This window comes from Salipaludibacillus daqingensis (assembly GCF_029891575.1).
GTDB lineage: Bacteria > Bacillota > Bacilli > Bacillales > Salisediminibacteriaceae > Salipaludibacillus > Salipaludibacillus daqingensis.
In genome coordinates, this window is record NZ_JARZHF010000001.1 from 346,029 (window position 1) to 403,699 (window position 57,671).

Sequence of the window (57,671 nt, forward strand, 5' to 3'; positions counted from 1 at the left end):
TTCCGCTTCTAGTTCATCCGTTAATGATTCAACATAATAAGATCCACCCAACGGATCCACCGTGTCAGAAACGCCCGTTTCATGAGCTATGATTTGTTGTGTACGTAAAGCAATCCTAGCCGAATCTTCCGTCGGCAAAGAAAGGGCCTCATCTTTCGAGTTGGTATGCAAACTTTGCGTACCACCAAATACCGCTGCCAAAGCCTGTAAAGCTACTCGCACAACATTATTTTCAGGCTGTTGAGCGGTTAATGTAGAACCTGCCACTTGTGTATGAAAACGAAGTTGCCAACTTTTTGGGTTCTTTGCGTGAAAACGTTCTTTCATTAACTTAGCCCACATTCTCCTAGCCGCTCTGAACTTAGCTACTTCTTCAAAAAATTCATTATGGCCATTAAAAAAGAAAGCTAGTCTTGGTGCAAATTGATCGATGTCTAGTCCTGCTTCAAGCGCAGATTCCACATAAGCGACAGCATTAGATAATGTAAAAGCTAACTCTTGCACCGCAGTAGAACCAGCTTCGCGAATATGATATCCACTAATACTAATCGTATTAAACGAAGGGACGTTCTCTGAACAGTAAGCAAAAATATCCGTAATCAATCGCATCGAAGCTTTCGGTGGATAGATGTATGTTCCTCGTGCAATATACTCTTTCAATATATCGTTTTGAATAGTTCCACGAATTTGTTCTTTTGACACACCTTGTTTTTCTGCAACGACAATATACATTGCTAACAATACTGCTGCTGGTGCATTAATAGTCATAGATGTACTTACTTGATTAAGCGATATTTTGTCAAATAAAATTTCCATGTCTTCTAACGAGTCTATCGCAACACCAACTTTACCTACTTCTCCTAAAGCCATCGTATCATCTGAGTCATAGCCTATTTGAGTGGGTAAATCAAAAGCGACAGACAATCCTGTTTGTCCTTGATCTAATAAATAGCGAAAACGTTCATTTGTTTCTTTAGCAGAACCAAACCCTGCATATTGTCTCATTGTCCAATGTTTACCTCGATACATTGTGCCACGAATTCCTCTTGTAAAAGGATATTCCCCGGGAAATCCTAGCGATTTTATGTAAGCGTTATCAATTTTGTCCGGAAAATAAGCTCTCTCAATTGGAATGTTGGAGGATGTTTGAAACGTATCTTTTCTCTCTGGTCGTTTTTTAAGTTCTTGCTGAATTTGCTCTTGCCATTTAGTGAAAGATTGTTTATATTCTTTCATTACGTGATCCCCTTTCAAATTCATATAATCTTGTCGAGGTTATTCAAAACAAGTATGATAACCCTTCATTTACGTTGTTCACTTTGTTACATACTTTCTGATAGTATAGATATAATATAACATATCATGGAATCTACATGGACATTTCCATATACAAGAATAGAATTTATAGCTTAACCCATCGTCTTCCTCTTGAAAACAATACAAAAACCCATTAAAATAGAATTAGAAACGTAAGAGGAGGGAATTACATGCCCCGTAAATTTCGTAAAGCAATTGTATATATGATGATTGTCGTAATGTTTTTAGGAACAGTCCTTGCAGGAGTATCCTATTTCTAAACAAATTTTTTAAAAACGTTTTTTCTTTTATTTTAATTTTAAATTACTCAAGAATAAACGGAAGGACAGCCACTCTCGGTGGCTGTCCTTTATGCATTTCATTTGCCTATTGCTCCATTTGCTTTCCCTAATTGTTCAAAAGACTCGTCTTCCGAAGTAACAAGAATCTTCGTACCAAGCGGAACTTCTTCATACAAAACTTCCACATCCGAATTTTTCAAACGAATACAACCGTTTGTAATCCTTTGACCAATAGACGAGGGTTGATTTGTTCCGTGTAAACCAAAAACACGTCCGTCGGTATCTTCTGCATCAAAGCCAATCCATCTAGAACCGAGAGGGTTCTCACTGTCTCCTCCTTGGATATCTAATTTTCTGTAATATGGATTCTTCGCTTTCACAATCGTCATAAATTCTCCTTCAGGAGTCTCTTGACCTTCCTTGCCTATTGCCACATCAAAAACTTGTTGCACTTCCCCTTCATTAATAAAAGCCATTTCATATGTTTGCAATTGAACGATGATATACGGATCACCTTCTAATGGGTTTTCCCCTAACGGCCAAATGGGGGAAACAATCGAAAGAACAGATAATAGTATTGCGAGCATGCTTATCACTCCGTCTCTTTTTTCCTATCATTTGCCCCGTTAACGTCCTCTATTCACCGAAAAACTTTATATTCTTTCGTTGGTTTAAATTGTTGTTTAATGTCTAAATATTGCTCTAGTTCTCTAACAAGGTGTACCAATGCCGACCTTGTTTCAAATTCTTCTCTTGTTTGAGGTAATGCCATGTTTTTATAAGATTCTTTTAATGAATCTAATTTATCAATAAAGATGTGCGCCGTATTTTCTGGGTGCACCCCACCACTTAATTCCTCCATAAAATCTGCAAGCATATCAGCTTGACTTACATGATGATCAATTGTTGTTAATAGTGGCATCATTCTTTCCATAATATCTAACTGTTTTTCACGCATTTTAAAATAGTGATAATAAACATCTTCATACCGCAATATATGATTTTCCAAATTTTGTAACGCGTTATTTTTCGCTTCTTTAAGAAGCTCGGCAGACTTAGTTATCTCTTTACCGTCCCAATTATTATCTCCATACCGTACATAATAAGCAAATTCATAGAATATTTTAGCGTAGTTATCTTCAATTTGTTTTTGAAAATCTTCTAAACGATTTTCTTGACTTGGCATATAAGAATTCATTAATAAAGCCATTCCAATTCCAATAATGATTAACGCTAGCTCGTTCATGACAAGGGACATACTTAGATTAGCTACCGTATAGATATGAAACATGATAACCGCACTTGTGACAATCCCTCCTTGTACCTTCAAAACAAGGGTAGTTGGAATAAATAATAGCAACAATATCCCAATAGAAAGAGCGTGATACCCAATGATCTCAAAAATAACAATCGCAAATACCATCCCTATCACACACGCCAAAAAACGTTCCCAAGAATCATGAATGGATCGTCTTCTCGTCTTTTGAACACATAAGATAGTAAGTATTCCTGCTGAAGCAAAAAAATCTAATTGAAGAGCCTGAGCAATAGCTACAGCAATTGTTGCACCAACAGCTGTTTTCAGTGTTCGGTAACCAATTTTAAACATTTTCATTCACCTGTTTCAAGTTGATATTCTCATTAACGCTTTTCATCTTATCATATTTTAATACTTAAAATTATCTTCTATCCAATTACAACTATTTGTTGCTTATTCTTACTATTTTGAATGAGCTTTAAAAGCAACTATTCAACTATTATCGAGCCAATTGATCCAATTCTTCGCAATAGCTTATATAAGATAACAAAAAACCCTTTAGCACTAAAAGCTAAAGGGTGTATATATAATATTGGCGCGCCTGCCAGGATTCGAACCCGGAACGCGAGAGCCGAAATCTCGTATGATATCCATTTCACCACAGGCGCAAAGAAATGCGGAATGCTCTCATCCGCACTATTGGAGTATAACAATTTTGTTTTAGAAAATCAATACTAATCTAAAATTAATTTTATTCTTCCATTACATCGTCTTCAAACATCTTCTCAAAACGTTCGTTCATTTGTTCTTCATTATATCCCATGTTACCAAGTCGAGCAGCAAAGTTCTGAGCCCATAACGTTAACCTCTGCGACATTTTAAGATATTTCTTTGCTTTCTGTCCTTTTACTTCTTTTGAGCGTCCTTCAGCATTGGACATGACATTTTCAGAAATAAATAAGGCTTTCCATAATGTTTCTTCATCAAATTGATCCGCTTTTTCATTAAAATAAGCAATCACTTTTTTATAATACTTTTCAAATTCATCGAAAGGAATTTCTTCTTCCATTTTCAAGTAAATATGGATCTGTTTATACATCTCGTTCACTTAATAACACTCCTCTTCATCTATGTACAAATAATTAATAGGACGTACAAAATTATAGCATAAAGAAAAGGAGGCTTCCACCTCCTCTTCTTATTATAAGAAACTTTAAGTTAACAATTCTTATTTAAAGTAACTGTCAACACCCTCTTCAAGCTTTTGCACGACTTCAATTGGTTCATGACCTTCAATTTGATGACGTTCTAACATCATTTTAATTTCACCATCTTTAAGCAATGCAAAAGAAGGCGATGATGGTGCATAACCTGTGAAGAATGATCGTGCTTTTTCAGTAGCTTCTTTGTCTTGTCCGGCAAAAACTGTTACATAGTTATCAGCCTGTACTTCATAATTTTTCATGTAAGCAGCTGATGGTCGTGCAATTCCTCCTGCACATCCACATACTGAATTAACCAATACTAGTGTAGATCCAGGTTTATTAAAGACTTCCTCCACTTCTTCTGGAGTTGTTAACTGTTGATATCCGGCTTCAACCATATCATTACGAGCAGCTTGCACTACATCATTCATAAACATTTGAAATTCCACAAACAGACACCCTTTCTTCTTAGACTATAATCTTATTTTACAACTTATAAAGCTTGTTTACCAACATTAAGTTTAGAAAAGCACCTATTCCGAAGAATAAGTGCTTCACAGTGACTTATTGTAGTGCCGTTTCTAACGTCTCAATGTTTTGTCTCATAAGACTGAAATAATCTTCATTATTCTCAATATCTTCCTCTGTTAAAACTTCAAGGTTATGGAGCCATAACTCTTCCGCTCCCACCTCTTCTCGCACAGTTTCAGCAATGTTTGTAGGAATGTTCTGTTCAAACATAACATAATTAATATCATTGTCTTCCATATGAGAAATGACATCTTGAATCTGCTGGATAGATGGCTCATTAGTTGGAGACAAACCAGCTATTCCAATTTGCTCGATATGATAGCGATCTTCCCAATATCCGTATCCGGCGTGAGAAACAATAATAGTATCTTTTACTTTTTCATCTGCCATTGCCTGAAAATCTTCATGTAACGACTCTAAATCTGCTTTCAACTCTTCAAAATTAGCAGTAAATTCTTCTTCTCCCTCTGGACGAACATCGATAAGAGCATTTTTAATATTTTCAGCATACTCAATGGAAAGAACTGGATCTAACCATACGTGTGGATCTTCATCTCCATGAGCATGATCATGTCCATCATTGTCGTTATGACCATGGTCGTTGTCATTATGATTATTGTCATCATTATGACCATGGTCGTTGTCATTATGATTATTGTCATCATTATGACCATGGTCGTTGTCATTATGATTATTGTCATCATTATGACCATGGTCGTTGTCATTATGATTATTGTCATCATTATGACCATGGTCGTTGTCATTATGATTATTGTCATCATTATGACCATGGTCGTTGTCATTATGATTATTGTCATCATTATGACCATGGTCGTTGTCATTATGATTATTGTCATCATTATGACCATGGTCGTTGTCATTATGATTATTGTCATCGTTATGACCATGGTCGTTGTCATTATGATTATTGTCATCGTTATGACCATGGTCGTTGTCATTATTGTCATCATTGTGGTCGTGGGTGTCTTCTAAAAGACTTATCCCTTCCACTGCTTCTAAAACTGTCACATCATGATCAGCAACAGCATCTTTCACACTACCTGCAAAACCTTCGAAGTCTGCACCATTAAAAATAAATAGATCAGATTCTGCCACCTCAATCATTTGATTTGCGGTTGGTTCAAACGTATGGGCATCAGCGCCAACAGGAACCATATTTGTAACTTCAACGAAATCTTCTCCAATACGCTCAGCAAAATACTCCAGTGGGTAAAGTGTTGTCATCACATGAACAGTTTCAACATTACCTTCACTTAAATTTTCTTCCTCCTCGTTTAATTCATTCGATCCTGCATTGTTATCATTACCACAAGCTGCCAAAAAAGTACTCATAGCCAACATTGTAGTCAAAGTTATCGTTAATTTTTTAAACATGTTGCATCCCCTTTCGTAATCATTACGGTTTATTTTTAAGTACAAAAGGGATTATATCGTAAATATAACGATTTGTAAATAATAATGGTTACGATTAATTAAAACTCTTTAATCGCTTCTCTCATTTCAGAATTCCAACTTTTTTTTAATGTTAAAATATGAGGAATATTTTTTTTAATTTTCTCTTTTTCTCTATCTTTCACCGCTGCTAAAAAATGTTCTTGTAGTAACTCATGTTTGTGATACCAATCTTCAGAAATTTGTTCATATAACTCCTCTTGCTTTTCATTGTCAAAATCTTTTAATTTTTTATTGATAGCTTCTCTTTCACGAACCATTTGTTGCCAATCCTCTAGTAAATCTGGTCTGTGTTTCTCGACAAGTAGCTCGTAATAATAATTAAAATGGATTTGAAAAGAACTCTCGTAATCAACCCATTCGATGAAGTTTTGATCTTCAACATTTGTTTTATAATGATCCGTTAACATATCCGCCCCTAAGATTGGTCCAGTAATTACTTGAAAACTTAAAACGATCAAGCCTAAAATTGACATCGAACTTCCTCCTTTTTCAGATTAGTATGTACAGAGTTTTCCTCAATATGAATTCAAACTAATTCAAAGCCTTATTGAATCGAGTTTTCAAATATAATTTTTAAAATTTGGCTCTATGGCAATCTTTCTCTCTACCATAGGTATTCAACTTTCACACTGGTATTTAACTAAGATTAAAACAAAAAAGATGAACGAAAGGATTTCCTTTCGTTCATCTTTGAAATATTCATTAATATATCGTTACTGTATTTTCATTCATATTTTCTAATGATTGTTTAATTTGAGCCATAAACTTACCAGAAATCAAACCATCCAGTACTCGATGATCTAACGACATACATAAGTTAACCATATGTCTCACTGCAATTGCGTCATTGTCTAATACAACCGGTCGCTTAACAATCGACTCAACGGACAAAATTGCTGCTTGAGGCGTATTTATAATCGGTTGGGATTGAATGGAACCAAATGATCCTGTATTATTCAGTGTAAATGTTCCACCTTGCATATCTTCTTGTTTCAACGAGTTAGAACGAACCTTTTGGGAAATGGTTGTCAGCTCGCGTGCAAGTCCTTTGATATTTTTTTCGTCCGCATGGCGAATGACTGGGACAAAGAGTTCATTTTCAGTAGCTACTGCCATCGATAAATGAACATCTTTATGTCGAATAATTTTATCTCCATCCCATTTAGCATTCACTTCTGGATATTTCTTTAAAGCATCAATCGTTGCTTTCATAAAGAATGGGAGGAAAGTTAACTTCATTCCTTCCTTTTCTAAAAACTCATTTTTAACTTTTTCTCGAAAACGTACAAGATCGGTCACATCCACTTCGATCATCATCCAAGCATGTGGTGCTTCGTGTTTTGATTTCACCATATTTTGTGCGATAGCTTTACGAACACCGCTTACGGGAATTACTTCCGTGCGACCATCAGATGATATCGGAGCTTGGCTAGCTTGTGATTTCGTAATACCCTCGTCTGCTACAGGCATATCTGCTGGCTTTGCCTCTTGAGCTGCTTCCGGTGCTTTTGGACGATCTCCACTAGCGATAATCGCTTGTAAATCTTTTCTCGTTATTCTTCCTCCACGACCTGACCCATTAACTTGAGTCAAATCAATGTCGTTTTCTTGAGCTAATCTTAAAACCGCTGGAGAGTAACGTTTCTTATTATCTTCTTCAACACTATTAGATATTTGTGAGGACTCTTGCTGCTCTTCTTTCGTCGTCTCTTTTGTCTCGTTAGATTGTTCTGAGTTACTGTCTTCTAAATCCATTTTACAAATGATCTCCCCGACCGCAATCGTTTCGTCCTCTTCTGCTATCAATTCCTTGATTGTTCCACTGTAAGAGGAAGGTATTTCGGCATTTACCTTATCGGTCATCACTTCTGCTAATGGATCATATTTATTTACTTGATCACCTGGTTTAACAAGCCATTTTGTTATTGTTCCTTCTGTTACACTTTCGCCCAATTGAGGCATGGTAATCTCCGTTGCCATCCGTGTAACCTCCTTTTATATTAGACTCTGTTAGTAATCATATTGATAAACGATCGATGCGAAACCCTATATGTTCTTCTATTTGAAGTTTCCATTCGGGCCAACGTAAACATATTTAATCAATACTGTCCTCTAACAAAATCATATTATCAACTTTTTAATATTCTGCTAAATCACGCATTGCTTTTTCGACTTTATCTGGGTTAACCATGAAGTTTTTCTCCATAGGTTGTGCATATGGCATGGACGGAACATCTGGACCTGCAAGACGTTCTACAGGAGCATCCAAATCAAATAAGCAATTTTCAGCAATAATCGCTGATACTTCACTTATGATGCTTCCCTCTTTGTTATCTTCTGTAAGTAACAACACTTTACCTGTCTTTTTCGCCGCTTCAATAATTGCCTCTTTATCAAGTGGATAGACCGTGCGAAGATCAAGTACATGAGCATCATATCCATCCTTGGCTAAGTTCTCTGCCGCTTGGAGAGCAAAATGTACACAAAGTCCATAGGTGATTACAGTAATGTCCTCTCCTTGTCTTTTCACTTCGGCTTTACCAATTGGCAGGGTGTAATCTTCGTCTGGGACTTCCCCTTTAATGAGGCGATAAGCCCGTTTATGTTCAAAAAACAATACAGGATCATCGGAACGAATAGCTGCTTTTAATAATCCTTTTGCGTCATATGGAGTGGAAGGCATGACAATTTTCAGGCCTGGCACATTTGCGAACAGTGCTTCCACTGATTGAGAATGGTATAGCGCTCCGTGAACACCACCACCGTAAGGCGCTCTAAATGTAATCGGACAAATCCAATCATTGTTTGAGCGGTACCGAATCTTAGCTGCTTCCGAGACAATTTGATTGACTGCCGGCATAATGAAATCTGCAAACTGCATTTCTGCAATTGGTCTCATACCGTACATCGCAGCACCTATTCCCACACCTGCAATAGCTGATTCTGCAAGAGGAGTATCAATGACTCTCTCCTCACCAAACTGATCATACAATCCATTTGTTGCGCGAAAAACGCCCCCACGTTTTCCAACATCTTCTCCTAATACAAATACGTTATCGTCTCTTTCCATCTCTTCTTTCATTGCTCTAGTAATTGATTCGATATAAGACATTACTGGCATATGATCACTCCTCTCCGTATACATGATTCATCATGGATTCTGGTTCTGCGTATGGAGCTTTTTCCGCATAATCCGTTGCTTCGTCAATTTCTCGACGGAGCTTAGCGCGGATATCTTGTTCAATCTCATCCGATAAAATCCCAATTTCCTTTAAATAAGAACCAAACGTATGAATCGAATCAATTTTCTTAGCTGCTTCCACTTCTTCTCTCGCTCGATAAACGCTGTCATCATCATCACTTGAGTGCGGAGTTAAGCGATAAGAAACCGTTTCGATAATAGACGGACCTTCCCCATTAAGAGCCCGTTTTCTTGCGTCATAAACCTCTTTATAAACAGCTAAAGGATCATTGCCATCAACCGATTCACCATAAATACCGTATCCTACAGCTCTATCAGAGACTTTTTCAATATTTAATTGTTTATCTAAAGGCACAGATATCGCATATTTATTATTCTCACACATGAAAATCACAGGTAAATCATGAACACTTGCGAAGTTGATCCCTTCATGGAAATCTCCTTGGTTAGAGGAGCCTTCACCAAATGTTGTAAAAGCAACAAAATCCTCTTTCTTCATTTTTGCAGCTAAACCAAATCCAACAGCGTGAGGAACTTGCGTTGTTACAGGAGAAGATCCGGTAACAATCCTGTTCTTCTTCGAACCAAAATGTCCAGGCATCTGCCTTCCTCCTGAGTTCGGGTCTTCTGCTTTTGCAAATGCTGACAGCATAATGTCTTTCGCTGTCATACCAAATTCAAGCACAACTCCTAAATCACGGTAATATGGTAAAACATAATCTTTCGTATTATTCAAAGCCATCGCAGCACCTACTTGGGCTGCCTCTTGCCCTTGACAAGAAATAACGAACGGAATTTTCCCTGCTCTATTTAACAACCACATTCTTTCATCGATCATTCGCGCCATTAACATCGTTTCATACATGTTAAGGACATCTTCATCTTTCAAACCAATATCATGATGACGAAGCTTACTCATTAAAAGACCTCCTTCAAATCATATCTAAAATATTGTATTCATTTCTCTCAAGTCAACTTTAAGGTTTCTTTTTCAATAGTAGAAATCTTATCCTCCATGAATTTCTTTCCCATCCACTGCTAAAGCCGCTTCACCAATCGCTTCTGACAAACTTGGGTGAGGGTGTATCGTGTCTGCTACTTCCCAATGAGTAGCATCTAATACTTTTGCTAATGCTGCTTCAGAAATCATATCCGTTACATGAGGACCAATCATATGTACTCCTAAAAGGTCATCGGTGTTCGCGTCTGAAACGAATTTCACAAATCCTGAAGTATCTCCATGAACAAGTGCTTTTCCTATTGCTTTAAATGGAAACTTTCCTGTTTTCACTTTGAAACCTCTATCAATCGCTGCTTTTTCTGTCATTCCAACACTTGCTACCTCAGGAGAGGAATACGTGCATTTCGCTACCATATCTTCTTCAACAGGATGAGGATTGTTTCCCGCGATATGTTCAACTGCTGCAATCCCTTCATGTGAAGCAACATGTGCCAGTTGTAAACCGCCAATCACATCACCAATTGCATAGATGTGGGATTCTTTCGTTTGATAGTGTTCGTTAACAGAGATCACATGATCTTTCACTTGAATATCTGTATTTTCCAAACCTACATCAGAAACGTTAGCAGAGCGCCCTACTGAAACGAGTAATTTATCTGTAGTGATTTCTTTTGTATCACCTTTATGTTCATATGAAACTGTTACATCATCGTTAGCAACTGATATATTATCAGAAATTACTTTTGCACTCGTTAATACTTTTACCCCTTTTTTCTTTAAAGAACGTTGCATTTCTTTTGAAATTTCTTCATCTTCAAATGGCAAAATCCGGTCTAAATACTCTAATACTGTAACCTTGACTCCAAAATCAGCAAACATTGATGCCCATTCGATCCCGATAACACCACCGCCAATAATTGTCAATGAGCTTGGTAATTCTTCAAGTCGAAGAGCACCTTCAGAAGAAAGAATCACCTTTTCGTCTAAAACCAATCCTGGAAGTGATTTAGGCTTGCTTCCAGTAGCGATAATCACGTTTTTAGGAACTAACATTTCATTTTCCGTTCCATCATTATTCTCTACAGAAATCGTTCCAGATGTTGGTGAAAAGATAGACGGCCCAAGAATTCGACCAAAACCTTCAAATACGTCAATTTTTCCTTTTTTCATTAAATGTTGGACACCTTTGTAAAGTTGATCAACGATTTTTGTTTTTCTTTCTTGAACTTTAATAAAATTTAAAGAAGGTTTTTCGCTAATAACCCCAAATTCTTCCGCTTCTTTTACCGTTTTAAACACTTCTGCACTGCGTAAAAAAGCTTTACTAGGAATACATCCTTGATGGAGACATGTTCCTCCTAGCTTTTCTTTTTCCACAACCGCAACTTTTAACCCAAGTTGAGAAGCACGTATAGCAGCAACATATCCACCAGTACCAGCTCCTAATATGACCAGGTCATATTCTTTAGCCATAAAAATCCCTCCTACAAAATAATTTTAATGGTCAAGTTTTATTTACACAACATAATCTTTTGGTTTCTCGTCTCCACGTAACACTCGCAACGCTCCTTCTGAAAGGGCATGCATCTCATTTTCTCCTGGTTCTATAATGACCTTTGATATCCATTTTACACGAGATACGATTTTATGGACAAATTCTTTTCCATAAGCCAAACCACCAGTTAAAACGATAGCGTCTACCTCCCCTGATAAAACTGCTGCATTACTGCCAATTTCTTTAGCAATTTGATAAGCCATTGCCTCATAAACTAATTCAGCCTGCTCGTCCCCTTTAGATATTCGATTTTCCACTTCTACGGCATCATTTGTTCCGAGGTATCCGACTAAACCACCTTGACCTACAATTTTTTTCATAATTTCGTCTGGATAATACTCTCCTGAAAAGCACATGGATACGAGATCCCCTGCTGGAACCGTTCCTGCTCTTTCTGGTGAAAAAGGCCCTTCTCCGTGAAGTCCATTGTTTACATCAATGACCTTCCCTCCTCTATGCGCACCAACGGTTACACCACCACCCATATGTACAACGATCAAATTCAACTCATCATAGGCTCGACCCATATCGGCCGATACTTTTCGCGCCACTGCTTTTTGATTAAGTGCATGAAAAATACTTTTTCTTTCAAAGTCAGCAAAACCTGATACTTTCGCAACAGGATCTAATTCATCTACAACAACTGGATCGACGATATATGCTTCAATATTCAACTGCTCAGCAATTTCATTAGCAATAATTCCACCTAAATTCGATGCATGCTGCCCAGAATAGCCTTGACGTAAGTCTTTTAACATTTGTTCATTAACTTTGTATGTTCCACCTTTTATCGGTCGAAGTAACCCTCCTCGTCCAACAACTGCTGACAACTTAGAGAGATTAATTCCACTTTGATCTAGTATATTAAGAATCATCTCTTTTCTAAACATATATTGATCAATAATGGAATCAAAGGCACTTAAAGATTCTCGGTCATGACGAATCGTTTCTTCCAGTATTTCAATCTCATTATCATATACAGCAATTTTCGTTGAAGTAGACCCTGGATTAATAGATAAAATGCGAAATTCTTGATGTTCCACTTGTATTCCCTCCAAACGCAATGGAAAAGCTTAATAACTTGGCCCCCTTCTTAAATAAAAGAGATCTGTTAAAGAATAATATTGATTTTCGTTATCATAACGAAACGATAACAGAGCCTAATAAAGAAGGGGGACAGTTTTTTCTATTACCGTTAAGACCTTCCACGGCTTAATATACTCATGCCATTCGTTAAAAATTGTCTTCTTGATTTTCTCATTGTTTCAATTCTTTCTTCGGCCATACGATTCGCTGCAACGTATGATGGAATTTTATCTCGTTTTGAAATTTCAAAAATTTTAGAAATACTATCATAAATTGTTTCAACTTTTTTCATAGCACGGTCACGGTTATAGCCGATTAATTCATCAGCCACATTGATTACACCACCTGAGTTTATCACGTAATCAGGGGCATAAACGATTTCTTTATCTTGTATAATATCACCATGTCTTGTTTCCTTTAACTGGTTATTAGCTGCACCAGCAATAACTTTGGCTTTCAATTGCGGAATTGTTTCATCATTGATAATGGCTCCTAAAGCACAAGGAGAGAAGATATCACAGTCAACGGCATAGATGTCATTAATATCAACAGCTTTTGCGCCGAACTCCTCTACTGCTTTTTTAACAGGTTCTTTATTAATGTCCGTCACTACTAATTTTGCTCCTTCTTCATGGAGGTGCCGACACAATTGATAAGACACATTTCCTACTCCTTGAACAGCAATCGTTTTCCCTTCAAGTGAATCATCACCAAAAGCTTCTTTTGCTGCCGCTTTCATACCAACATAAACGCCATAAGCTGTCACTGGAGATGGATTCCCCGATGATCCGAATGCAGGAGAAATTCCCGTTACATATTCTGTTTCTGAATAAACCAAATCCATATCTTCAACGGTAGTTCCTACGTCTTCCGCCGTAATATACCGACCATTCAAACCTTGAATGAATCTTCCGAATGCCCGAAACATTGCTTCGTTTTTATCTTTTCGTGGATCACCAATAATGACCGTTTTTCCACCACCTAAATTCAAACCTGCTGCAGCATTCTTATATGTCATCCCTTTTGCCAATCGAAGTGCATCTTCAAACGCAGCTTCTTCTGATTCATATGTCCACATTCTAGTGCCACCAAGCGCCGGACCTAATGTTGTATCGTGAATAGCAATAATTGCTTTCAGTCCCGATTCCTTATCTTGACATACAACAGTCTGTTCATAATCATACATTTCCATATACTTAAATAATTCCATGATTCTATTCCCCCTAAGAAAGTTTTTATCCGTAATTATTTTGCAGCACTTAAAGCCATAGCCATAGAAAATAACTTACTATCAGCTGAGTCTGAGCGAGACGTTAATATAATTGGAGCTTTTGCACCTAATATCATCCCACCTACTATAGCTTGACCAAAGTGCGTCAATGATTTGTACAATACGTTTCCTACTTCAATTGTTGGAACCATTAGGATATCTGCTTTACCTGCGACACTAGAAGTAATTCCTTTTTGAGTCGCCGCTTCTTCTGATACTGCATTATCGAAACCGAGTGGTCCATCAATATCACATTCGAGAATTTGGTTTCTACGATTCATTTGTGTTAGTGCAGCTGCATCGATTGTTGCTTGCATCGCTGGATTTACAGTTTCTACTGCAGCAATGACAGCAACTTTTGGCCTGTTGAATCCCATTTTTCTTAAGGATTGTACAGCATTCTCAATGATCTGTGCTTTTTCTTTTAAGTCAGGTGAGATATTCATCGCTGCATCAGTTACAAAAAGTAACTTAGAACTCGCTGGCATCGAGAATCCTGCTAAATGGGAAAGAATATTGCCAGTTCTTAACCCGTTTTCCTTATTTAACACAGCTTTTAATATCACAGAGGTTGAAACCATTCCCTTCATCAAGGCATGCGCTTTTCCATTTTTCACACATTGAACAGCTTTGTTTGCTGATGATAGGCTATCTTGCGTATAAGCCCACTCTATCTGCTCCATTTCATACTCATTAAAATAAACATTTTTTTTCGCTTTGTCCATCTCTTCTTTAGGCCCAATAAAAATAAATGAGGCTAATTTTTTCTCCATTGCTTTTTTTGCCGCTTCAAATAAAGAAGGGTCTGTGGCGTGAGCAATAGCAATCGTTTTCTGTTCTGGTTGTTTTTGAATCGCTTTAACCAAACTTTCAAGATTCATATCTTTCCACCTTTCAGTCATCATTCACTAACCCCACCTTAATATAATTTAGATGCAATAATCATGCCAAGAGGTTATATAACTTGATAACGCTTTCATCGATATACTTGCACTCAGATACCCACGCAAAATATTTCATGTTACGCAATATTTTGCGTGCAATTATTTGCACAAAATGCGTTACACATATTTCCTTACAAGTTGTATTTATCAATTTTATAATACAAATTTCTTAGTGATACTCGTAATAACTTTGCAGCTTTTGTTTTATTACCATCGTTTTGTAACAAAGCATGATGAATAATCATTTTCTCTTGCTTATTCATTTGTTCTTGCAGTGACATGTCATTAGGACTAGCTTTGGCCAACTCAAAATTGTCAGAATCATTATTAACAGCTAACCCATTTAGTTTTGGCAAGTTTTTTTCATTAATTTCCTTTTCAGCATAATGCATATGTATCATTGCTCGCCCTAACACATTTTCTAACTCTCTTACATTCCCCGGCCATTCATATTCCATTAGTCGTTTCAAAGCCTGTTCTGATATCGTTTCTACACTTCTCCCGTAGTCTTGATTCAATTTTGTTAATAAATGAAGAGATAAGTCCAAAAGATCGCTTTTTCTTTCCCTTAAAGAAGGAATATAAATTGGCATGCGATTCAACCTGTAATATAGATCAGAACGAAATACCTTTTCTTGCATCTTTTTTTCAATGTTTACATTCGTTGCAGCAATCACTCTGACATCGATATCAACAGGTTTCGTCCCTCCAACACGAACGATCTCATGTTCTTGGAGTACTCTTAAAAGTTTCGCCTGCATATTTGACGACAGTTCTCCAATTTCATCAAGAAAAATGCTTCCGTTATTCGCTTCTTCGAATAATCCTTTTTTTCCACCTCTTTTAGCTCCTGAAAATGCTCCTTCTTCATAGCCAAATAATTCACTTTCTAATAATGATTCAGAAATTGCTGCACAGTTCACTCGAATAAACTTATTATATTTTCGACTACTTTTATTATGTATCGCATGGGCGAACAGTTCTTTCCCTGTTCCAGATTCACCTCTTAAAAAAATGGTCGCAGGTGTTCCTGCAGCAACATTTGCTTGTTGAATCGCAAATGTTAATTCAGCTGAATTACCTATGATATCCTCAAAATGGTATTTCGCTTCTAACGTTCTAATAATTTTTTTTGCTCTTTCTAATTCATGAGTTAATTCTTCCATTTCAGACATATCATGAACGACACCAACACTTCCTTTTAATATGCCATCAACAATAACAGGTGCAACATTGACTATCACGTCTTTTCGGAAAGGACCTACTTTCATTTTCACCCCGCGGACGGGCTTTTTAGTCTTTAATACTTGCATATGCATACTTTCGCCTTCGGAAATATCCGTTGTGGCTGGTTTTCCGATAACTTCTTCTTTTGTTAGTCCGGTTATTCTCGTATAAGCTGGGTTGATCAATAACCCTTTACCATTTTCATCAACGACAGAAATGGCATCATCTGAAGAGAAAATAATAGCCTCAAGCATCGTTTGAATACTTTTTAAATTTGTCACTTCTTCTGCCATTTTAACAATTTCTGTAATATCGCGAAATACGGCTAACGCACCGATAAGTTGGCCTTCATTAAACATCGGTACCCTCGTCGTTATAATGGAACGATCTTGAGAAAGAACTTGTTTTCGATTTTTTTCACTTGTTTTCGTATGTAACACTCTTGGTAATTCACTCGTTTTCATCACATCAGTTATCTTTTTTCCTAATACATTCAAACGAGATAGACCTGTAATGTCCTCCGCTCTTTTATTAATTAGCGTGACATGTTCACTTTGGTCAATGGCAATCATTCCATCATGGGTGGAATTTAATATATTATTCATTTTCTCATTATGATTTTTTACTTCTTCTAACAACTGTTCTTTTTCTTCCATTAAATAAAACATAATAGAAGCAATTGAACTTGGTATCACAGTAATGGAATTGTCTGTTAGATGCTCCTTAATATCACTATACAGTTGTTGATTTCCAGTCACTTCGATAATCACATCGATAGGAGATAACTGTTTCACTGCCAATTTCCAGTCTTCAAATAAAAGGATCGCAGGTTTCAAAGCTCTTATTTTAGCCAAACTATTTGGATCTTTATCGACAACACCAATCACTTCTAAATGGTCTGTCTCAGAGAGGACATCTAATATAGCGGATCCCCCATCTCCTGCGCCAATCAACACAACTCGCTTCACCGTTATTCCCCCTTTGATTTTGACAATACCATGCAATTTTTTTCAATCCGCCCACTTCACTATACACTTTTTTTCCTTATAGCAAAAGTTTATACCCATGAAAATAAAAATACAGCAGAGTGAACTCCTGCTTCATTTTGCTTGGATTCACGGTGTCTTCTTTAATCAATCACCCTCTCCGAGTTGACGCACTGTGCGGTCATTTCTGAGCGCTTCTTCCGTTGGAGTACAAGCATAGCTTCCACTTACCTTCGTCAGTAAGAATAAATTATTTTCATCTGTCATGATGCGAAAGATTTGCATTGGGGTCTTTCATGCATTCTCTTTCTCGACTTCGTTTTTTATATAGTATAAAATAGGAGAAGAGATTTAAGGAGAAAGGAATGGAATCATGACTGTTCAACGCTTTATCGCCCTTACCATTTTATTAATTCCAGCATTTATTGCAGGTTATGGAATTAAATTAATGAGAGATACATTATTTCAAATTTTAAATTGGCCTTATGGTTCACACTATTTTCAATTTCTCGCGGGCATTATTTTCCTCGTTGCTGGGGTATGGTTTATCGGAGGATTTATTCTACATCGAGATCGTAAAAATAATAAAGTAGCCCCACGTTTTCAAAAATAAGAAAAGGCCGTTTCAAAAGTTTAAACTTTTGAAACGGCCTTTTTTACTAGTTAACTTACTTTATGTTCAATGCGCAATTTATCGGCAACCATGGCAATAAACTCTGAGTTCGTTGGTTTCGCTTTCGATACATTTACAGTGTATCCGAACATTTTTGAAATGGATTCAATATTTCCTCTGCTCCAAGCCACTTCAATCGCATGACGAATTGCACGTTCTACCCTGCTAGCTGTTGTATTAAATTTTTTGGCGATGTCTGGATAAAGAACTTTCGTAATTGAGCCTAAAAGTTCTATGTTGTTATATACCATTGTAATTGCTTCTCTTAAATACATATATCCTTTAATATGAGCTGGTACACCAATTTCATGAATGATACTTGTAATACTCGCGTCCAAGTTCATTGGTTTATTCTCACGTCTCATCTCCGCTGCTGTTTGTGTTGACCGACGTCCATAAGTGGTCGTCCCTTGACCTGACACATCTCTAATTTTATTCATAAGTGTATCCATATCAAAAGGCTTTAACACATAATAAGAAGCTCCTAGCTCAACTGCTTTTTTAGTCACATCTTCTTGACCAAATGCTGTTAACATAATAATATTTGGATTTTTTTCCAAATTCATATTATGTAATTTCTCCAAAACAGCTAAGCCATCTAAATGGGGCATAATAATATCTAAAATCAACACATCAGGCTGCACTTCTTCCACTACATTTAAACATTCTTGACCATTAAATGCTTTCCCAACTATATCCATATCTTCCTGAGAGTCAATATAGTCCTCTAACAAATTCACTAATTCTCGATTGTCATCTGCCACACACACTTTTAAATTACTCACTTATTTTTGCCTCCCCAATAATCATGATTAAAATTGTCTTATCCTCTCTATTCGACACCTCATTTATTTTTCCTTTAATTTTTTGATTTTTTCTTAAAAATCTTTACTTTTCTTCAGTTTAGTCTCGAATACTCTTTTTTTCGACGTTATTCGATTAATATCGGTAAAAACTGCTCTTTTGTCGAATATTCTTTATAGACCTATTATAACATACGATTCTGAATGACAAAAACATCCCCTTTTTTATATAAAATTAGCACCTATTTTTGAAATAGGTGCTTCAGAGTAACGATATAAAGTTATCCTGCTTCTTTCCATTCTTCACTTTCAATATCAATGCCAGCATCTTGTAACATCCATTCAATATGACAACCATATCCACTCGTTGGATCATTAACAAATACATGCGTCACAGCACCGACTATTTTATCGTTTTGTATGATGGGACTTCCGCTCATTCCTTGGACAATTCCACCTGTTTTTTCTAGCAGTTCATCATCCGTAACTTTGATTACCATCCCTTTTGTTGCCGGGAACTTTTGAGGTGTACTGTTGATGATCTCAATTTCAAACCGTTTCACTTCTTCTCCTTCAAGCACGGTTAAAATTTCGGCAGGACCTTCCTGCACTTGATCTGCTAGTCCAATTTCCTTGGGCTCTAATTTCGTTTCATTTTCCATTCCCTTTTTTATTTTTCCGAAAATTCCGAACTCTGAGTTTTTGGTAATATTACCTATAACTTTTCTTTCATTTGAAAAGCGGGCTAATTTTTCCCCAGGTTCTCCAGTTAATCCTTTTTCAATAGACGTAACATTAGATCTAATAATTTCACCATCGCCTACTTCAATCGGTTCTTTTGTTTCCATATCAGATATTACGTGACCTAACGCTCCGTATTTCCCAGATTTCGGTTCATAAAATGTTAGCGTTCCAACTCCAGCAGCCGAATCACGTATATACAAGCCTAAATGAAATCTTCCATCTCCTTTAGCTTTTACCGGAGTTAGTTCTTTTTCAATTATTTTTCCATCTCTTTTCACTTCAAATTTTATTGATGTTTTCTTTTCACCCGCTTTTTGCACTAACGGTTGAATGTCACTCATTTCCTTTATGTCATTCCCATCCATTTTCATGATCATATCTCCTACTTGTATATCTGATACTTCTCCAGGAGATACTTTTCCTGCACCCGTATCCATTAAGTGATGCCCTACAACCAAAACGCCGTCTGTTTGAACGCGAACACCTATCGATTCACCACTTGGGACTATTTTCAATTCTGGATGAACGGTTACGTCCATCGACCGAATAGGAAAACCATTTATCCCCATTACTACAGAGCTTTGTGAGTGGTTCATGGCTTCTATAGTTTGGTCTGATTCAGAGTTATAATCAATAGATGAATCATCATAATTTAATACAGAGACTGTGCTTGGAAGCTCCATCATTTGCCCTTCAAAAAGAGCAACTTCATGAGGAATTTGAACATACTTTTGTATAGGTGGGTAAAATGCAATGAAAAACAGAATGACAAGGAGAAGTATTCCTGTCGCCTTTCGGATCCATCCATGATTCAACCTTTTCACTCTCCTCGACTTTTCCTTCACCTCCACCATGGCTGTAATACTAATTTTGCCTTTAAATCGCACATTTATAACCTCTCGTAAAGAAAAAAACTAACCTCATTTGGTTAGTTTTATCATGGAAAATAATCATTAAGTTTTCATTTTTGCAGCTTGAGCCAATAATTCTTTCGCATGTTCCCGAGTAAGATCAGTTATTTCAACACCAGAAATCATACGACTAATCTCTTCCGTTTTATCGTTAAGCGATAATGGTTGAGCTTTTGTAATTGTTCTTCCATTTATTTCATCTTTAGATATAAACAAATGCGTATCCGCCATAGCTGCAACTTGAGGTAAATGAGTAATACATAATACTTGAGATCCAACAGAAATATGTTGAATTTTCTCAGCGATTGCCTGGGCAACTCTACCACTAACACCTGTATCTACTTCATCAAAAATGAGTGAGGTTACACCTTCATGTCTCGCCAAGATTGATTTCAATGCTAAAATCATTCTGGAAATCTCACCTCCAGAAGCAACTTTTGCTAATGGTTTTAATGGTTCTCCTTTATTTGTTGCAACCATAAACGAAACATAGTCAATCCCAGATTTTCTAAATGGAGAATTTTTTATCAGTTCATTTACTGAAAGATCGGTTTGTTTTTTTGTATCAAATTCGATATCGAAAATTGTGTCTTTCATGTAAAGATCATCTAATTGTTTTTTAATAGAAGATATCAGTTTTTTAGCGTGTTTTTTCCTTAACTCAGTTAAGTGGTTTGCCTCTATGGATAAATCCTTTGCACAAGCAACTAGTTCTTTCTCCCATTGTGAAAAACGCTGTTCACGATTTGTTAACGCATCCATTTCCTCTTCAATTGTTGTCGCATATTCTAAAATGTCGTTAACGGTTTCTCCATATTTCCTTTTTAATTGGCTAATTTCACTTAAACGAGCCTCGATTGAATTTAACCGCTCCGGATCAAATTCAATCCCCTCGTAATATTCCCTTAAAGAAAAAGACGACTCTTCAAGTAAATAATAAGAATTAGCAATTGTTTCATGCAGGTTATGTAACGCTGGATCCATTGAAGCCGCTTCTTCGATTTGATTCATTGCAGCCATGACCCATTCGAGACCTTTTCCATCGCCATATAATGATTCATATGTGCCGTGTACAGTTTGGTATAAGTCTTCACTATTGGATAATTTTTTTCTTTCTTCACTTAAGGATAGATCTTCATCTGGTTGTAATTCTGCCTCATCAATTTCTTTGAATTGATATCGAATTAAATCAAGTCGCTGAGCCATTTGTTGTTCGCTTTCAGTTAATTGCATCAGCTGCTCTCTTTTCTTTTGGAACTGTTGAAAAAGTTTTTCATACTCTTTTTTTGTTTTTGTAAGTGCAGATTCCGCAAATCGATCTAAAAATAATAAGTGCTTGTCGGTTTGCAATAATTTTTGATGTTCATGTTGACCATGAATATCTACAAGTAATTGTCCAACTTCTCTCAAAACGGCAAGCGTTGTTAATTTTTCATTTATTCGACAGATACTTTTTCCTTGTGTTGTCATTTCACGCCTTAAAACAATTGTTTCTTCTTCGTCTAACGAAATATCCAAGTCTTTTATTAGCTTGATCAATTCTTTTGACATATGATCTTCAACTGAGAATACGCCTTCAATTTCTGCACGTTTACTGCCATGACGAACATAATCGACAGAACCTCTTCCACCGATTAATAGGCCGATGGCATCAATAATGATCGATTTTCCTGCCCCTGTCTCACCTGTCATTACTGTTAAACCCTCTTCAAATGGCACCGTGATTTCATCAATGATTGCAAAATTACGAATAGAAAGTTCCAATAACATATTTTCCACCTCCATAAATAACCTTAACTTTCGAGGGTGTTACAACATATTTAAAAATCTTTCGCTAATTAAACTCGTATCGTTTTCCGAACGACAAATAATCAAAATCGTATCATCTCCACAAATACTGCCCATTATTTCATGCCAATCTAAATTATCAATTAAAGCACCAACAGCATTGGCATTTCCTGGTAAAGTTTTCATGACAATCATATTGTTTGTATGATCAATGGAAACAAAGCTATCCATCAATGCTCGTTTCAGCTTTTGCAGTGGGTTAAAACGTTGATCTGATGGCAAACTGTACTTGTATCTTCCATCCATCATCGGAACTTTCACGAGGTGAAGTTCTTTTATATCTCTGCTAACCGTTGCTTGAGTAACGTTAAATGCTGCCTCTCGAAGTTGTTCTACTAAGTCGTCTTGAGTTTCAATTTCTTGATTTGCTATGATATCTCTAATTTTAATATGCCTTTGACCTTTGTTCATGTGTATAACCTCCATTTAATCCATTCAGTTGAAGTCGCTTTATTTATTATAAACGAAACCTCATAATTATACAATAAATGAATAAACATACGCTTTTACCTTACCGTTACTTCTGATACGCATTAACGTATTTAAGAGGAAAGGCCTCAACTGATTGTTTTTGAAAGTCATGAGAAAAAGAGACATCTGATTATCATCTGTCTCTTTATTTGTTCATTCGGAATGATGAGCACCATCAACCACGTTATTCATTTTTTCTTCTGAGAAAAACTCTTCCCCTGATTGGTGACGAAGATGTAAAAGAAATTCTATGTTTCCTTCTCCACCTCTAATCGGAGAGGGTACCAATCCATGAACGGAAAAACCAATTTCTTCACAAAAGCTAACGATCTTTTTAACCACTTTTAAATGTACTTTCTTATCCCTAATAATACCTTTTTTTCCTACTTCTTCTCTTCCTGCTTCAAATTGAGGTTTAATAAGAGCTGAAACATCGCCATTTTCGGATAATATGTCTTTTAAAACTGGTAAAATTAGCTTCAATGAAATAAAAGAAACATCAATCGTAGCAAAATCAGGTCGACCACTTTTAAAATCATTTATCGAAGAATATCGAAAGTTCGTTCGCTCCATGACGATCACGCGATCATCTTGCCTTAATTTCCAAGCCAACTGATTGTACCCAACATCCAAAGCATAAACAAGTTTTGCTCCTTCCTGGAGGGCACAATCTGTAAATCCGCCTGTAGAGGATCCAATATCTAATACAACTTTATCTTTAAGGTCAAAAGAAAATACATCAATTGCTCGCTTTAACTTCAATCCCCCACGGCTTACGTAAGGCATCACTTGACCTTTCAAAGTCAGTTCTGTATCAATACTTACTTTCGTTCCAGGCTTGTCTATTCTTTCTCCATTAGCAAGAACCAATCCTGCCATAATCGTTCTTTTTGCTTTTTCTCTCGTTTCTGCAAGTCCTTTTTCTACAACTAGGACATCAATCCGTTCTTTTTTCATTTTTTACGCACGTTTCCTCTTCTTCGGAATAATTTGCTCCACTTGAGTAACAACATTTTCTGTAGTCAATCCAATTTCTTCAAGTAACTCTGGAACACTCCCGTGTTCAATATATTTATCTGGAATACCCATTCTTTCCACAACCATCGTATGGTGGTGATTTTCATGGAAAAATTCTAATACAGCACTTCCAAATCCACCTAATAGAGCCGTCTCCTCCAACGTTAAAATTGGACGATGACTTTTCGCAAGTTCTGTTAATTTATTATGATCTAACGGTTTGATAGATCGAGCATTAACCACTTCAACATTTATGCCTAGAGCATTTAATTTCTCCGCTGCTTCCATTGCAACTGGGATCATTGTTCCAAAGGTTAAAATAGAGAGATCTGTTCCTTCTTTTAATATTTCCCATTCTCCAAGAGGAATGACTTTCAATTCCTCGTCCATCTTGACCCCTAAACCAGCGCCTCTAGGATAGCGTACTGCGATTGGTCCATCATCGTAACATGTTGCTGTATAGATCATATGTTGAAATTCATTTTCATCTTTAGGACATAATATTTTCATATTCGGCAAATGGCGTAAATAAGAAACATCAAAAACTCCTTGGTGTGTTTCACCATCAGCGCCTACTAGACCCGCTCGATCTACAGCAAAAAAGACGTTTAAGTTTTGCCTACAAACATCATGAACTAGCTGATCGTATGCCCGTTGTAAAAACGTTGAATATATCGCCAATACTGGTTTCATTCCTTGAGTAGCTAAACCTGCTGACATTGTCGTTGCGTGTTGTTCAGCAATGCCTACATCAAACATGCGAGTTGGAAATTCTTTAGCAAACTTATCAAGTCCTGAACCACCCGGCATCGCTGGAGTAATCGCAACGATACGTTCATCTTGTCTTGCAATTCCTTTTAATGTTTCTGTAAATACTCCACTATAACTAGGCGGTCCTGGTTTTTTCACCACTTCCCCTGATTCGATTTTATATGGTCCAAGGCCATGCCATGTTCCTTTTGCATCGTTTTCTGCAGGAGCATATCCTTTTCCTTTTTTAGTGATAACATGCACAAGAACAGGCCCTTTTGTCTTTTTAGCGTATTTCATGTTCGTTTTTAAATCTTCTAAGTCATGGCCATCGACTGGTCCAAGGTATGTGAATCCCATCTCTTCAAAAAACATTCCTGATACAAGCAAATATTTTAAACTGTCTTTTACTCTTTCTGCTGTTGCCGCTAACCTGCCTCCAAAAGCAGGGATTTTCTTGATCAACATCTCTAGTTCTTCTTTTGCTTTTTGATACTTTCCTGCGGTTCTCATTCGTCCTAGCATGGAATGCAACGCTCCGACGTTTGGCGCAATTGACATCTCATTATCATTAAGGACGACAATCATATCTGTTTGCTCATGTCCGATATGATTAAGCGCTTCCAATGCCATACCTCCAGTCAGAGCGCCGTCTCCAATAACAGGAATAACGTAATTATCTGACCCTTTCAAGTCTCTTGCAAGAGCCATTCCCATTGCTCCTGACAATGACGTTGAACTATGCCCTGTTTCCCAGACATCATGCTTACTCTCTGATCGCTTGGGAAATCCACATAACCCTTGATACTGGCGAAGGGAACCAAATTGGTCCGCTCTCCCAGTTAAAATTTTATGCACATAGGCTTGATGTCCCACATCCCATAAAAATTTATCTTTAGGACTATCGAACAATTGATGTAGAACAAGTGTTAACTCGACCACTCCTAAATTAGGACCTAAATGCCCCCCCGTAACAGAGAGGTTTTCAATTAAAAATTTCCGAATATCCTTAGCAAGGTCTTCTAGATCTTTGTTGCTGTAATCTTTGACAAATTTAGGTTCATTTATGCTTAGCAAATCCAAGAAAAACCCTCACTTTCTTTTATTATTCTTATTACCCTTCTTTTTACGTTTATTATCTTTGAATATGGTTATTTTCAATTTTACCTCTAAAAAGTAAAATAATCTACCCACATGGTCTATGATCTCCGTTGAAAACTGAATAGCTACTGTTTTTCCTACAGATTTACCGCCTACAGTCAAAGCTGCAACCACACTCGTAAACAAAACAGAAATAGCAAATTGCACATTGGAACCCTCTTCATAGCCCATTTGTAAACCTAATTGGATAACGACATAAGCAGAAGCCGTTCCACTAATGACACCTGCAATATCACCAATAACATCATTTGTGAAATTTGAAAATCGATCAGCATTTCTTGTAATCATCACGGATTGTTTCGCACCTGGTATTTTTTCTGCAGCCATCGCATGAAAGGGCTTCTCATTAGCTGCCGTTGCTGCCACACCAATCGTATCAGAAATAACCCCGGTCAATACGATAAAGAAAACAATCATCATACCAATACCCCAGCTTACCCCACTTAGAACTGCTGTTGAGACAATGGAAAAAATAGCCGCCAGCACCAAGGTGATAACGGCTACTATTAAACTCCAATTTAACGATTTTTTCAACGAATTCTTCATCATTCATCAACTTCCTTTAAAATACATTAGCACCTACTTCATTTTCGTAGGTGCTAATGCATTCTCCATATTCCGGCAGCAATGCTATTATACATAGCTTGTCTTCTTTTAAAGCTTATTATTTTAAAATATGTGTGATATTAAACAAATTCATAAAACCCACAAATAATTTGTCTCAACCAATTCAAATATGTAGTGGCGAGTGGTCATTCAAAGAGTTAAAACTGCGCCTTAGGTCCAGTAGGTTTTCCCAAGTGAGTACCTCAGCGTCGCCGCTGTGACGGTTTCCCATTAAACTCACCTTGACGCTGTCACCAAACGTCAGACTGGATTACCACTTAGAACGCACTATAATCCCCTTTAAATGTCCTGTGGAACAGTCTAGGAGTTTTCCTCGACAGTTCTTATCCATCCTCTATCCTCTTTTGCAGAGACGATTTCATATGAATGATTGCTAATGAATACAACCTAGCATTCATAATCCCCTCGTACTCCACTCAAGGCAGGCTACGCTGCTCACAAGTTCCCGAAACTTGCAATGCAGGTTCATACCCTCACACGTAATACCGTCGGTTTACGGTTACCACATGGAAGGGCCTCCGCGGCTAGAGGGTCAACGCCCACATGCCATTGTGGATCGCCCTCAAGCCTTTACTCCCAATCATGACCCAAGGCTGGGCGCCTCAAGCCATACCTAGGAACTTCATCGATGTGCCCTTTAGCGGATTTTTAGGCCCGCTTTCGAAAATGGAGAACCGACTAGAATACTGCACCACTCACCTTATTAATTATACCATGATATGAATACGTCAGACAACATACAACGACTAGCAATTTCACCATGATTTACTAAAAACATAAAAACTAGTTAACTTGTGCGAGATCCAATATAATCAACCAAACCAAGCAAAATATCTTTGTCTATCTCTACATTATTAAGGTGATTCTTCGCACTACTTAAGTGAAAAGATAACTTCTCTTTAGCACCTTCCATTCCAAGTACTTTCGGGTATGTTGTTTTGTTATTTGTCTCATCACTGCCTACTGGTTTTCCGATTTTGTCTTCATCACCTTCAACGTCTAGGAGATCGTCTTTAATTTGAAAAGCTATACCTAGATGCTTGCCAAATAACTTAAGTTCCTTCGTTTCAGTCTTTGTCGCTGAAGATAAAATCGCTCCGCACTCCAATGCAACAGAAAGAAGATCTCCCGTTTTTCGATGATGAATATGTTGTAATTGTTCTACATCGAGCAGTTGATCTTCCCCTTCCATATCTTCTACCTGTCCACCAACCATCCCCGTTGGACCTGACGCAGCTGCAATTTTGCCGATTACACTCACTTTCTTGTCAGCTGACAAGTAGTCTAATCCAGCGATCAACTGAAAACTATAAGTTAAAAGCCCGTCTCCAGCTAAAATAGCTAAAGCTTCTCCAAAAACTTTATGATTTGTTGGTTTTCCGCGCCGTAAATCATCATCATCCATCGCAGGTAGGTCATCATGAATTAAAGAATACGTATGAATCATTTCTAAAGCACAAGCGACATCATAACCGTTAGTTAACGGTTGCCTAAATCCTTTTAATGTAGCTAAAAGCAAAATAGGTCGAACCCTTTTTCCTCCTGCTTCAAGGGAATAGATCATCGCTTCTTTTAGTGAAGCTGGTGCCTTTAATTCATTAATAAAATTAGGAAGTAACCGATCAATTTGCTTTTTCTCATCTTCTATAAATTTATCTAATATCGGTTGGACACTCACTTTTATTCGTCCTCTTCTACTTGGAATGTACTAATTTCCCCATCTTCAGAAAGAACTTCTGTCATTTGTTTCTCCACTTTTTGTAAGCGGTCTTGACAGTCTTTAGATAACTTCATTCCATCTTGAAACATAGTAATTGCTTCTTCTAGCGGCACGTCCCCTTGTTCTAGTTTCTCTACTAATTCTTCTAAACTTTTCATAGATTGCTCAAAAGTTAATGTTTGATTGTCATTTGACATATCCATTCCTCCATCATAATTATTCTGATTGATCAACATGCCTTTTTACTTCACATTGAAGTTTCCCATTTTGTAATTGCACGGAAATCATGGAGTCTATCGGTGCTTGATTGGTTTTTTTAACAAGTTTATTTTCTTCATTGTATACAAGGCTATATCCTCGATCCATCAATTTCAGAGGACTTAACAGATCTAGCTTTGACATTTGTAAAGATAAATGATTCTGCTTATCTCTTATAAGTTGAGTCATCGCTCTCTTGATCGCTTGGTCACTTTGCAAAAGCCGCTTCGTCTCTTGTTTTATTCTTTCTTGCGGATGAAGTACATGTAAACGCTGCGTGACCGAGTGTAACTGATCTTGTTTTTTCTCCAGTAGACGGCTTGATTCTCTTATTAACGTTTCATGTAAACGGTCTAATTCCTGTTCTTTTTGTTCTACTAGTTGTTTCGGATACCTGAAGGCATAAGACTTCGTTAAATACGTTAATCTTTCTTTTTCTTGTAACAATCTTGTTTCCGTAGCTCTTGTTAAGCGCGCTTTTCGTTCATAGATAGTCGTTAATAAGTCATGGATATTGGGAACCGCTAGCTCTGCTGCTGCAGTTGGGGTCGGTGCTCTTAAATCAGCGATAAAATCACTAATGGTTACATCTGTTTCATGACCAACGGCAGAAATGATAGGCAAATCAGAACGGAAGATGGCCTCGGCCACGACTTCCTCATTAAATGCCCATAATTCTTCTAGTGAACCACCACCTCTTCCGGAGATAATGACATCAAAGCGATTTGACTCATTTGCCTGTTTGATGGCACGTGCAATCGATAGTGGAGCGTCTGGACCTTGCACTAATACAGGGAGAAGCGTCACTTTCGCTAAAGGATAACGGCGAGTAATCGTTGTTATAATGTCTCTAACCGCTGCCCCTGTCGGAGAGGTAATAACAGCAATAGATTGTGGCATAGAAGGAATCGTTTTTTTTCTATCGGACGAAAAATAACCTGCCATTTCCAACTTTTTCTTTAGTTTTTCAAACGCTAAATATAGGTTCCCAATTCCATCTGGCTGCATTTCTTTTACATAAAGCTGATACTGACCATAAGGTTCATATACAGAGATATCTCCTCTTACGAGAACTCTCATACCATCTTCAGGTAAAAATTTAAGGGAGCGATTATTTCCAGCAAACATAACCGACTGCACTTTAGACTTCTCATCTTTTAATGTGAAGTACATGTGTCCACGACTATGCCGTTTAAAATTGGATATTTCTGCCCTTAACCACACATTTTGCAACTGTGAATCTCGATCCATCAGTTGTTTAATATGGCGGGTCAGGTCACTTACGGTAAGAAAGTCTTGATTCATCTGATTAACTCCTTACTTTAAGTTTCTATTCGCTGATAAAACCGTGTTATGTAAAAGCATTGTAATTGTCATTGGACCTACGCCACCAGGAACTGGAGTAATATAAGAAGCGACTTCTTTCACTTGATCGAAGACAACATCTCCAATTAACTTCCCTTCGTCATTTCGATTAACTCCTACATCTATAACAACAGCACCTTCTTTGACATCATCTTTGTCAATAAAGTGTGGTTTACCAACAGCAACAACAAGGATGTCAGCAGATCGAGTAAATTCCGCCATGTTTTTCGTCCGTGAGTGGCAATAAGTAACGGTCGCATTTTCGTTTAGTAAAAGTTGTCCAACTGGTTTTCCGACAATATTACTTCGACCAACAATGACAACGTGTTTCCCTTCAATTCCGATGTTTTTCGATTTGATCATTTCTACAATACCAAAAGGAGTACAAGGTAAAAAAGACTCTTGTCCTGTCATCATTCTTCCAATATTAATCGGATGAAATCCATCCACATCTTTATCAGGATGAATCGCTTCAATCACTTTCTTTTCTGAAATGTGATCAGGTATCGGCAACTGAACTAGAATGCCGTGAATATGTTCGGCCTTATTTAGCTTTTCAATTTTCGCTAGTAATTCAGCTTCTGTAATCGAAGGTGAGACTTCGTCAAGTTCAGAGTGAATCCCGGTTTCTTTACAGGCTTTTTGTTTGGCTCTTACATAAGATTGTGACGCTGGATCTTCTCCAACAAGAATGACTGCCAACCCAGGAATAATCCCTTTCTCTTTCAAACTTTCCACTTGGTTTTTCATTTCTAATCTTTTCTCTTGAGCAAGCTCTTTACCCGAAATAATTTCTGCTGTCATAACAAATCCCCCCGAAATCTCTTCAATATGGATTTAAGTTCGTCTTTAAAAACCACTTTGTTTCAATGGTTTTCATTAGAACTTGTTATAGAAAAACTGACATTTATCAGTTATCTAGTCGCTTAGCCACTTTTGAAAGAACACCGTTTGCAAACTTACCTGGTTCCTCTTCTCCAGTAAATCCTTTTGCTAAATCAATCGCCTCATTGATACTAACATTCATTGGGATATCAGATACGTACTTCATTTCATAGACCGCCATACGCAAAATAGCTCGATCTACTCTTGAAATTCTAGAAAGAGACCAATGCTCTAACACTTCTTCAATAAGTGGATCAATCTCTGTCAAATGTTCCACCGTTCCAAAAACAAGTGATTCAAAAAAGGAATCGATAACCTCTCCATCTTCCAAAACAGAATGCATCGCCTCCGTTGGATCAACATCTGTCATTTCAATTTGATAAAGTGCTTGTACCGTTTTAATTCTAGCTAATCTTCGTTTCATATATTTCTCCTATCTTACCGATCACAACATTAATCAGTTGATCAACGTCACTAAAATCGACTTTCATTTTATGATGATTTTGTGCTCTCTTTAGATGATAGCATATCTTTATCATTGAATACAGAACACGAAATAAATAATAGAAAAACTTCATATACGTATCATTCACCGATGAGGTAATACCTATTAAAGCAGTACCACCTTAAACAAAAATAAAAGCCAAAGATAACTTTGGCTTAAACTCCTTGCTCTTTTTTAGTTGCGTCTGGATCTGTTTTTTCCTCAAAATGAACCCCTACGACATGTACATCCACGGATAACACTTCGATGGCAGTCATGTTCTTTAAAGTTTGAACAATATTTTCCTGAATTTTTTGGCATACATCAGGAATGGATACACCATAATTCGTAATCACAAAAACTTCAATTTTCAAACCATCTTCGCTTAAGTCGACTTTTACTCCTTTTCCATGAGCACTCTTTCGACCTAACCGCTCAGCAACCCCAGAAGCAAAGTTTCCTCGCAACATTCCCACACCATCTATCTCAGATGTAGCAATCCCAGCAATAACTTCAATGACTTCAGGGGAAATTTCCACTTTACCTAGATTATTTTTGTCCATTGACATTTGAATCAAGTGATTTTCTGTCATTTCATTATCCTCCTTTATTCGTTTTCCTTTTCAGGTTTTAACGAATAAGTTTCTAAAAACTTCGTGTTGAAGTCCCCACCAATAAACACTTCATGATTGAAAAGTCTTAAATGGAATGGAATAGTCGTATGAACACCTTCAATAACAAATTCATTAAGAGCGCGTTTCATTTTTGCTATCGCTTCTTCTCGATCCCTTCCATAAGTGATTACTTTTGCAATCATAGAATCATAATAAGGTGTAATCGTATAGCCTGGAAACGCTGCACTATCTATTCTAACCCCTAGACCTCCTGGAGGTAAATACATACCAATTTTCCCAGGTGATGGCATAAAATTCTTATCAGGGTTTTCAGCATTTATTCGACATTCTATGGCCCAACCACTAAAAGTAACTTCCTCTTGAGTATAAGAAAGCTTCTCTCCTGACGCAACTAAAAGTTGTTCTTTAATTAAATCAATACCCGTTACCATTTCAGTTACTGGATGTTCCACTTGGATACGTGTGTTCATCTCCATGAAATAAAACTTTTTCTCGTGATGATCATAAATAAACTCAATCGTACCTGCACCAGTATATTCGACCGCTTTCGCTGCTTTCACAGCAGCAAGTCCCATTTCCTCGCGAATATTTTTATCAAGTGCTGGCGACGGTGACTCTTCAACTAATTTTTGAAGTCTTCGTTGTATCGTACAGTCTCTTTCGCCTAAATGAATAGCGTTACCAAAATTATCAGCCATTACTTGAATTTCTACATGACGGAAATCTTCAATGTATTTCTCTAAATATACTCCAGGATTCCCAAAATTAGCTTGAGCTTCTTTTTGAGTAATAGAAATCCCTTTTTTTAACTCTCCTTCATCAACAGCAACACGGATACCTTTCCCGCCGCCGCCTGCAGTAGCCTTAATAATAACAGGATACCCTATTTCCTTTGCAACCTTCATACCATCTTCAATCGTTTCAATGATCCCTTTGGAACCTGGAACAACAGGGACTCCTGCTTTTTCCATCGTTGTCCTAGCCACATCTTTTGTTCCCATTTGACTAATTGCCCATGGACTTGGCCCGATAAAAGCAATATTACAAGCATTACAAATTTCAGCAAAGTCAGCATTCTCCGCTAAAAAACCATAACCAGGGTGTATACCATCCACTTCAGTCAGCGTTGCCACACTCATAATATTCGTAAAATTTAAATAGCTGTCCCTTGATGAAACAGGACCAATACAATAGGCTTCATCTGCTAAACGAACATGAAGAGCCTCTGCATCAGCTTCAGAATAAACAGCAACCGTTTCAATGTTTAATTCTTTACAAGCTCGAATAATTCGAACGGCTATTTCTCCTCTATTCGCAACAAGAACTTTTTTTAACATCGATGTCATCTCCTACTCCGGCTTCACTAAGAAAAGTTCTTGGCCATATTCTACTAATTGTCCATTTTCAACCAGAACTTCTACAATTTCACCGTTTATCTCCGCTTCGATTTCGTTCATAAGTTTCATCGCTTCCACGATGCAAACAACGCTCTCTTGATTTACTTTGTCACCACTTTTCACATAAGGAGCTGAATCTGGTGAAGGTGATTCATAAAAGGTTCCTACCATAGGTGAAGTGATCGTATGTAATTTTTCATTAGATGCTTTGTTTTCATCAACAACCTTTATTTCTTTTTCATTCGAAGGTACAGACTCTTCTTTGATTACTTCTTGTTGAGGTTGCACTTCTTGAACGAAGTTTGTTTTCGTTGATTCTGTAGAATTTAACGATCGATTGTTTGAGCTGACCGGTTGGTCCGATTGTTTTTTCATTGTCACTTTTGAACCATTTTGTTCAAATTTAAATTCATCAATACTAGACTCATCAATTAGTTTAATTAGTTCTCTGATTTCTTGAATTTTCAACATATTTGTCACTCCATTCTCATTTAAATATAGGTTTATCACCTATACATTTCTTTTTAAAAATGAATCTCTTTAAACATTTAAGCCACGTCTTAAGACGTAGTCCTAAAAATATGCTACCTTAAATAACTTAAAATAGAAACCTTTTTTTCACTATCCGTGAAAAATTCACTCGTAAAAATCGAAAACGAACATCTATATTCACTAATAATGAAAACCCTTTCTTTCTCTTTTTATAAAAAGCCTTCCCACTAAGGTTCAGTCCTATAAGGAAGGCTTTTATCAATTATTCTTCTTTCTGTTTATATTCTCTAAAAATTGGGAAATCAGATAAATTATCTGGAATCTTTCCTTTATCAAGTAAAATTATTTTCACCGTATTTTTATTTCTTGCCATATGGTACTTATCTCCATACTCATTTTCTTCCGTAAATTTTTTTAAACTTTGATAATCTTCTTCTTGAATAGATACAGGTTCTCCTTCCCCTGCTTCTTCAGCAGTTTGTTCAAAACCTACTTCAAACTCAACAATTTGAATTTTATCATTCTTAATATTTCTCGTTTGCTCTAAAACGGCTTTTGCACCTTCAGTTAATTGTGACCATTCCATCAAATATCTCTCCCTTAAGAAAACGTATAGTGCTTCGATCGTCTGCGAAGCTACTCCAATTGGGTATTATACCACCAATCATATTAAAATCATACTTTCATAATTAATTGATCTTAAAAGTAACGATCTAGTTCTCTCCAGCTAAAAGCTGAATCTGAGAAAATGTAAATAGAGTACTAAACACTTTCTCCTATTTTACCACTATTAATAACATATTTCCGCTACAATAAGATTTCTTTTTTTACATTTGAGTATATGTAAAGAAAAATAGCTTCCTCCATTTCTTAATGGAGAAAGCCTGAAGGGTCTTCCCTTCTTTATTATTCGGTCCCTGGTTGATAACCAACTCGAATATTCTCGATACCTATATGTTCATAAGCTAATTGATTAAGTTCGACAGCTTCTTCTTTTGATAAATCCGCCGCTTTCACATAAATATTCACTTGATTTTCATCAGCCATTACTAATGCATCTTCATATCCTTTCGATCGAATCATTGTTTCGATCATTTCTTCTTGCTGAGACATTATTTGAAGCGACTCAATTTTTTCTAAAGCTTCGACTTGTATCTCAGGTTCTGTTTCTGTTGATGCAATAACGCTTTTATACTCTTCATTTAATTTCCCTCTAGAATCTTGACGCTGGAGACGAATTGTATCAAACATTTGATCCACATTCACTTGTGATATTGTTGAGTCACCAATGACTTCCTCTGCATCTTCTAATTCAATAAATGTTAACTCTTCGTCATCCATCCATTCAAATTCTATTTCTTCTCCTAATCCTGCAGTCTCTTCTGCCTCTTGCTCTCCTTCTGGTTCTCCCGATTGCGGATCACCAAATTGTTCCATAGAAATATAATATACAGATAGGACAATAATTAAACTTAGCATAGTTAATAACCATACCGTTTGTCTTTTTAAAATCATGAAGCATCCTCCTCTAGTTTTCTCGGCATTACAGAAACACGATGGGACGGTATATCTAATACGCGACTTATCGCTTCAACTACCCAAGTTTTCACTTGCACATTATCCACGCCATTTGCCACGACTAGTACACCACTAATCTCTGGTTTTTTCGTTTTAATGAGCAATGGTTCTTCTTGGTCTCCTTTTCTAACAATAACTACCTGCTCATCTTTCGTAGAATCCTTTACATCTCGAGTACCTCCCTCCCGATCTGTTTCCTCCGTATTCTGTTCTGTCGTATGTGTATCTTTTTCATATATATTTGTTTCTGAACCAGCTAGATTGACCATGACTGAAACGTTTGACACCCCTACAATTTCTTCTAAAGCCTTTTTTAATTGAGTCTCATAATGGTACTCGAAATCATCCCTTTTTATTTCAGGATTTTCTTTCTCCTTGTCCGATTTAAATACAGCTGTTTCCACCTCCTCCTTCTCATCAACTTCAGATGAATGTAATGTCATCGTCGGTTCATCATTATCATCTTCTTGCAGATAACTGCCCAATATCATCAAAAACACCCCGACCGCAATCAATATAAGAAAATACCCTAATCTAACTTTTTTCCCTTTATTTTTAAATGTAAAGGAGTGAAACAACGTCTCGTTTTTTTTCTCTTTAGTCACCTGTTTCTCCCTCCTTTTTCTGAAATAATTATCGTTTCTTCAGGGACTTCCCATAAATCTGCTAAGTGAGTTTTCATTTGTTTTTTCCCCTCCAAATCACCGTCTTTACTTTTGGTTGACGTTTCACTCTCAATCACAATCGGATCGATTTGAATTTCATCTTCTTTTTCTTTCATTTCTTCCTCACTCGCTTTTTGAATCGAGACATAGATACTCTCTAGGTTTTTTTTATCTTCCTGTTCATGTAACGAGTGAAAATTTACTGTCACTTCTACAATCTTCATTTCAAACTCATGTAAGAAGCTGACCTGAGCTTTATCTCGTAATTGGACAGCCACTTGTTCAGAAATATATGCAAGTGATTCAGATTCTATATCTGATTTTTCCAAATGTATGTTATCTGTATTATTTTCATAGGTCCCTTCCCCCAAGACTTCCATTTGCTCGATAAGGGTTTCTGGGTCTTCTTGAAAGATTGATAATATTGGTTGAAGCATTGCTACTAAAAGCATCAAGCCTACGACAAGCTTCACATATCGCTGTGTAGATGAGTTTGGTAATAAAAGCTCTAATATGGTTGCGAATAAAATTAATAAAAGAATATTTGTGATCCAACTACTGATTAGTGCCATTTTATTTCACCTCTTTTATCCCTTATCACCTGAGCATAATCGAAAGATTTCCGGAGATGACAATGATCGTAATGGATAGGAAAAACATTAATGAGACAGCCGCTAAAGCTGCGAAAACAAATAGGATATTTTTACCAATAATAGACAAACAATCAATAATTGGTCCTCCACCAAGCGGTTGAAGAATTGCTGCTGAGAAGGAATAGATGATAGATATAACTAGTACTTTCAAAGCTGGAAATGTACAAATAAGTAGTAATACAAATAGCCCTAACACTCCGATTGTATTTTTAAGTAAAAGGGAAGCACCCATCACCGTATCTGCTGCATCTGTGAACATCCTCCCTACAACTGGAACAAAATTCCCTGTAACAAACTTGGCCGTCCTAATGGCAATTCCATCTGCAACAGCTGCCGTTGCTCCTTGGACAGATAATACACCTAAAAAAACAGTTAAAAATATACCTAAGCTTCCAACAGCAACATTTCGCAATAAAGCGGCAAGCTTGGACACTTTATAATGGTCAGTCATCGTACTAACAATAGAGAGAAGCGTTGACAGTAATAACAGAGGCAAAATAAAATATTGAACAAATAATCCACTCGTATGAACAATAAACATAACCATTGGGTGAAAGAGAGCCACAGAAGTTACGCTCCCCACAGTTGCCATTAAGACTAACAACATTGGAACTAAAGCCACCATAAATTGATTCATTACTTGAATCGTTGATTCGGCTAATTCCATAGCAATATAAAAACTATTTAAAGCGATGATCATTAACACCATATATGTCACAGCATAAGCAACCTTACTAATTTGATATTTCTCAAATGCTTGCTGTAAATGAACGAGAATCATACTAAATACAGTTAATAGAATCAATGTTCCGAGTAATTTGCCCTGGGCGACAATTTCATGAAAAAAGAATTTCAAAAAACCTAATCCCCATGCTTTTAATGAAAAATCTTGATCACCTTTTAACAAACCCATGAAATCATCTCGTTGCATTTCAGGTAAAAAACCTTCATAATCATGACGAACTTGATTCCAAAACTCTTCAATTTCTTCAATGTTCAGCTGATTCATTTGTTTGTCCATGATTTCTTCTTCATTAAGCGTTTTTGGTTCTTCAGCAAAAACAACGCTCGTCCCCATGAATCCTAAAAAAAATAGCAGCACTATATTGACAAGTATTTTTTTATTCATGAAAAGTCCCCCGAAGCTGCTGGAATTAACGTAAGAATGGTTTCAATTATTACTGAAATGATTGGAATGGCCATAATCATGATTAGCACTTTACCTGTCAACTCGATTTTTGATGCAATAGCACCTTGCCCGGCATCCCGAGCAATCTGTGCGCCAAATTCTGCTATATAAGCAATTCCTATAATCTTAAAAATCGTTTGAACATAAATTAAGTTAACATTTGCATTCACTGCTAATTCTTCAATTAAATCAATCATGATCGCAATCTTATCTACTAAAAATAAGAAAATGATAATGCCAGTAAAAACCGTTAATAAAAAAGCAAACACTGGCTTTTGTTCTTTGACAACCAAAGCCAAGAAGGTGGTAATCATTCCTAGACCAACAATTTGAATGATTTCCATAACTTTTCCCTCCTTTTAGCTTTGAAACAAAAATACGCTTCGAATTTTTGTGAATAAATCATCAATAACGGTAGCGACCATATATAGCACAACGACAAAGGCAATAAGCGTCACCCAATTTCCTATTTCTTCTTTTCCCATTTGTTTCAAAACGGTATGGATCATTGCAACAACAATGCCTACCCCTGCAATTTGAAAAATCAAGCCCACATCGTAATTCAACCGATCTCCCCCTTACTGACTTGTCCTGTCAAAGCAGCATAATAACTAACAACAATCCTCCTAAAAACCCTAAACTTCGGTACATCGATTGATACTTTTTTTGTGCATCCTGAGCCATATTCTCCATATGATTTAAATACGACTGCGTCAGTTGTATTTGCTTTCTCTGACCATCAATATCTTGTTTACCTAATGTTTGACCAAATTGTCTTAAAATCTCAATATCCTTTTCTTCTAAATCCACATGTACTTTCCAAACATCCAGCTCTTCTTCCCATACTTCTACTGCGGATGTTTCTACTTCAGTTAATCTCACCGCAACTTGATGAAAAAATTCTTTTGTCGGACTAGGTAGCTGTCTAGACACTTGTTCAAGTGCTTGAGCCAACGGCATCATAGCAAAAGCAACTTCTGTATCAAACGTTTCCAGCGCTACTTTTACGTGCCTTAATAACGTTGTTCTCCTTTCTAATCTTCTTGCTAACTCCATTCCAATAAAAGCGGAAGAAAACACAATGAAAGCAGCACCAAACCAAGTCATGGGTCCATCACTTTATTCATTGTGTGAGATGGTCGTACCACTCGTTTACATTTTGCTTTTCCACCAACACTTGTCAGTTCAAGAACCATATCAAATGCCCCGTGATCAAATAATTTTTTAATCATTGGTCGTCCTTTTACTTCACTTAAAGTAGAACCATGAACAGTAGAAATGACAGAAACACCTGCATAAACTGCTTCCATCAATGCTTTACCATCGTCTTCTCTTCCAATTTCATCAACGATTAGAACATCAGGACTCATGGAACGGATCATCATCATCATCCCTTCTGCTTTTGGACATGCATCCAATACATCAACTTTTGTTCCAAACTCATGTTGAGGAATACCATCCACACATCCAGCTATTTCTGATCGTTCATCGATGATTGCCACATTTTTAGCTTTGATTCTTCTTTTTGGAATACCTATACTTATTTGTCTTGCGAAATCTCTCAACAGCGTTGTTTTTCCCGTCTTAGGTGGACCTACGATTAATGTGTTCATCCAAGTGCCATTTTTATATAACTCTAATAAATATGGGTCACTAACACCTTTTTTCTCTCTCGCAATTCGAATATTAAATGACCCAATTTCTCGAATTCCTTTTACCTCTCCTTTTTCAACAACTACTCGTCCAGCAATCCCCACTCGGTGTCCACCGGAAATGGTAATATACCCTCGCCTTAGCTCTTCTTCCAAGCGGTATAATGAATGTTGACTAATCAAAGCCATCATCATTGAAGCCTCATTTTGGGTGAAAATAGGTGCGACAAGAGGAGTCATTGCTTTTTCTTCATTCGTCCGAACGACTTCTACTGGTTTTCCAACTCTTAACCTTATCTCTTCTAAATTTCCTTTTCTTATTTGAACATCTTTTTCTAAAAATTCTCGAATCGGTTTTGGCATTATTCGAAAAATTTCTTGCATTTTTACCGACCTCTTTTCGTTCAAACGACTTCACAATCAACGTTGGATTGATTATTTCTTTTGAAAATTCCTTTCATACAGTGAAAACCCTTTTAGATGATGGTTGTCTAACAAAAATATATGTCCTACCATTCTATTTATGACAAAACCTCTTCGATATTGTTTAATCTAGTTTGGTTAATTTATTTAAATTGTAGTGAACCGCTAACAATAATATAGAGGAAACTAGTGAAACACCTGCGAATGGTATTAGTCAGACAAAAAAAGCCCCGTTGATCGGCGTACGATCAACGAGGCTTTTTAAATATGTTAGTTAACGTGTTAGTTGAGATTTTATAACTTCACTAAGTTGTTGTTCATCTTCCATCCACTCTTCAAAAGAAGAACGATCTGCACAAAATGAACCTACCTCTTTTCCTTGATCAAACACTTCCACACAATAAAAATCCTCCCAGTGTTTATGATATTTGATCTCCATTCCATTCTCTAAGTATTGCGAATGGTCATTTCGATGGTTTTCTGCTTTCTCAACTTGAATAATATGATTTTTTACTAACTCCACGACTTCTTCTTCATCCCATTCTTCAAATTGACTAAGATCAGAACAGAAAGACCCCAATGATTTTTCATTCTTCATCACTTCAACACAAACAACATACTCAGAAAAGTTATAATAGCTGGCCGACACCTCATCAGAAATAGCTAATTGCTTTTTTTCCAATCTAACCACCCTTTCACTTTGTGTTAATCACTACTTTACATGATATTTGAAAATTGCGAAAGTTTTGCGCCCATTTACATATTTTTCGTCATTTATAAAAAGCAAAAACACACTTATTATATAAGCGTGTTTTCCTTTATTTAACCTCTTGAAACATATTTTCCTTCACGTGTATCAATAATCAAAACGTCACCCTCATTAACAAAAAATGGAACCTGAACGGTTAATCCAGTTTCTACTGTTGCTGGTTTCGTTCCACCTGATGCTGTATCCCCTTTTATCCCAGGTTCTGTTTCTGTTACGACCAATTTCACCGATTGAGGAACCTCTACTCCTAGAATCTCTTCTTTGTATTGAAGAATGTGAACTTCCATATTTTCTTTTAAATACTTTAACTGTTCACGGATTTGATCACTAGTTAGCTCTAATTGCTCATATGATGAAGTATCCATAAAAGAATGAACATCTCCACTTGAGAAGAGATATGACATTTTACTATTTTCAATATGAGCTTTTTCGACCTTTTCACCTGCTCGGAAAGTTTTTTCTTGAATATTTCCATTTCTCATATTTCTAAGTTTTGAGCGAACAAAAGCCGCCCCTTTTCCTGGCTTTACGTGTTGAAAATCAATAACTTGATAAAGGTCATTATCTACTAATACTGTTAACCCTGTTTTGAAATCATTTACAGAAATCATTCATTCTTCCTCCTCATTTTTCTATACTTTTCAATTTTTATACTCCAAGAAATAGCAGTTCTTTCGTGGATTTCGATAAGATTTTATTTCCATCTTCTGTGATCACTATATCATCTTCAATTCTCGTCCCACCGATACCAGCAACATAAATACCTGGTTCCACAGTGACAACCATTCCTGGTTCTAACTTTTGATCTGTTTTGTGAGATAACCCTGGTCCTTCATGAACTTCTAAGCCCATACCATGTCCAGTCGAATGACCGAAATACTGACCATAACCTTGTTCCGATATATAATCTCTTGTTAGGGCATCGGCTTCTTTACCAGTCATACCAGGTTTAATTCCTTCGACACCTTTAAGTTGAGCTTCTAAAACGGTATTATAAATCTTTTTCAGCTCATCAGTTGGTTCACCAACGGCGACCGTTCTAGTAATATCAGAACAATAACCTTTATAATATGCTCCAAAATCCAACGTTACTAGTTCCCCTTCTTCAATCACTTTATCTGAAGCGACCCCATGTGGAAGGGCAGAGCGGTATCCAGAAGCAACAATTATATCAAAAGACGAAGATACCGCACCTTGTTTTCTCATAAAAAACTCAAGTTCATTGGAAACATCAATTTCCTTAACACCTGGTTTAATAAACGATTGAATATGAGTAAATGCTGCATCTGCAATATCTACTGCTTCTTGAATGACCTTTAACTCTTCCGGTGACTTATACAATCGTAATTTTTCTACTAGTCCACTAACTGGAATGAAAGACGCATTCAAAGACTTTTTATATGTATCGAATTGTTTATAGGTTACATGGTCCTGTTCAAACCCAAGACGTTGAATTCCCATTTCTTTCACTTGTTTTGCAACTTCATCATGGATCGGACCTTTATGTTCAACAATTTGAAAACCTTCTATTTGAGATTCAGCCTGCTCCACATAACGGAAGTCTGTTATAAATTTCGCTTCCTTATTTGACAAGAGAGCAACTCCCGCCGTTCCAGTAAAACCTGTTAAATAACGGCGATTATAATTACTCGTAATTAAAATGCCATCGATTTCATTCTTTTTAAACTGTTCTCGTAAACTAGTCAGATGATTCATGATCGATTCCTCCTCCAAAAATAATCAATTGCCATCTCGTAGCCAGTAAATCCAAATCCACTGATTTGTCCAATACAAACTGGTGCGACGACAGAAGTTTTTCGAAATTCTTCTCTTGCATGAACATGAGAAATGTGGACCTCAACAACTGGTACATCAATACTAGCAATCGCGTCCCTAATAGCGTAACTATAATGAGTAAATGCGCCAGGATTAAAAACGACACCGTCTACTGCATTATCGGCTTCGTGCAACCAATCAATTAATTGACCTTCCCAATTTGATTGCTTGGATTGAATAGTCACATTATTTTTTTCACTATAAGACTCTAATTTCTTAACAAGGTCTGTGAGAGTTTCGGAACCATATATATCAGGTTCTCGTTGACCTAATCGGTTTAAATTTGGACCGTTCAATATGAGAATCTTCATGTTTTCCCCCATTCTTTAAGAAAACAACACTTTCAAGAAACATAGCTCCTATAAACTTAAATTATTAAGAATCTCAAAATGAAGTTCACTGAGTCTCTATGTTTTAGCTGAATTTTCTCAAAAGTATTAAAAAGAGAATGTTCCAAGGAACATTCTATCACAGGACCTTAATCTTGAATAGCTTCAACCTCGTTTGTCGATCGTTCATGGTATTCATATGATATGGAATAGCCGATAAATAATCCAAAAACAACGTATAGTGATAATGTGGTTATAAGAGTATTTAAATCCATATTCACCAACGATTCTACTTCCTCAAATAAAGGATGTAGGAATCCAAAGACAATCATCCATAACCCTGCTCCAAAAAGAATTCCTGGCCATATAGAATTTATTTTTGAAAAAACCAATCGATAAACAAATGCTACTCCAATCGACAATACTCCAATGACTAAAATACCAATCCAATGCCCTAAATGTCCATGTTTCCAATCTCCTAAGGCCCAAGGTAAAAGGATCATCGAAGGTCCTACTTTCGAAAAGTTTAAGAAATAAGCGATGTATCCTATGAAACTCCATAAGATACCACCAACAAAGCCAACAACCGTAATAGTTGTTTGATACGTCATACTCTCGTCTTTTTTCTCTTCATTTGCCATTACACTCACCTCTAAACATAGCTTTACCGCAAATTTATTTTTTATCATTAATAAAGTTGTAAAAGTGATGTGTAATGTTATTTAAAAGAGGGAATGATATCTATGTACATCATTCAATTAATGGAGGAATTCTACTTTTTAATGTAGAATAGTAACTATAAGCAAGAAATTTTAACTTTATGGACCTCTTAAATTATTTCATTTATAAAGTATAAATTTGATAAATTTAGATTTAATTAGAAAAATATTCGATCGTTGTTTTGTTTCCTTTGTTTTTAAGAAAAATAGAATCCATCACAGGTCAATCGAATAAGATGAAAGAACTAATTTTTTTATAATTTGAGCGCGAGACTTAATCAATTCAACTTGTTTATAAAATATGGAGGTGTATGAACATGTTTCGTCAATCTTATCACCCTGTCGTCATAACATTGCTGAGTTTGGCGGCTATAGGTATCGGAGTACAATTAATTACGAACCCTGCAGCTTTCATTACTCAAATCCTTGTAACTATTGGAATCGTAGCGTTAATACTTATCATCATTAAAAATGTTGTGATGCCGAGGCTTATGAGACGCCAAGCTTCGTTCTCACAACAACGAAGTATGAGCGCACACAGGGCTGCTCCAAAGAAGAAAAAAACCGCCTCCTTTTCCAACAAGCAAAAAGAAAAGAAAAAACACATTTCAAGGCCACTTGTTAAACGACAGTCCGATGTTAAGTTAACCGTGATAGAAGGCAAAAAAAACAAGAACAAGAAAAAAAGCCGAGCATTATTTTAAAAGCTTGGTTTTTTTCTTTAAGCTTTCATCACTTTCAAATCAACATTGAACGATAACAAACACTTTTAATATAGCCTGTTCTTTTTTAGAAAGGGGTGAGGAGATTGAATGAAATTTATCATTCTTCTTTAACTTACAGCATTTGGTCTGAATGGCTATTATTAAGTTTTTTAATTTTAGCTGGAATGGTTTATTGGACCATAAGTAAACGAATTGGATTTCAAATTTTATATCTAACAACTCTCTCCCTTTCTTTTGGGTTTATTATCACGATGTACTTTCCTTTTTTGTACGCTGAAGATCAACATTTACCTTTAACACACCCTCACATACAAGCATCTATGACGTTATTTTCCTTTTTCATTCCACTTGTCCGTCGAAGAATTGAGGTGTTACTCTGTCTGTTTCCACCGTTTGTGATTAGCCTAAGTTATTTATTTCTTCAAGAAAGTTCAGTGTTTTCTGTCGTTGGTGGAATATTAATTGGTGGATTTATTAGTTACATGTTTTATCGAAGTCTCGATTGGATGGGATCTATGCCAGAACCATATTTGTTCGCATTTGCAATTATTTTACCTGTATTTATTGGTGGATTAATTTATCCAAATACGTCATTTCTCCTGTTACCTGGCCTTCTTCTAGGTGCTGGAATCGGAGTAACGTTTGAACAGTACAAAATTCGTATGAGTGTATCACATTCCAACATATCAAAATTACTATCATTAATATTAGGTACCTCTGGTATGATCATGGGATATTTGATCTTTATTGTTAGTCCTATCTCATTTCCTTTTCTTTTTCTAATAGTCGGAATATTAGGTGGCATCTGGATTACGTTTTTTGTACCTACCTTATTAATTTTAACGAAGATATATGAACAACAAGGAAAGAGTCGAGAGATTTTTTGACGAATGCCACGACTCTTTCTAATTTATATGTTAATACGACCACGTTTTAAGAAAATCTTTTGTCGTTTGTTTACCTAATAGAATGAGTTGATGTTTCTCATCTTCTGACATGTTGAAATGAGTTGAAGTCACTTCTTTCACTGGAATAAATATGATATTTTTTGCATGTAATTTCGTCACATATCTTTGATCATGTGCTGTTCTCATCGTTTCAAACATAGAGTGTAAGAAAGATAACCCATTATTAATCTTCCTTGGTGGGATTTGATCATATTCTGGAGATAATCGCAAACCCAACACCGGTCTTTCCCGCTTTTCTCTTTTTCTAATAAATAACCAAATAGGGAAATTACTCAATACTCCCCCATCAACAATAAGCGCTTCTTCTCCGTGCTCATTTTTTAATTTCACAGGTTCAAAAAAGTAAGGTAAACTAGCACTCATTCGAACAGCTTTTGCTACAGAAAAAGATTTTTCATCAATCCCATAACGTGGAAGATCATCAGGTAAAACAATAAATCTTCCATTTGTTATATCAGATGCAACCATCTTTAAGCTTCCTTCAGGTAAATCACCAAATGTTTTCACTCCTTTTTTAGAAAGTACTTTTTCAAGCCACATTTCAAAAGTTACTCCTTTATAGAGCCCCATCTTTCGATACAACATAACCCATCTTAAAAATGGAAAAACGTTCCCTATCACACGTGGGTCTAAAAATTCTCTTAAATCCATGTCACTAAATAATTCATTCATTTCTTCAGCTTCATAACCAGCTTTAATCAATGCTGCAGTTAAAGCTCCTGCACTTGTCCCGGCGACTCTTTCAAACGTTATATTCTTTTTTTTCAACTCTTGAAAGGCTCCAGAGAAAGCGAGTGCTTTTACTCCACCTCCAGCAAATACAGCATCTACTTTCATATGAAATCCCTCCTTTCATTTAGATTGTGACATTTATACTGATAGCACATTTATATACTGTGCTTACTAAAATATATGTGTGCTATTCTTTAGAAAAAACTCTTGATTATTAAATCCTTCACCCCTGTGAGAATTTTGAGGGGAAAAATAGAAAAAACGGGAAACTGGATGATAATATCCAATTTACCCGCGAATTACTGATTCATTTCATCATTTTTCTTTTGAACTTGTCGTAATTCATCGACACGGTTATCATTCTCTTCAAAATACTGAACGAGATCCCCGATACGATCGATTGCATCCCAACTTAAATGGTGCTCGATTCCTTCCACATCATGATAAATTCCCGATTCGTTTACTCCAATTATTCTCATAAACTCCTCTAATAGTTCGTGCCGATAGACTAATCTTTTTCCTATTTTCTTTCCTTTTGCCGTTAATACAAGTCCACGATATTTTTCATACACTAAATATTCTTGAGTATCTAATTTTTGAACCATTTTCGTAACAGAAGAAGGGTGGACCTCAAGGGCATCTGCAATATCGGAGACCCTTGCATACCCCTTTTCTTCGATTAGTAAATATATTCGTTCTAAATAGTCTTCCATACTTGGTGTTGGCATGACGGTCCCCTCCAAAATTTGTTTCGTTATGTACTGTATAGTTTTTCTCGGAATGTAGTTAAAATTATACTACAAAACGATGGGACACTCTACCAATAGTACAAAATGAAAAGAAAACCTGAAGCTTCACAGCTCAGGTTTCCTTCATTTATAGTATTATAAACCACATTTTAATTGAGCATTACAGTTCGTGCACGTGTTACAACCACCAATATCTTCCACAGTTCCTTTACGGCATACAGGACATGTATCGCCCACATCACTGCCGAACTGCACAGATGTAGAACGAAGGTCAGCAATCGTATCAACGAGGACTACTTGTTTCTTTTGTTCGTTTTTCGCTTCTCCCCCAGTGAGATCCACAGCATAATCATCGTTTTCTTCTGCTTTCAATGTTAATACTTGTGCATCACGGCTTCCATCTACATAGACGGTTCCACCTTTTGCGCCTCCACGGTAAAGACGTTCATACACGCTCTTTACTTGATCCACTGTGTAACCTTTAGGTGCATTTACCGTTTTACTTAATGAACTATCTACCCATCTCTGAATCACACATTGCACATCTGCATGTGCTTCTGGTGATAAGTCCATGCTAGAGACAAACCAATCAGGTAAATTGTTTGGATCTACTTCCGGATTCTTTTCTAAATACTCTTGAAGTATTGCTGCTTTCACTTCAATGAATTTTCCTAAACGACCACTTCGGTAGTAAGAAAATGAAAAATATGGTTCAAGTCCCGTCGACACACCAACCATTGTCCCAGTTGAACCTGTTGGAGCCACAGTAAGTAAGTGGGAGTTCCGAATCCCATGCTCTTTTATGCCTTCTAAAATATCTTCAGGCATTTTTTTCATATAACCTGTCTCCGTGAACTTTTCACGTAAATAGGATGTTTCTCGAGTGTTAGAACCTTCAAGGAATGGGAAACTACCTTTTTCTTCTGCTAATTGAATGCTTGTCCGATACGCTGTTGTAGCAATCGTTTCAAACACTTGATCAACAAGGTCATCTCCTTCTTTAGATCCATAAACTGTTTCTGTGTAGATCAATAAATCATGAAGTCCCATAACACCTAAACCAACCCGTCGTTCCCCTTTTGCTTGCTTCGTATTTTCTTCTAAGAAATACGGCGTTGCATCAATAACATTATCTTGCATACGTACACCTGTTGCCACAGTTTGTTCTAATTTTTTGAAATCAACAACTTTGTTTTCTTTATCTGCCATTTCGGCTAAATTAACCGCAGCCAAGTTACAAACAGAATATGGTGCCAGTGGCTGTTCCCCGCATGGATTCGTCGCGACAACCTTTTGTCCGTAAGCTGCTGCATTTGTCATTTCATTTGCATTATCAATAAAGAAAATTCCCGGTTCTGCAGAATATGTTGCGCAAATATTAATTAAGTTCCACAGTTCTTGTGCTTTAATTGTACGATATGTTTTAACGCCAAAACCTAACGCTTCCCATTCACGTACATCTCCGTATTCTTGCCATTCGCGATTATAGGCGGCCATTTCTTCCTTTGTGTAATTTTCAACGTCCGGAAAACGTAACTTGTAATCTGCGTTATTTTCTACCGCATCCATAAATTCTTTCGTGATACAAACAGAAATATTTGCTCCTGTTAAGAACTCTGAATTATTTACAGAGTATGTGCCTCCAGTACGGAGCTTTTCCTCTGCTTCTGAAATAATTTTATAGTTAAAGCCACCTTGGCCTTCTATATTTTTATAATTAGCGATACTTTGGTACATCGCCTCTTCTACTTCTGATAATGGGGTAAATTTTAACTTTTCTTGGATCAAACGTTTAATTTGTATATCCTCTGTCTTCTCAGATAAGTATCTTAAAATACGAGGATTTTGCATTTTCGATATGATGAACTCTAATATATCTGGATGCCAATCTGCTAACATAATCATTTGTGCACCTCGACGGGAACCACCTTGCTCAACTAGATGCGTTAACTTAGCAATATCATCTAACCAAGAAACAGAACCGGATGATTTTCCATTTACACCTCTTGCAAGCGTGTTTCGAGGTCGTAACGTTGATCCATTTGTGCCAACACCGCCACCGCGACTCATGATTTCCATCACTTGTTTACGATGTTCAGATATACCCTCTCTGGAATCTTCAATATAAGGCATCACATAACAGTTGAAATATGTTACGTCTGTTTCTGCTCCTGCTCCGTATAGAACTCTTCCAGCCGGAACGAAATTCATATTAACTAATTCATGGTAAAACTTTTTAAATGATTCTTCTTTTTTTTCTTGCTCCGTTTCTACTTCTGCTAAACCTCGTGCATTTCGTTTAGCAATTTGTTCGTAATACACTTCAAGTGGCTTATCTATAGAATCCAACGTTCGTTCAACAATGCCGGTTTTTTTCTCTTCAGGATCATCTAGAACACCTAGAAATTCTTCTTCCACTGCTATTTTAGCGCGACCCTCATTCCAATTAATCTCGGATACAAATCCATACCCTCTAGCAGGAAATGCAGGATCAGCTTTGACCGTAAGAACGACAAAATCTCCAACTTTCAGTGTTTTTTTCTCCGTATCTTTGAACGTGTAACGATCTAACATGACAAGACGGGACACACCGCTTTGCTTTCTTTTCATGTCGGGAGTTATTGGGAATACTTGAGGAAACTGCTGAATGTCATCGTTCAGCTGATCTACATTAATTCCCTTTTCGGACATAAAGGTTGTCACAGGCTTCCGCTCCTTTGTATATATTTCTTAAAATAAACGTCATCTAGTAGTCATTATGACTCAAAGAACGAAGCTTTACATAAAATGCAAAGCTCCGTTCCGTTCTACTTTTCAATATATCACAGCACTTTATTAAAATCAATATATAGTATGTGTTGTTTTTAATTTAATACCATATATTGATTTATGGTCAATTTTTAATCGGATTGTCAACTTTGAAATTTGGAAATAAAACTAGAGAACAAGAGAAAATAGGATATATTTGCTGATTTTTACACGTTATTAGCTATTTTTGTCATTTAATGACGATTTCATCTAAAAACACTGATATATAAAGGTTCTAACGATCTTATAAAACTTTCGACAAAACTCGCAACCTAGAAAGTAGGTAATCTCTACCAATAAACACGATCTCTCTTTTACTACAAGACATAACAATAGCATATCTCATAGATTTAAAAAACTAAAATAGACTCATTTACACGTTTAACTTTTAACGTTTATAGTTCCAGGAGTCGAGGCTGTATTTTTTTTCCATTAACTCGTGTACTTCTAATTCTTGATTATTCGTGAGTGAGTATGTCTTTAACTCAATATTTAATCCTGATTCAAAACCTTCTTTAAAAGCTTCTTTCACCTTTTCCAAAGAAACGGTTTGTTCTAAAATATCATTAATTGCAACTGCTTTTTTATGAAACCCTTGCTGCATTCTTCTTCTTACTTTTTCATTAGGGAAAATAAATAGGTCGAATAACTTTTCAACATCGATAGATAAAATGATTGACCCATGTTGCAAAATAATTCCTTTTTGTCTCGTTTGTGCACTCCCTGCCACTTTTCTACCTTCCACAACCATTTCATACCAAGATGGGGCATCAAAACAAACAGAAGAGCGTGGGTTCTTTAAATTTTCTTTCTCCTCAGTTGATCTTGGAATGGAAAACTCTGCTTGTAAATTCAATCGACGAAATCCTTCTAGCAACCCTTCTGATATCACTCGATAAGCTTCCGTCACTGTTTCAGGCATGGCTGGATGATCTTCAGACACGATTACACTATAAGTAAGTTCATCGTCATGTAACACACCACGTCCACCTGTGGCTCTTCTTACAAAACCTAATTTGTTGGTTTTAACTGCGTCTAAGTTTATTTCTTTTTCAATATGTTGAAAGTACCCCACAGAAAGGGTAGCCGGAGACCAACCATAAAAACGAATGATGGGAGGAAGTTCCTTGTTACGATGCCATTCCATAAGTTTTTCATCTAGCGCCATATTATAAGCCGGTGATCTTTCTTTTGAATCAATAAAGTACCATGTTTCCATTTGTCCTTCCTCCTTGACTGTGTTTGCATCGTCTATCATATCGAATTCCATGTATAAACACAAAACGTTTCGATTCAACCGTTGCCAATTCGCGTTTTTACGTTTATCATTTATAGAGGATGGACAAGACATAGTTTTGTGCTATGTTTTCCCAGTTAAATTTGTAAAGAATTAAAGGAGTGGCAGCATGGAGATTTGGATTTTAATTATTTTGACTGTTGTACTTGTTGCAGTTCTTTTACTGCGCATGAAAAAACCGAATTACTTGAAGACTTTGGATCAAGAAGAATTCAAGAAAAACTATCGGAAAGCGCAATTGATAGACGTAAGGGAAGAAAAAGAGTTTAAAACAGGACATATTTTAGGTGCTAGAAACATTCCATTGTCTCAACTTCGACAACGACAAACAGAAATACGTCCCGATAAACCAATTTACCTCTATTGCCAAAATGGTTCAAGAACAGTACAAGCTGCAAGAATCCTTCGTAAAAAAAGAGGCGCTGAAGACATCAATCACCTCAAAGGTGGCTTCAGAAAGTGGACTGGCAAGATTAAAAAGTAACGATGCACGCGAATGATATTAACACACCTTTCCACCATAAAAAGGTACGAAGCTCCTTCTCTAAGAGAGCTTCGTACCTTTTTTCTTTTTAAATATTCACTTTGCTACCCCGAAAATAGAATAGAGATTTCCAGCTAGGTTGATAATTTTCTTACACTTTCTGATAACGCAAGATGGGTTTTCTTGCTGCCGTCGTTTCGTCTAAACGATCGATCACAGTATGATGTGGGGCTTCTTGAACGACCTCTGGAGTTTCCTCTGCTTCTTTTGCAATTTGAATCATCGCATCACAGAATTCATCTAGAGTCTCTTTTGATTCTGTTTCTGTAGGTTCTACCATCAGACATTCTTCTACATTAATTGGGAAGTAAATTGTTGGTGGATGGTACCCAAAATCTAATAACCTTTTCGCCATATCCAATGTTCGTACGCCTAGTTTTTTCTGCCGCTTCCCAGATAAAACAAATTCATGTTTACAGTGTTGTGTATAAGGTGTATCGAAATATGGTTCCAATCGACGAAGCATATAATTCGCATTTAGTACAGCGTATTCCGATACTTTCCTTAACCCAACAGGACCCATTGTACGTATATACGTATACGCACGAACGTTAATGCCAAAATTTCCATAGTAAGGTTTTACTCGGCCGATCGTTTCAGGTACGTCATAGTCTAAACGATAGGTCTCATCCTTTTTAACAACTAATGGAACTGGCAAATAAGGAACTAAGTCGTGTTTTACCCCTACTGGTCCTGAACCAGGTCCACCGCCTCCGTGCGGCGTTGTAAACGTTTTGTGAAGATTCAAGTGGACGACATCAAAGCCCATATCTCCTGGTCTCGTAATTCCTAAAATTGCATTGGAATTTGCTCCATCATAATAGAGCTTTCCACCAGCTTCATGGATGATTTCAGCCATCTCGATAATTTGCTCTTCAAACAAACCTAAAGTGTTAGGGTTTGTTAACATAAGTGCTGCTGTATCATCTCCTGCTAACTCACGAAGGTGATCCATGTCTACCAAACCTTGGTCATTTGATTTTACAGTCACGGCATCAAAACCAGCAACAATAGCTGAAGCAGGATTCGTTCCGTGAGAAGAGTCTGGTACAATAACTTTTGTTCTCTGAGTATCTCCATTTGCTTCATGATAAGCACGAATAAGCATAAGTCCCGTCCATTCTCCATGGGCTCCTGCCGCTGGCTGAAGAGTCACCTGATCCATTCCTGTGATCTCTTCTAATGTTCTTTGCAACTTATACATGAGCTCCAGTGCTCCTTGGATTGTTGATTCATCTTGGTAGGGATGCAAATGAGCAAATCCAGGATAACGAGCAACATCTTCATTAATTTTTGGATTATACTTCATCGTACAAGAACCAAGTGGATAAAAACCTGAATCTACGCCATGATTTCTTTTAGAAAGAGCCGTATAGTGTCGAACGATCTGCAATTCGGAAACTTCTGGAAGTTCTGGACTTTTTGTTCTTTGGAATTTGGCTGGAATCAGTTCATCCATCGCGGTTTCTTCAATATCTATTTCTGGCAAACTATGGCCTACACGACCTTCTTTACTTAATTCAAAAATCAACGATTGGTTTTTCTCATTCATTGAACTCCCCCCAATACTGAAGCAAATTGGTCAATTTCTTCTTTTGTCCGTAATTCTGTTACAGCTACAAGCATAAGATTTTCTTTGTCACGATAAAACCTCGAAAGATCTAGCCCTCCGATAATATTATGATCTAACAACTTATCGTTCACTTCTTTCACAGTTCTGGGCAACCGTATAACGAATTCATTAAACGTCGGATGATCAGAAACTACTTCTACACCATGCTTTTTTAACTGTTGTTTCGCATAATGAGCCTTTTGCACATTTTGACTCGCCATTTCGTGTAAACCATGTTTTCCTATGGCACTCATAGCAATCGATGCACCTAACGCATTTAATGCTTGGTTTGAACATATATTACTCGTTGCTTTATCTCGACGAATGTGTTGTTCTCTCGCTTGGAGAGTAAGAACAAATCCTCTTTGTCCATGATCATCAGTCGTCTGTCCCACAAGACGACCTGGAACTTTTCGCATTAATTTTTTTGTTACTGCAAAATAACCACAGTGTGGTCCACCCAGTTGAGTAGGTATACCAAATGGCTGCGCATCACCAACTACAACATCTGCTCCATATTCTCCTGGTGGCTGCAAAACACCAAGACTTAACGGATTAGATGAGACAACAAACAATGATTTCCCTTGATGGGCTATTTTTTCTATTGCTTCCAAGTCTTCTATTTGGCCAAAGAAGTTTGGATACTGAACGATCACACTTGCTGTATCATCACTATACTCTGCTTGTAGATGTGACAAGTCAGTCATTCCATCTTTTTCATCGATTTCAATGACACGAAGATTTTGTCCTTTAGCACTCGTCATTAACACTTGTCGCGCTTCAGGATGAACCGTTTTTGAAACAAGGATCGTTTTCTTTTTTGTTTGACCTGCACTCATCATCGCCGCTTCTGCTAAAGCAGTCGGTCCGTCATACATAGAAGAGTTAGCCAAGTCCATTCCTGTCAGTTCCGCAATCATCGTTTGAAACTCAAAGATCCCCTGTAGTTCTCCTTGGGAAATTTCTGGTTGGTATGGTGTATAAGCTGTATAGAATTCTGATCGTAGCAACATATGATTCACAACGGACGGGATATAATGCTCATAAACCCCTGCACCTAAAAAACTAGGATAATCTTTGACATTATGGTTTTTATTTGCCATTCTCGTCATTTCTTTAATTAACTTTGTTTCATCCAATGCCTCTTCAATATTTAAATCTCCGTTAAATCGAACCTCTTTTGGAATATCTTGAAATAAATCTTCTAATTGGTCCACGCCAATCGTTTCAAGCATATCTTGTTCATCTTTTTCGGTCATTGGTAAATAGCGGAACTTTTGCATCACTCTTCCCCCTTCGTTCAAATTTATCCTCTTTTATAAAAAGGCGTTTTTACTACTTCAGCTTTCAAGCTTCGTTTCCTTACTTGAACCTCTAGCACTGTTCCTAACTCTTTATATTTTGAATCAACGAGTGCTAATCCAACATTTTTTTGTAGTGTTGGTGATTGGGTCCCCGTTGTCACAAAACCAATTTTTTCTCCGTCTTTATAAACGTCATAACCAGGCCGAGGAATCCCCTTATCAATCATTTCTAGGCCTACTAATTTTCTTGGAGCGCCATCTTCTTTTTGCTGTTTCAGCACTTTCTTCCCTATAAAATCAGCTTCTTTATCTGTTTTTACTGCAAAACCAATTCCTGCTTCGATAGGAGAAATATCCTTTGATAGTTCTTGACCATATAAAGCTAACTTAGCTTCAAAACGAAGCGTATCTCGTGCACCAAGTCCACACGGCTGGATTCCCTCTTCTTCCCCTTCTTTCAATAGAACTCTCCATAAATCAACGGCATCTTCTGGTTTACAGTAAATTTCAAATCCATCTTCTCCTGTATAACCTGTTCTAGAAATTAAAATAGACTTGTTAGCAAACGACACTTCTTCTCTGAATTTAAAGAAAGTTATTTCAGACAAATCTATTTTCGTTAAACGCTGAGAGATCGTTTCAGCTAATGGGCCTTGAACAGCAATTTGAGCATACATATTTGATACATTTGTAACTTCTACGTCATTCCCTGCATGTTCTTGTAACCATTGATAGTCTTTTTCAATATTTGATGCATTTACAACAAGTAAAATATCTTCATTCGACCGTTTGTATAAAACTAAGTCGTCAACCGTTCCACCATCTTCATAACACATAGCCGTATACTGGCATGCTCCAGGTTTTGGTTTCGATACATCATTCGTCAATACCTTTTGTAAAAACGCAAGTGCACCACTTCCTTTGACTTCAATCTCACCCATATGGGAAACATCAAATAAACCTGCTTTCGTCCGGACAACTTCATGCTCATCTTTTATTCCAGAAAACTGAACGGGAAGATCCCATCCTCCAAAATCAATAGTTTTACCATTCGACTCTTTATAAACTGGAAATAACGGTGTTTTTTTACCTGACAATGCATCCACCTCCATTAAATTTAAGGGCCCATTAAAGTTTTCATCAACCATTGTTATTAGCTTTAACAGGATAACTTTATTACATTGAACAACTGAACAATTTTAAAAGGAAAGATGTCTATACAATTAAGTAAAAAAGATAACAAGGTTACGGATTAGATTATGAACTTATAAAATGCTTGTTTTCGTTCATAATAATCCTATGTCAATGAAAAAAAGACAGAGACATGCCTTCAACTTGGCATGTCTCTGTCTTTAGTACCTGAGAGTTTCCCTTTTTTACAAGGTGTCCCCATGGGTGTTCTGCTATATGCAGATCCTTTCCAGAGCTGCGTCCAATAAGAGTCTTCTTTGCCTGAGAGATTCACGATTATTCGCTTGCTCCTTCGGCGACGCCTTTTCTTTGTATAGAAAAGATTAGCGCTCTCTCCCCTTATTGTCATTCGCGATTTATTAGATTTAGATCCGTAATGAAAACCTTCAAATTTGCTCATACTACTTAACAGACATCTTTCATTACTCTTATGTTACCACTATTCTTTTTTTCAAAGCAATATCGAGTTTTCATTTTTGTCACTTTACTGAAAGTTTTATAAAAGAAAGGGAGATTCTCTTGCAACCAACCATACATATAGACGAACAGTGGGAAAATGATTTTCTAGATACGATAGATCGGCCAACTTCATGCTCCACGTGGAAGCAATATAATATGGCCATTAACATTGCAAAAGAAAACATTATAACCGAATTTGAAGGGCTACAAGCTCCTAAACACCTTCCAGAACTCACGTTTCATGATTATCAATATGAAGTAGCGAGAAAAACCATTGAGGAAATGAATGGAAAAGCAATATTAGCTGATGAAGTCGGTTTAGGAAAAACCATTGAAGCAGGATTAATCTTAAAAGAATATATGATTCGTGGTTTAGTAAAGAAAGTTCTAATATTAGCTCCACCTTCTTTAGTGAGTCAGTGGTGTATGGAATTAAATAAAAAATTTTATATACCAGCTGTAGAACAACGGAAAAACCCTCAATGGGAAGCTGTTGATGTGATGGTCACCTCGTTGGATACAGCCAAACGAGAACGTCATTCATCTATTATTAAAGAAATTGATTATGACATGGTCATCATTGATGAAGCACATAAACTCAAAAACAAACAGACAAAAAACTATCAAGTTGTTAAAGAAATTAAAAGAAAATTTTGCCTTCTATTAACAGCTACTCCTGTTCAAAATAAATTATCGGAACTATTTCACTTAATTTCACTATTAAAGCCCGGTTACTTAGGTGATGAAGATAGTTTTTCCAATACATTTAAACAGAAAGGTAGTCACGAAGAACTTCGTGAACTCATTCAAAAAGTGATGATACGAAATCGTCGACATGATACAAAGATGGATTGGCCTAAACGTTTTGTAAAAACAATCCCCATCCACTTTAACGATCAACAAACGAGTGTCTATCACAAAATAACATCATTAAAAGAACATCTCAAACAAGAGTCAATCCCTATGCAAACTGCTTTTTTAGTCCTCACGCTTCAACGAGAGTTTTGTTCAAGCCGTGAAGCTGTATACATGACATTGAAAAACTCTGTAGAAAAAGGGAAAATTTCTCCAATAATTGTTGAAAATCAGATTGTTCCTTTAATTACCGAGCTCAACAACCTTCCAGCTCATCCAAAAGCCGAGAAGGTCATCGAGCTGATCGAACAGTGGGATGAAAATGAAAAAGTCATTATTTTCACTGAATACCGTGCAACGCAACTTTACTTACAATGGTATTTAAATCAAAAAGGGATCCGTTCTGTTCCTTTTAGAGGTGGATTCAAACGAAGTAAAAAAGACTGGATGAAACAATTATTTCAAAATCAAGTCCAAGTTCTCATTGCTACAGAAGCAGGCGGAGAAGGAATAAATTTACAGTTCTGTCATCGTATTATCAACTATGATCTTCCATGGAATCCGATGAGAATTGAGCAACGAATCGGCAGAATACACCGACTCGGCCAAGAACATGATGTTCACATTTATCATTTAGCAGTAGAAAATACGATAGAAGATCACATTCTTCATTTACTTTATAAAAAAATCGGTCTTTTTGAAGGAGTAATTGGAGAATTAGATCATATATTAGAAAAATTTACTGATTCCGGTGTTCAAGAACATTTATCTTCCATATTTTCGAAATCTGAATCAAAAGGCGAAATGAAGGTAAAAATTGATCATCTTACATCAATTATGCTGGACAATGAGAAAGAAGGTGAAACTCATGCATCAAGCTGATATACACGGGTTTCTTAAAGATTTTTTCATCGAATATGATTGTGAAGTAACTGATTTTAGCGACTCATCATTAGAAGTTCAGCTAACAGCCGAAATAGACAAAGCTATTATGAATCGACCATTTTATTGGCATTATATTGAGAAAATGAATGGTTTAGCTTCTCCAATGAGATTAACGTTCGAGACAGACTC

General features: G+C 36.7%; 58 protein-coding genes, 1 tRNA gene and 1 riboswitch (2 of these 60 cut by a window edge). Of the genes, 7 read left to right on the forward strand and 52 right to left on the reverse strand.

Annotation, left to right across the window (positions count from 1 at the left end; genetic code table 11):
* On the reverse strand, positions 1 to 1,236 hold the 5' portion of the coding sequence (locus QDN89_RS01770) for an acyl-CoA mutase large subunit family protein (protein WP_280768363.1). It extends 402 nt beyond the left edge of the window; the window shows 1,236 of its 1,638 coding nt (coding positions 1–1,236); the start codon lies at positions 1,234 to 1,236; its stop codon lies off the left edge, out of view.
* Positions 1,237 to 1,487: 251 nt separating this feature from the next.
* On the opposite strand from QDN89_RS01770, the gene prli42 reads away from it, so the two are divergent.
* Entirely contained in the window at positions 1,488 to 1,577 is a 90-nt protein-coding gene (gene prli42 / locus QDN89_RS01775) for a stressosome-associated protein Prli42 (RefSeq protein WP_158282148.1), read from the forward strand.
* A gap of 98 nt (positions 1,578 to 1,675) precedes the next feature.
* Here the strand turns inward: prli42 and QDN89_RS01780 are convergent, their stop codons facing one another.
* The 15 genes from QDN89_RS01780 to QDN89_RS01850 form a co-directional block, all read right to left on the reverse strand.
* Positions 1,676 to 2,185: a L,D-transpeptidase gene (locus QDN89_RS01780; protein ID WP_280768364.1), complete on the reverse strand. Its 510-nt coding sequence runs from the start codon at positions 2,183 to 2,185 to the stop codon at positions 1,676 to 1,678.
* Between the two features lie 53 nt (positions 2,186 to 2,238).
* Positions 2,239 to 3,207, reverse strand: a complete 969-nt coding sequence (locus QDN89_RS01785) for an aromatic acid exporter family protein (RefSeq protein WP_280768365.1) — start codon at positions 3,205 to 3,207, stop codon at positions 2,239 to 2,241.
* A gap of 242 nt (positions 3,208 to 3,449) precedes the next feature.
* A tRNA-Arg gene (locus tag QDN89_RS01790) sits at positions 3,450 to 3,524 on the reverse strand.
* An 83-nt stretch (positions 3,525 to 3,607) separates the two neighbouring features.
* Positions 3,608 to 3,955, reverse strand: coding sequence for a hypothetical protein (locus tag QDN89_RS01795; protein WP_342394365.1), 348 nt, complete (start codon positions 3,953 to 3,955; stop codon positions 3,608 to 3,610).
* Positions 3,956 to 4,084: 129 nt separating this feature from the next.
* Positions 4,085 to 4,498 (reverse strand): BrxA/BrxB family bacilliredoxin, encoded by a 414-nt coding sequence (locus QDN89_RS01800; protein ID WP_280768804.1) that lies wholly within the window; start codon positions 4,496 to 4,498, stop codon positions 4,085 to 4,087.
* Positions 4,499 to 4,625: 127 nt separating this feature from the next.
* Entirely contained in the window at positions 4,626 to 5,987 is a 1,362-nt protein-coding gene (locus QDN89_RS01805; RefSeq protein ID WP_280768367.1) for a metal ABC transporter solute-binding protein, Zn/Mn family, read from the reverse strand.
* A 98-nt stretch (positions 5,988 to 6,085) separates the two neighbouring features.
* Positions 6,086 to 6,541 carry a hypothetical protein gene (locus QDN89_RS01810; protein WP_280768368.1) on the reverse strand — a complete coding sequence of 152 codons (456 nt, stop codon included), beginning with the start codon at positions 6,539 to 6,541 and terminating at the stop codon, positions 6,086 to 6,088.
* A gap of 229 nt (positions 6,542 to 6,770) precedes the next feature.
* Positions 6,771 to 8,048, reverse strand: a complete 1,278-nt coding sequence (locus tag QDN89_RS01815; protein WP_280768369.1) for a dihydrolipoamide acetyltransferase family protein — start codon at positions 8,046 to 8,048, stop codon at positions 6,771 to 6,773.
* Positions 8,049 to 8,205: 157 nt separating this feature from the next.
* Complete coding sequence (locus QDN89_RS01820) at positions 8,206 to 9,189, reverse strand: alpha-ketoacid dehydrogenase subunit beta (RefSeq protein ID WP_280768370.1); 984 nt, start codon at positions 9,187 to 9,189, stop codon at positions 8,206 to 8,208.
* A gap of 4 nt (positions 9,190 to 9,193) precedes the next feature.
* Complete coding sequence (locus QDN89_RS01825; RefSeq protein ID WP_280768371.1) at positions 9,194 to 10,189, reverse strand: thiamine pyrophosphate-dependent dehydrogenase E1 component subunit alpha; 996 nt, start codon at positions 10,187 to 10,189, stop codon at positions 9,194 to 9,196.
* A gap of 87 nt (positions 10,190 to 10,276) precedes the next feature.
* On the reverse strand, positions 10,277 to 11,704 hold the full coding sequence (gene lpdA, locus QDN89_RS01830) for a dihydrolipoyl dehydrogenase (RefSeq protein WP_280768372.1): 1,428 nt from the start codon (positions 11,702 to 11,704) through the stop codon (positions 10,277 to 10,279).
* A gap of 42 nt (positions 11,705 to 11,746) precedes the next feature.
* Positions 11,747 to 12,829, reverse strand: coding sequence for a butyrate kinase (gene buk, locus QDN89_RS01835; RefSeq protein WP_280768373.1), 1,083 nt, complete (start codon positions 12,827 to 12,829; stop codon positions 11,747 to 11,749).
* 152 nt (positions 12,830 to 12,981) lie between these two features.
* Complete coding sequence (gene bcd / locus QDN89_RS01840; protein ID WP_280768374.1) at positions 12,982 to 14,082, reverse strand: branched-chain amino acid dehydrogenase; 1,101 nt, start codon at positions 14,080 to 14,082, stop codon at positions 12,982 to 12,984.
* Between the two features lie 35 nt (positions 14,083 to 14,117).
* Positions 14,118 to 15,047 (reverse strand): bifunctional enoyl-CoA hydratase/phosphate acetyltransferase, encoded by a 930-nt coding sequence (locus tag QDN89_RS01845; RefSeq protein WP_280768375.1) that lies wholly within the window; start codon positions 15,045 to 15,047, stop codon positions 14,118 to 14,120.
* Positions 15,048 to 15,217: 170 nt separating this feature from the next.
* On the reverse strand, positions 15,218 to 17,281 hold the full coding sequence (locus QDN89_RS01850; protein WP_280768376.1) for a sigma-54 interaction domain-containing protein: 2,064 nt from the start codon (positions 17,279 to 17,281) through the stop codon (positions 15,218 to 15,220).
* A gap of 391 nt (positions 17,282 to 17,672) precedes the next feature.
* Here QDN89_RS01850 and QDN89_RS01855 point away from each other — a divergent pair, with 391 nt between their 5' ends.
* On the forward strand, positions 17,673 to 17,912 hold the full coding sequence (locus tag QDN89_RS01855) for a DUF2627 domain-containing protein (protein WP_280768377.1): 240 nt from the start codon (positions 17,673 to 17,675) through the stop codon (positions 17,910 to 17,912).
* Between the two features lie 50 nt (positions 17,913 to 17,962).
* Here QDN89_RS01855 and spo0A read toward each other — a convergent pair whose 3' ends face one another.
* The 29 genes from spo0A to QDN89_RS02000 all read right to left on the reverse strand — a co-directional run bounded on the left by spo0A (position 17,963) and on the right by QDN89_RS02000 (position 43,275).
* Positions 17,963 to 18,757, reverse strand: coding sequence for a sporulation transcription factor Spo0A (gene spo0A, locus QDN89_RS01860; protein WP_280768378.1), 795 nt, complete (start codon positions 18,755 to 18,757; stop codon positions 17,963 to 17,965).
* A gap of 299 nt (positions 18,758 to 19,056) precedes the next feature.
* On the reverse strand, positions 19,057 to 20,343 hold the full coding sequence (gene spoIVB, locus QDN89_RS01865) for a SpoIVB peptidase (protein WP_280768805.1): 1,287 nt from the start codon (positions 20,341 to 20,343) through the stop codon (positions 19,057 to 19,059).
* A 129-nt stretch (positions 20,344 to 20,472) separates the two neighbouring features.
* Positions 20,473 to 22,200, reverse strand: coding sequence for a DNA repair protein RecN (gene recN, locus QDN89_RS01870; RefSeq protein ID WP_280768379.1), 1,728 nt, complete (start codon positions 22,198 to 22,200; stop codon positions 20,473 to 20,475).
* 39 nt (positions 22,201 to 22,239) lie between these two features.
* Positions 22,240 to 22,689 carry a transcriptional regulator AhrC/ArgR gene (ahrC, locus tag QDN89_RS01875; protein WP_280768380.1) on the reverse strand — a complete coding sequence of 150 codons (450 nt, stop codon included), beginning with the start codon at positions 22,687 to 22,689 and terminating at the stop codon, positions 22,240 to 22,242.
* Positions 22,690 to 22,902: 213 nt separating this feature from the next.
* A complete protein-coding gene (locus tag QDN89_RS01880; protein WP_425335360.1) occupies positions 22,903 to 23,706 on the reverse strand; it encodes a TlyA family RNA methyltransferase in 804 nt (267 codons plus the stop codon).
* Positions 23,707 to 23,709: 3 nt separating this feature from the next.
* Positions 23,710 to 25,599 (reverse strand): 1-deoxy-D-xylulose-5-phosphate synthase, encoded by a 1,890-nt coding sequence (dxs, locus tag QDN89_RS01885; RefSeq protein ID WP_280768381.1) that lies wholly within the window; start codon positions 25,597 to 25,599, stop codon positions 23,710 to 23,712.
* Positions 25,600 to 25,608: 9 nt separating this feature from the next.
* Positions 25,609 to 26,223: a hypothetical protein gene (locus QDN89_RS01890; RefSeq protein WP_280768806.1), complete on the reverse strand. Its 615-nt coding sequence runs from the start codon at positions 26,221 to 26,223 to the stop codon at positions 25,609 to 25,611.
* 868 nt (positions 26,224 to 27,091) lie between these two features.
* Positions 27,092 to 27,982 carry a polyprenyl synthetase family protein gene (locus QDN89_RS01895; protein ID WP_280768382.1) on the reverse strand — a complete coding sequence of 297 codons (891 nt, stop codon included), beginning with the start codon at positions 27,980 to 27,982 and terminating at the stop codon, positions 27,092 to 27,094.
* A gap of 2 nt (positions 27,983 to 27,984) precedes the next feature.
* Positions 27,985 to 28,221 (reverse strand): exodeoxyribonuclease VII small subunit, encoded by a 237-nt coding sequence (locus QDN89_RS01900; protein ID WP_280768383.1) that lies wholly within the window; start codon positions 28,219 to 28,221, stop codon positions 27,985 to 27,987.
* A 19-nt stretch (positions 28,222 to 28,240) separates the two neighbouring features.
* Positions 28,241 to 29,587 carry an exodeoxyribonuclease VII large subunit gene (gene xseA, locus QDN89_RS01905; protein WP_280768384.1) on the reverse strand — a complete coding sequence of 449 codons (1,347 nt, stop codon included), beginning with the start codon at positions 29,585 to 29,587 and terminating at the stop codon, positions 28,241 to 28,243.
* Positions 29,588 to 29,599: 12 nt separating this feature from the next.
* Positions 29,600 to 30,451 carry a bifunctional methylenetetrahydrofolate dehydrogenase/methenyltetrahydrofolate cyclohydrolase FolD gene (gene folD, locus QDN89_RS01910; RefSeq protein ID WP_280768385.1) on the reverse strand — a complete coding sequence of 284 codons (852 nt, stop codon included), beginning with the start codon at positions 30,449 to 30,451 and terminating at the stop codon, positions 29,600 to 29,602.
* Positions 30,452 to 30,557: 106 nt separating this feature from the next.
* Positions 30,558 to 30,956 (reverse strand): transcription antitermination factor NusB, encoded by a 399-nt coding sequence (gene nusB / locus QDN89_RS01915; RefSeq protein WP_280768386.1) that lies wholly within the window; start codon positions 30,954 to 30,956, stop codon positions 30,558 to 30,560.
* A gap of 236 nt (positions 30,957 to 31,192) precedes the next feature.
* Positions 31,193 to 31,609: an Asp23/Gls24 family envelope stress response protein gene (locus QDN89_RS01920; protein WP_280768387.1), complete on the reverse strand. Its 417-nt coding sequence runs from the start codon at positions 31,607 to 31,609 to the stop codon at positions 31,193 to 31,195.
* A 14-nt stretch (positions 31,610 to 31,623) separates the two neighbouring features.
* Positions 31,624 to 32,988: an acetyl-CoA carboxylase biotin carboxylase subunit gene (accC, locus tag QDN89_RS01925; protein ID WP_280768388.1), complete on the reverse strand. Its 1,365-nt coding sequence runs from the start codon at positions 32,986 to 32,988 to the stop codon at positions 31,624 to 31,626.
* A gap of 12 nt (positions 32,989 to 33,000) precedes the next feature.
* Positions 33,001 to 33,519 carry an acetyl-CoA carboxylase biotin carboxyl carrier protein gene (gene accB / locus QDN89_RS01930; protein WP_280768389.1) on the reverse strand — a complete coding sequence of 173 codons (519 nt, stop codon included), beginning with the start codon at positions 33,517 to 33,519 and terminating at the stop codon, positions 33,001 to 33,003.
* A gap of 283 nt (positions 33,520 to 33,802) precedes the next feature.
* Positions 33,803 to 34,126, reverse strand: a complete 324-nt coding sequence (locus QDN89_RS01935) for a hypothetical protein (RefSeq protein ID WP_280768390.1) — start codon at positions 34,124 to 34,126, stop codon at positions 33,803 to 33,805.
* Between the two features lie 320 nt (positions 34,127 to 34,446).
* Positions 34,447 to 35,055 carry a SpoIIIAH-like family protein gene (locus QDN89_RS01940; RefSeq protein WP_280768391.1) on the reverse strand — a complete coding sequence of 203 codons (609 nt, stop codon included), beginning with the start codon at positions 35,053 to 35,055 and terminating at the stop codon, positions 34,447 to 34,449.
* The gene (spoIIIAG, locus tag QDN89_RS01945) at positions 35,052 to 35,723 is read right to left on the reverse strand and encodes a stage III sporulation protein AG (protein ID WP_280768392.1); all 672 of its coding nucleotides are present in this window, start codon (positions 35,721 to 35,723) and stop codon (positions 35,052 to 35,054) included. The genes QDN89_RS01940 and spoIIIAG overlap by 4 nt, the downstream gene beginning before the upstream one ends.
* Positions 35,720 to 36,355 carry a stage III sporulation protein AF gene (gene spoIIIAF / locus QDN89_RS01950; RefSeq protein ID WP_280768393.1) on the reverse strand — a complete coding sequence of 212 codons (636 nt, stop codon included), beginning with the start codon at positions 36,353 to 36,355 and terminating at the stop codon, positions 35,720 to 35,722. The genes spoIIIAG and spoIIIAF overlap by 4 nt, the downstream gene beginning before the upstream one ends.
* Positions 36,356 to 36,380: 25 nt before the next feature.
* On the reverse strand, positions 36,381 to 37,565 hold the full coding sequence (spoIIIAE, locus tag QDN89_RS01955; protein WP_280768394.1) for a stage III sporulation protein AE: 1,185 nt from the start codon (positions 37,563 to 37,565) through the stop codon (positions 36,381 to 36,383).
* Positions 37,562 to 37,969 carry a stage III sporulation protein AD gene (gene spoIIIAD, locus QDN89_RS01960; RefSeq protein ID WP_280768395.1) on the reverse strand — a complete coding sequence of 136 codons (408 nt, stop codon included), beginning with the start codon at positions 37,967 to 37,969 and terminating at the stop codon, positions 37,562 to 37,564. The genes spoIIIAE and spoIIIAD overlap by 4 nt, the downstream gene beginning before the upstream one ends.
* 15 nt (positions 37,970 to 37,984) lie before the next feature.
* A complete protein-coding gene (gene spoIIIAC / locus QDN89_RS01965) occupies positions 37,985 to 38,191 on the reverse strand; it encodes a stage III sporulation protein AC (protein WP_280768396.1) in 207 nt (68 codons plus the stop codon).
* Between the two features lie 28 nt (positions 38,192 to 38,219).
* Positions 38,220 to 38,732 (reverse strand): stage III sporulation protein SpoIIIAB, encoded by a 513-nt coding sequence (gene spoIIIAB, locus QDN89_RS01970; protein WP_280768397.1) that lies wholly within the window; start codon positions 38,730 to 38,732, stop codon positions 38,220 to 38,222.
* Positions 38,729 to 39,661 carry a stage III sporulation protein AA gene (spoIIIAA, locus tag QDN89_RS01975; protein ID WP_280768398.1) on the reverse strand — a complete coding sequence of 311 codons (933 nt, stop codon included), beginning with the start codon at positions 39,659 to 39,661 and terminating at the stop codon, positions 38,729 to 38,731. Before spoIIIAA ends, spoIIIAB begins: the two co-directional genes overlap by 4 nt.
* A gap of 313 nt (positions 39,662 to 39,974) precedes the next feature.
* Positions 39,975 to 40,382, reverse strand: a complete 408-nt coding sequence (locus QDN89_RS01980; RefSeq protein ID WP_280768399.1) for a hypothetical protein — start codon at positions 40,380 to 40,382, stop codon at positions 39,975 to 39,977.
* 140 nt (positions 40,383 to 40,522) lie between these two features.
* A complete protein-coding gene (gene efp / locus QDN89_RS01985; protein WP_280768400.1) occupies positions 40,523 to 41,080 on the reverse strand; it encodes an elongation factor P in 558 nt (185 codons plus the stop codon).
* A 37-nt stretch (positions 41,081 to 41,117) separates the two neighbouring features.
* Complete coding sequence (locus QDN89_RS01990) at positions 41,118 to 42,185, reverse strand: M24 family metallopeptidase (RefSeq protein ID WP_280768401.1); 1,068 nt, start codon at positions 42,183 to 42,185, stop codon at positions 41,118 to 41,120.
* The gene (aroQ, locus tag QDN89_RS01995; protein ID WP_280768402.1) at positions 42,182 to 42,616 is read right to left on the reverse strand and encodes a type II 3-dehydroquinate dehydratase; all 435 of its coding nucleotides are present in this window, start codon (positions 42,614 to 42,616) and stop codon (positions 42,182 to 42,184) included. Before aroQ ends, QDN89_RS01990 begins: the two co-directional genes overlap by 4 nt.
* Before the next feature lie 167 nt (positions 42,617 to 42,783).
* Positions 42,784 to 43,275 (reverse strand): YqhR family membrane protein, encoded by a 492-nt coding sequence (locus QDN89_RS02000; RefSeq protein WP_280768403.1) that lies wholly within the window; start codon positions 43,273 to 43,275, stop codon positions 42,784 to 42,786.
* Positions 43,276 to 43,670: 395 nt separating this feature from the next.
* Here QDN89_RS02000 and QDN89_RS02005 point away from each other — a divergent pair, with 395 nt between their 5' ends.
* Positions 43,671 to 44,057 carry an SA1362 family protein gene (locus QDN89_RS02005; protein WP_280768404.1) on the forward strand — a complete coding sequence of 129 codons (387 nt, stop codon included), beginning with the start codon at positions 43,671 to 43,673 and terminating at the stop codon, positions 44,055 to 44,057.
* Positions 44,058 to 44,161: 104 nt separating this feature from the next.
* Positions 44,162 to 44,965: a hypothetical protein gene (locus QDN89_RS02010; RefSeq protein WP_280768405.1), complete on the forward strand. Its 804-nt coding sequence runs from the start codon at positions 44,162 to 44,164 to the stop codon at positions 44,963 to 44,965.
* Positions 44,966 to 44,995: 30 nt separating this feature from the next.
* Here QDN89_RS02010 and QDN89_RS02015 read toward each other — a convergent pair whose 3' ends face one another.
* The 4 genes from QDN89_RS02015 to QDN89_RS02030 all read right to left on the reverse strand — a co-directional run bounded on the left by QDN89_RS02015 (position 44,996) and on the right by QDN89_RS02030 (position 50,554).
* A complete protein-coding gene (locus tag QDN89_RS02015; RefSeq protein ID WP_280768406.1) occupies positions 44,996 to 45,883 on the reverse strand; it encodes a patatin-like phospholipase family protein in 888 nt (295 codons plus the stop codon).
* Between the two features lie 194 nt (positions 45,884 to 46,077).
* The gene (gene mntR / locus QDN89_RS02020; RefSeq protein ID WP_280768407.1) at positions 46,078 to 46,506 is read right to left on the reverse strand and encodes a transcriptional regulator MntR; all 429 of its coding nucleotides are present in this window, start codon (positions 46,504 to 46,506) and stop codon (positions 46,078 to 46,080) included.
* 156 nt (positions 46,507 to 46,662) lie between these two features.
* Positions 46,663 to 49,218, reverse strand: a complete 2,556-nt coding sequence (locus tag QDN89_RS02025; RefSeq protein WP_425335369.1) for a vitamin B12-dependent ribonucleotide reductase — start codon at positions 49,216 to 49,218, stop codon at positions 46,663 to 46,665.
* A gap of 505 nt (positions 49,219 to 49,723) precedes the next feature.
* A complete protein-coding gene (locus QDN89_RS02030) occupies positions 49,724 to 50,554 on the reverse strand; it encodes a lipoate--protein ligase family protein (protein WP_280768409.1) in 831 nt (276 codons plus the stop codon).
* Between the two features lie 187 nt (positions 50,555 to 50,741).
* On the opposite strand from QDN89_RS02030, the gene QDN89_RS02035 reads away from it, so the two are divergent.
* On the forward strand, positions 50,742 to 51,116 hold the full coding sequence (locus tag QDN89_RS02035) for a rhodanese-like domain-containing protein (protein ID WP_280768410.1): 375 nt from the start codon (positions 50,742 to 50,744) through the stop codon (positions 51,114 to 51,116).
* A 151-nt stretch (positions 51,117 to 51,267) separates the two neighbouring features.
* Here QDN89_RS02035 and gcvPB read toward each other — a convergent pair whose 3' ends face one another.
* From gcvPB to gcvT, 3 genes are read right to left on the reverse strand one after another with little or no spacing between them, the layout of a single operon-like run.
* A complete protein-coding gene (gene gcvPB, locus QDN89_RS02040) occupies positions 51,268 to 52,728 on the reverse strand; it encodes an aminomethyl-transferring glycine dehydrogenase subunit GcvPB (protein WP_280768411.1) in 1,461 nt (486 codons plus the stop codon).
* Positions 52,725 to 54,071 (reverse strand): aminomethyl-transferring glycine dehydrogenase subunit GcvPA, encoded by a 1,347-nt coding sequence (gene gcvPA / locus QDN89_RS02045; protein ID WP_280768412.1) that lies wholly within the window; start codon positions 54,069 to 54,071, stop codon positions 52,725 to 52,727. The genes gcvPB and gcvPA overlap by 4 nt, the downstream gene beginning before the upstream one ends.
* Before the next feature lie 23 nt (positions 54,072 to 54,094).
* Positions 54,095 to 55,189 carry a glycine cleavage system aminomethyltransferase GcvT gene (gene gcvT, locus QDN89_RS02050; protein WP_280768413.1) on the reverse strand — a complete coding sequence of 365 codons (1,095 nt, stop codon included), beginning with the start codon at positions 55,187 to 55,189 and terminating at the stop codon, positions 54,095 to 54,097.
* A gap of 332 nt (positions 55,190 to 55,521) precedes the next feature.
* A riboswitch (glycine riboswitch) is annotated at positions 55,522 to 55,632 on the reverse strand.
* Between the two features lie 170 nt (positions 55,633 to 55,802).
* Between gcvT and QDN89_RS02055 the strand changes: the two genes are divergently transcribed.
* Positions 55,803 to 57,479 (forward strand): DEAD/DEAH box helicase, encoded by a 1,677-nt coding sequence (locus QDN89_RS02055; protein WP_280768414.1) that lies wholly within the window; start codon positions 55,803 to 55,805, stop codon positions 57,477 to 57,479.
* Positions 57,466 to 57,671 carry the start of a YqhG family protein gene (locus QDN89_RS02060; protein WP_280768415.1) on the forward strand. Its footprint extends 589 nt past the window's final position, so 206 of the gene's 795 nt are visible here — the first part of the coding sequence; it begins with the start codon at positions 57,466 to 57,468; its stop codon lies off the right edge, out of view. Before QDN89_RS02055 ends, QDN89_RS02060 begins: the two co-directional genes overlap by 14 nt.

Bases quoted from the DNA above. Each gene is read 5' to 3' on its own strand.
- ahrC (WP_280768380.1), bottom strand. From the start codon at position 22,689: ATGAACAAAGGTCAAAGGCATATTAAAATTAGAGATATCATAGCAAAT.
- QDN89_RS02000 (WP_280768403.1), bottom strand. From the start codon at position 43,275: ATGGCAAATGAAGAGAAAAAAGACGAGAGTATGACGTATCAAACAACT.
- accC (WP_280768388.1), bottom strand. From the start codon at position 32,988: ATGTTAAAAAAAGTTCTTGTTGCGAATAGAGGAGAAATAGCCGTTCGA.
- xseA (WP_280768384.1), bottom strand. From the start codon at position 29,587: ATGAATCAAGACTTTCTTACCGTAAGTGACCTGACCCGCCATATTAAA.
- spoIIIAB (WP_280768397.1), bottom strand. From the start codon at position 38,732: ATGACTTGGTTTGGTGCTGCTTTCATTGTGTTTTCTTCCGCTTTTATT.
- QDN89_RS01795 (WP_342394365.1), bottom strand. From the start codon at position 3,955: ATGTATAAACAGATCCATATTTACTTGAAAATGGAAGAAGAAATTCCT.
- QDN89_RS01845 (WP_280768375.1), bottom strand. From the start codon at position 15,047: ATGATGACTGAAAGGTGGAAAGATATGAATCTTGAAAGTTTGGTTAAA.
- QDN89_RS01780 (WP_280768364.1), bottom strand. From the start codon at position 2,185: ATGCTCGCAATACTATTATCTGTTCTTTCGATTGTTTCCCCCATTTGG.
- spoIIIAF (WP_280768393.1), bottom strand. From the start codon at position 36,355: ATGGCACTAATCAGTAGTTGGATCACAAATATTCTTTTATTAATTTTA.
- QDN89_RS02015 (WP_280768406.1), bottom strand. From the start codon at position 45,883: ATGAAAGTAGATGCTGTATTTGCTGGAGGTGGAGTAAAAGCACTCGCT.
- QDN89_RS02005 (WP_280768404.1), top strand. From the start codon at position 43,671: ATGTTTCGTCAATCTTATCACCCTGTCGTCATAACATTGCTGAGTTTG.
- QDN89_RS01785 (WP_280768365.1), bottom strand. From the start codon at position 3,207: ATGTTTAAAATTGGTTACCGAACACTGAAAACAGCTGTTGGTGCAACA.
- QDN89_RS01880 (WP_425335360.1), bottom strand. From the start codon at position 23,706: ATGAAAAAAGAACGGATTGATGTCCTAGTTGTAGAAAAAGGACTTGCA.
- gcvPA (WP_280768412.1), bottom strand. From the start codon at position 54,071: ATGCAAAAGTTCCGCTATTTACCAATGACCGAAAAAGATGAACAAGAT.
- spoIIIAE (WP_280768394.1), bottom strand. From the start codon at position 37,565: ATGAATAAAAAAATACTTGTCAATATAGTGCTGCTATTTTTTTTAGGA.
- QDN89_RS02035 (WP_280768410.1), top strand. From the start codon at position 50,742: ATGGAGATTTGGATTTTAATTATTTTGACTGTTGTACTTGTTGCAGTT.
- QDN89_RS01800 (WP_280768804.1), bottom strand. From the start codon at position 4,498: ATGTTTATGAATGATGTAGTGCAAGCTGCTCGTAATGATATGGTTGAA.
- mntR (WP_280768407.1), bottom strand. From the start codon at position 46,506: ATGCCAACACCAAGTATGGAAGACTATTTAGAACGAATATATTTACTA.
- bcd (WP_280768374.1), bottom strand. From the start codon at position 14,082: ATGGAATTATTTAAGTATATGGAAATGTATGATTATGAACAGACTGTT.
- QDN89_RS01820 (WP_280768370.1), bottom strand. From the start codon at position 9,189: ATGCCAGTAATGTCTTATATCGAATCAATTACTAGAGCAATGAAAGAA.
- gcvPB (WP_280768411.1), bottom strand. From the start codon at position 52,728: ATGAATGAGAAAAACCAATCGTTGATTTTTGAATTAAGTAAAGAAGGT.
- QDN89_RS02030 (WP_280768409.1), bottom strand. From the start codon at position 50,554: ATGGAAACATGGTACTTTATTGATTCAAAAGAAAGATCACCGGCTTAT.
- QDN89_RS01805 (WP_280768367.1), bottom strand. From the start codon at position 5,987: ATGTTTAAAAAATTAACGATAACTTTGACTACAATGTTGGCTATGAGT.
- efp (WP_280768400.1), bottom strand. From the start codon at position 41,080: ATGATTTCTGTAAATGATTTCAAAACAGGGTTAACAGTATTAGTAGAT.
- prli42 (WP_158282148.1), top strand. From the start codon at position 1,488: ATGCCCCGTAAATTTCGTAAAGCAATTGTATATATGATGATTGTCGTA.
- nusB (WP_280768386.1), bottom strand. From the start codon at position 30,956: ATGAAACGAAGATTAGCTAGAATTAAAACGGTACAAGCACTTTATCAA.
- QDN89_RS02025 (WP_425335369.1), bottom strand. From the start codon at position 49,218: ATGTCCGAAAAGGGAATTAATGTAGATCAGCTGAACGATGACATTCAG.
- aroQ (WP_280768402.1), bottom strand. From the start codon at position 42,616: ATGAAGATTCTCATATTGAACGGTCCAAATTTAAACCGATTAGGTCAA.
- QDN89_RS01935 (WP_280768390.1), bottom strand. From the start codon at position 34,126: ATGGAATGGTCACAATTAACTGAAGGTGCAAAAGCCGTTTTAGAGCAA.
- QDN89_RS01810 (WP_280768368.1), bottom strand. From the start codon at position 6,541: ATGTCAATTTTAGGCTTGATCGTTTTAAGTTTTCAAGTAATTACTGGA.
- QDN89_RS01900 (WP_280768383.1), bottom strand. From the start codon at position 28,221: ATGTCAAATGACAATCAAACATTAACTTTTGAGCAATCTATGAAAAGT.
- QDN89_RS01940 (WP_280768391.1), bottom strand. From the start codon at position 35,055: ATGATTTTAAAAAGACAAACGGTATGGTTATTAACTATGCTAAGTTTA.
- folD (WP_280768385.1), bottom strand. From the start codon at position 30,451: ATGACAGCAGAAATTATTTCGGGTAAAGAGCTTGCTCAAGAGAAAAGA.
- QDN89_RS01855 (WP_280768377.1), top strand. From the start codon at position 17,673: ATGACTGTTCAACGCTTTATCGCCCTTACCATTTTATTAATTCCAGCA.
- QDN89_RS01815 (WP_280768369.1), bottom strand. From the start codon at position 8,048: ATGGCAACGGAGATTACCATGCCTCAATTGGGCGAAAGTGTAACAGAA.
- QDN89_RS01990 (WP_280768401.1), bottom strand. From the start codon at position 42,185: ATGAATCATCTGACTAGTTTACGAGAACAGTTTAAAAAGAATGAAATC.
- QDN89_RS01825 (WP_280768371.1), bottom strand. From the start codon at position 10,189: ATGAGTAAGCTTCGTCATCATGATATTGGTTTGAAAGATGAAGATGTC.
- spoIIIAA (WP_280768398.1), bottom strand. From the start codon at position 39,661: ATGCAAGAAATTTTTCGAATAATGCCAAAACCGATTCGAGAATTTTTA.
- QDN89_RS01920 (WP_280768387.1), bottom strand. From the start codon at position 31,609: ATGACAGAAAATCACTTGATTCAAATGTCAATGGACAAAAATAATCTA.
- lpdA (WP_280768372.1), bottom strand. From the start codon at position 11,704: ATGGCTAAAGAATATGACCTGGTCATATTAGGAGCTGGTACTGGTGGA.
- recN (WP_280768379.1), bottom strand. From the start codon at position 22,200: ATGTTATTGGAACTTTCTATTCGTAATTTTGCAATCATTGATGAAATC.
- accB (WP_280768389.1), bottom strand. From the start codon at position 33,519: ATGTTGAAAATTCAAGAAATCAGAGAACTAATTAAACTAATTGATGAG.
- spoIIIAD (WP_280768395.1), bottom strand. From the start codon at position 37,969: ATGGAAATCATTCAAATTGTTGGTCTAGGAATGATTACCACCTTCTTG.
- QDN89_RS01890 (WP_280768806.1), bottom strand. From the start codon at position 26,223: ATGAAGAATTCGTTGAAAAAATCGTTAAATTGGAGTTTAATAGTAGCC.